Source organism: Arthrobacter silviterrae, assembly GCF_011045165.1.
Lineage (GTDB): Bacteria > Actinomycetota > Actinomycetes > Actinomycetales > Micrococcaceae > Specibacter > Specibacter silviterrae.
This window is the reverse complement of sequence record NZ_JAAKZI010000013.1, coordinates 1-57,671: the sequence shown is the minus strand read 5'-3', so window position 1 is coordinate 57,671 and position 57,671 is coordinate 1. Positions and strand designations below refer to the sequence as shown.

Genomic DNA, 57,671 nt, shown 5'->3' with positions numbered 1-57,671 from the left:
CAAGACAAGGCTTCTGGTGCTGCTGCTGGTTCCAAGGGTGTCAAGGGTGTCAAGGGCAAGAAGGTGCGCCGCAACCACGCGCCGGCCGAGCCCCTGACCACGCCGGTCAAGGAATACTACGCCGATGCTGAAGAGCCGCAGCTGACCGGCGCGGCCCAGGACTTCGAACGCCTGCTGCACCCGGTGGACGACGAAACCGTGCCCCGGCGTTTGACCCGCCACCTGTAGGCCGGTTTCACCGTTTTCGCAAAGGGACCCCGTCCGGACTTCATGTTCCGGGGAGGGTCCCTTTGTTGTTGGCGTGCGTGTCCGGGGCGAGATTCAGGAGCTAAGAGAAGCTAAGCGGTGCAGTCGCCCTATGGATCAATCGAGGCCGGTGCTTTGAGCGGGCTTCTGGCCGAAACTCATCTCGCCTTGACGCACGGTTGGTAGAAGCAGGGGTTCTCGTAGGACTCGCGCCGATAGCAGGTGAACGGATTCACGGAGATACGGGAAGAGCGCGAACACGGAAACCCTATTGCCAAAGTCGAAGGCGGCTTCGTCGGAGACCGAGTATTTGTTGTCGAAGTCCCATTGACCGACAGCTTCCGAGCGGACTTCACCATTCTGAGTCGTGATCCGCACAGAAAGACGGGCGTGCAGGGTCGACTCGTCGGCGCGGACCATGAGGTTGAATTCAGTGGAAAATTGCTGGTTTAGCGACGGCGGCGACGCTTCTTCGAAGTGACCATCGAAGTGCCGGGCGGACTCTTCCAGAAATCCGATGTCCTTCAGCGTGGAGTGCGTGGCGATCTCGATTGCATTGTTAAGTGCGGGCCTTTTGGGGGTACTCATGCGGTTACCGCAAAATAGGAAGGATCTTCATGATCAGCATGGTCCCGTCGCGTTACGTCGTCATCCCTGACAGCGACTCGAATGTGACCAGACTCGATGTCCATGTCCAGTCCGATGCGCGCCGTGATCCATCCAGATTGGCTCAAACGTTCTTCGGCCAAGCGTCCATTGATGATGGCAATTTCGTCCTGTGACGGATAGCGGACCATTTCACCATACCCAGAATTGGATCGGGCCCAGGTGGCAACTTTGCCCCAGTCCCAGAGTGATACCCCGGAAATTACTGACGGTTCAGGGAAGGTCTTTTCTGCCTTCCGGGTGCCGCGAATCCAGTTGTTGACAGCTTGGCGGCTCACTCCCAGGCGGTCGGCAATCTCCGTTGTGGTCACTAAATCCTGCACCACCGAATGAGCGGAAATCCCACGTGCTTGCATCGCGGCCAGAAGATTAGGCCACGACTCTTGGAGTTCCCCGGTCAGCAGGAATGTGGCAAAAGTCTGTGAACCATGAACGGCAATGTGGGCATCAAGTTCGTCGGCAAGGAAGTCCTCCTCAGACTCCGACAGCGCATCAACGAGTAGCCGAATTTCAATCTTGTCCACAATGTTCATGCTCCCATATTTACCCGGTCAATGGGGTGTTGTCAATTGACAACACCCCATCATCTGTGCCGCATCAGTTCGTGCCGGTCAGGGCAGCGCATGGCGTCGCGACGAAGCTTCCAACCAGATGATTCCAGCTCCAACAGCACGGCAAAGATATCTTTGTGGACTTCCTTGCGGACATCGCTAACCCGTAACCAACCCGAATCTTCCATGAATCGCGTTCACCTGTTCCTCTCTGTCCCGCAGTTAGCCCCCGCTGCACCACGCCTCAAACGCGACAATCTCCTCCACTGCGGGCATGATCTCCTCCACCATCCGCTGGTGGGTCGTGGAGCTGCGCAGGTAGGGGTCCACCACGTCGTCACCCGCCGCAGACGGGCGCGACGACGAACGGAACGTGGCGGCCAGGCCCGGCATGGCAGCCCACCGTGCCTCCACCTGCTCAGGCGAGCCTCCCAGCGGGACCTGGGCGCCGGCGTCGGACTTAAGGGTGCGAAGGATCCGCGCAAACTCAATGAGGGTATAGGCGCGCTTGAGCATGCGCGGGCTCAGGCGGATCACGGCGTCGCGGTGGGCCACGGTCATGGCCAGCACCAGCTCGCTGCCGGCCAGGATTTGCGGGGTCAGCTGGCGGGAGATGAAGCCTTCGCTGGAGCCGCCCAGGGCCGTGAGCAACTGTGCGGATTCTGCTTCCATGCCGTCGCCGGCCATCGATGCGGTGCCGGCGCTGGCCACCTCGAACAGGCCGGGGTGGAGGGCATCGAATTCCTTTTGGAGCATCCGCTCGGCGTAGGGGGAACGGCAGATGTTCCCGGTGCACACGGTCAGCAATCGAATCATCAATTGATCATATCCGGATTGCTAGAATGGTTTGGACCCCCAATTTCGGCTGCATTTAGCCGCGCAATCCCGCCAAACCAGCCGAAGGATCCCGCCACGCATGGCCCGTAAAGTGCAGCCGTCCGCCCCGTCCCTCTGGTACCGCCTCCGGCACAACCTGGCGGTGACCTTGGTGCTGAACCTGCTGGCCGCCGTGGTGGTCATTGCGCTGGTGCAGGCGTTTTTTGTGAAGCTGTATGTGGTGCCGTCCGGGTCCATGGAAACCACGTTGCAGGTGGGGGACCGGATCCTGGTCAACCGCGCCGCGTACGCCGGGGGAGTGCCGGCGCGCGGCGATGTGGTGGTTTTCTCCGCGACCGCCGACTGGCACGAGCCCAAGCCCGCCTCCTCCAATCCGCTCAAGGAGGCCGTGAAGTACGTGGGCGACGTGACGGGGATCGGTCCCTCGCACGGCGACTTTCTGGTCAAGCGCGTGATCGGCATCCCCGGCGACGTGGTGGACTGCTGCAGCGCCGGCGGCTTGGTGGTGGTCAACGGCGTGCCCCAAAACGAGCCGTACATTTACGGGAACCTGCCGTTCTCCGCCACCCTTGGCTGCACGACGGCGACGCGCAGTGCCCGCTGTTTCCCTCCCGTCACGGTGCCCAAGGGACAGCTGCTGGTGATGGGCGACCACCGCGGCAACTCCAACGACTCCGTTTACGGCTGCCGCGGCAAGGACTCGGCGGAAGGCTGCCTGAAACTGGTGCCGCTGGGGAAGGTCATTGGCAAGACGGTTGCTACTGTATTGCCGCTGAACCGGATCGGCGGGGTTCACTAGGGTTTCGGGCGCTGGTTGCTGGTTGCTGGTTGCTGGTTGCTGGCGAGGGACGCCGCCGTCGAGCTTGCCGGGGTGTTCGCGGACTTTCCTGTGGGGCACAGCCCAATGCCAGTTTGGCCCCGGGTGCACCGGGGGACAAAGTCGGCATGGGTTTTGCCCCAGCGGGAAGTGCGAGCTTGCGAAAGCGCTGGGCGGGTGCCTGACTAGTGGGCCTGAGGACGGAGCCAAACTGCGAGAACGGCGGATCCGCGGACGATTTCACGCCTGCGGGGCGAACCCGCGAACGCACCGAGAAGATACACCGTCGGTGCGGGGTGGCACCGCAGTCGGCGCGCGTGCCCGGTTGAGCAGCGGGTTGGCACCGCAATCCGCGAGGGCACCGCAATCGGCGAGGGGCAGCGCAGGACACCGGCCAGGTTCAAGGCCGCCACGCTGGGCCTGCGGCTGACGGCTACCTGATGACAAGCGCCACCGGGCTCCCCGCAGCCTAAACACAAATTCACGTCTTACATGACTTACATGTACATTCATGGGCGGATTCGGGAACCGCAATTGCCGCCAAGCGTCAGGCCTGTTCCAGCACGCCCTTGGCCACCAGCTCGTCCAGGGCGGCGCCAATCAGCTGCGCGGCATCCGGATGGCCGCCAATCCTCTCCACCACGCCCGCCAGAACCTCATCGCGGCTGGTCCACCCGGCCGCCAGCTCCCAGATGATCCCGCCCAGCGGCCCCAGCTCCATGACCTGGGTGTTCACCAGCACCAGCACGACGCCGGCCACCTCCACCGCGTCCCGCGCAGCCGCGCGCCGTACCCCTGTCCGCAGGCCCGTGTCAGAACGGTCCAGCTCCAGCGCCGTCCACGGGTCCGTCCCGGCACCGGAAGGGGCGGACAGCTCAGGCAACACTTCGCGGATGCCGGCCGCCTCCGAATAGCGGATCCGCGTCACACCGCCGCACGCGTCAATCATGCGGCACAGCTGCACCAGCCCGCGGTCCAGGCTCGCCAGGGCGGACAGCTGCGGCGTCAGTTCCAGGACAGCTTCCACCAGGGGGACGGCTTCCAGCACCACGGGGCCGCCGCCGTCGTGCCTGGAAAGCAGCGTGATGGCCCGCAGGAACGGCTTCGCTGGCGTGCGGCCCAGCGGGAAACTGTGCGGGCCCTGCTGCAGTTTCGGCAGGCCGGCTTCGGGCTGCTTGACGGAAAACGGTTTGGGGTAGGGGACGATCCGCAGTTCCTCATCCACGGCGATGGTTTCGTCGCTCACGTAGCCCAGGCCGGTGCCGAGGGTCCGCGCCACCGTTGTTTTGCCCGTGCCCGACGGCGCAATGAACGCCACCGTGGCGCCGGTGGAATCGGCAAGGCCGCACGCGTGGAACATCATGAGCCTGCCCGCCAGCTGGTCGATGGCGGTGAGCGTGATGGTGGAGGTGAGGTGCTCGTCCGCGCGGTCAAAGCTCCCGGTAATGCGCGCCACGGTGCCGGCGGCCACCGTGCCGGCGGCCTCCGTGCCGCGGGCCAGGCAGCGCGACCACGCCGCCCGGAATCCCGCAGCTTCCTCGGCGGACAGCCCCGTGACGTCGATCGGCACACCCAGCGCTGTCACCTGCACCGTTGCAGGCTCGACGGCGGCCCCGCCGGGATCCGTGCGGACGGAGGAGGCGGTGCCTGGCATGGTGGGTCCTGTCGCTGGGGTCGATGTGGGGTCAAAGTGAAGAAGGGGAATCTTTCTCGAGCTTAGTGAATGGGCACGGCTGGGCATAACCCGGGCCGCACCCAAGGTGACCCGGGCACCCGGCCCGGGCGCCGCCGTCGTGCTTGTCAGATCCAGCTGGGCATCCACATGTGCTGGCGCCAGTAGTCGTACGGGATGAGCTCGGCGGCCCAGATGGGGTAGAAGTAGGCGCTGAGGCCCACCGCCAGGACCAGGAAAATGCCGGCGAACAGGGCGCTCTGCTGCCTCCTCCACGGTGGGCTGTCCGCCCTGCCCAGCACCAGGCCCAGCACCATGGTGACGCCCAGGATCATGTAGGGCTCGTAGGCGATGGCGTAGAAGAAGAAGATGGTGCGTTCCGGGTAGAGCAGCCACGGGAGGAAGCCGGCGCCGAAGCCCACCAGGATGGCGGCGGCGCGCCAGTCACGGCGGAAGATCCACACGCCCAGCAGGAACAGCACGGCCAGCGAGCCGCCCCACCAGATCAGCGGGTTGCCCAGGCTGGTGACCATGGCGGCGCACTTGTCCACCGTGCAGCCGTCCTCGCCCTTGACGGGGTACTGCGAATAAAAGGACGTGGGGCGGCCCATGACCAGCCACGACCACGCATTCGCCTTGTACGGGTGGTCGGTGGAGAGGCCCGTGTGGAAGGCGTAGGCGGTGGAGTGGTAGTGCCACAGCGACCGCAACGACGCCGGAATCCAGCCCCACGTCTGGCTCGGGTTGGAGGCGGCCCAGTTGCGGTCGTAGGCGTCCTTGGAGAGGAACCAGCCCGTCCACGTGGCCAGGTACGTCACGGCCGCCACCGGGACCATGCTGACGAAGGCCACCGCGCCGTCCTTGAGAATGGCGCCCGTGATCCAGTACCTGACACCCGCAATGCGGCGCGCGTTCATGTCCCAGACCACGCTCATCACGCCAAACGCGGCCAGGAAAAACAGCCCCGACCACTTCGTGCCAATGCACAGCCCCAGCGCGATTCCGGCCGCGAGGCGCCACCACCTGAACCCCAGCCACGGCCCGTACAGGAGCTCCCGCGGTCCCACCTGGCCACGGCGGGCGGCGAGGGAGGCAAGCCTGGCGGCCAGCCGGCGTCGTCCGTCATCGCGGTCCATCAGGACCGCACCAAACGCCACCAGCGCCCAAAACATGACAAAAATGTCCAGCAGCGAGGTGCGCGACTGCACAATCGCGTGGCCGTCGACGGCGAACAGCAGGCCCGCGACGGCGCCCAGCAGGGTGGAGCGGAACATTTTCTGCGCGATCAGGGCCAGCAGGAAGATGGACACCGTGCCGATTAGCGCCGCCGAAAACCGCCACCCGAAGGAACTGTCCGGGCCGAAAAGCCACATGCCAAACGCGATCATCCACTTGCCCACGGGCGGGTGCACCACGTACTCGGGCGAGGTTTGGAGGCCGGAATAGTTGCCCTTGACGAAGAGGTCGTTCGCCTTCTCCGCCCAGTTCCGCTCGTAGCCGCTCTGGAGGTAGCTGTACGCGTCCTTGATGTAATACGTCTCGTCAAACACCAGCGCGTGCGGATCGCCCAGCCGGACAAACCGCAGCACGCCGCCGATCACCGCCGTCAGCGCCGGGCCCAGCCAGAACCAGAGGCGCAGGCTGGGCGGGGTTTGGTAGGCGCCCATGAGCCGCCGGGCCAGGGCCGAGCGGGTGAACGCCGCCGAGGGGTCGCGCAGCCAGCGGGGCCCTGGTTTTGCCACGGCTGTCGCTGCTGCCTCGGCTTCGGCTCCGGCTTCGGCTCCGGCTTCGGCTCCTGCTCCTGCTTCGGGGGCGTTGATGTGCACCCTGCCCATGCTACCCAGTGCCGCTGTCCGGCCGCGGCCAACTACGCTGGTGTCATGGAGAATGACTTGGAGCTTGAGGGTTTGGCGGACGGCGACTGGGATGACGCGGTAGGGGGTGCGGACGGGGGTGTTGACGGCGGTGCGGACGGGCCCGACGACGGCGCGGCCGACGGGCCCGACGACGCCGCGGACGCGAACGGCGACGCGGACGCGGACGACGGGGCCGACGCCGCGACCACACTCCCCGGCGTCACCACGCTGCCCGGACTCGCGGAGGGCCAGGGCTACATTGTTTTGGCGGCCACGCCCATTGGCAACGCGGGGGACGCCTCCGCCCGGCTGGTTGCCTGGCTGGGATCGGCGGACATCGTGGCGGCGGAGGACACCCGCAGGCTGCACCGGCTGACCACTTCCCTGGGGGTCCAGGTGTCCGGGCGCGTCATCAGCTACCACGAACACAATGAGGCCGCGAAGACGCCGGAGCTGCTGGCCCAGGTCCAGGCGGGCAAGGTGCTGCTCATGGTGTCCGACGCCGGCATGCCCACGGTGTCCGATCCGGGCTTCCGGCTGGTGGAGGCCGCCGTCGCCGCCGGGGTGCGGGTCACCATGGCGCCCGGCCCGTCTGCCGTGTTGACGGCCCTGGCCCTGTCCGGCCTGCCCACTGACAGGTTCTGCTTTGAGGGGTTCCTGCCGCGGAAGTCGGGGGAGCGGGCGTCGCGGCTCCACGAACTGGCCGTGGAACCGCGCACCATGGTGTTCTTCGAGGCGCCGCACCGTTTGGAGCCCATGCTGCGCGCGCTGCACACCGCATTTGGCCCGTCGCGCCCTGCCGCCGTGTGCCGGGAGTTGACCAAGACGTATGAGGAAGTGATCCGCAAGCCCCTGTCCGGCCTGCTGGAATGGGCCGAGGCTGCGGACATTCGCGGGGAGATCGCCGTCGTGGTGGCCGGCGCCCCGGCAGCGGACCACGGCACGCCGGAAGACCACGTGGCCGCCGTCAATGAACTGATCGGCCAGGGCATGAGGCTGAAGGAGGCCGTGGCCGTCATTGCCCACGACGTCCACGTCAGCAAGCGCGAACTGTACAGCGCAGTCCTCGCCTCCCGGAATTAGGCAGCCGGCCACTTTGAAACCGGGCACGGTTATGCCGCCAATGGTGCGCCACTTGAAGAGTGGAGCACCATTGGGCCCCAACGGCGCTCCGGTGTTCGAGCGGACCCCGTTGTTCAAGTGCACAGCGAAACCAGCTTCCAGTAGTGCGCGCATGCGTAGACACTTTTGCCGGCGGAGAACTACCGTGAACGTAACGCACCACACACTGCCGCACGGTTCCGCGCTGTCCGCCCGGGCCCTGCCAATGACACACAAGGAGTCATCATGACCGTGACCGCTGCCGCCGAATTGACCGAACGGGAGAGCGCACTGCTGGCCGGCGTCCCCACCGGCCTGCTGATCAACGGCGAGTGGCGTGCCGCTGCCTCCGGAAAGACGTTCGACGTCGAAGACCCCTCAACGGGCAAGGTGCTGCTGACCCTGGCCGACGCCGGACCCGAGGACGGGGCAGCCGCCCTGGACGCCGCCGTCGCGGTTCAGGACGAATGGGCCGCCACCGCCCCCCGCGTCCGGGCCGAAATCCTGCGCCGCGCCTTTGAGATGGTCATTGCCCGCGCCGACGACTTCGCACTCCTGATGACCCTGGAAATGGGCAAGCCGCTGGCCGAATCCATGGGCGAGGTCAAGTACGGCGCCGAATTCCTGCGCTGGTTCTCCGAGGAAACCTCCCGCTCCTTTGGCCGCTACTCCTCCAACCCCGAGGGCACCCAGCAAATCCTGGTCCAGAAGAAGCCCGTGGGCCCGTGCCTGCTCATCACGCCCTGGAACTTCCCGCTCGCCATGGCCACCCGCAAGATCGCGCCCGCCATTGCCGCCGGCTGCACCATGGTCCTCAAGCCGGCCAACCTGACCCCGCTCACCTCCCAGCTGTTCGCCCAGGTAATGCTCGACGCCGGCCTGCCCGCCGGTGTCCTGAACGTCATCTCCACCACCACGGCCGGCGCGGTGACAGGCCCGCTCATCCAGGACACCCGCCTGCGCAAGCTCTCCTTCACCGGATCCACCCCCGTGGGCCGGCGCCTGCTGGCGGACGCCTCCACCAATGTGCTGCGGACGTCCATGGAACTGGGCGGCAACGCGCCATTCCTGGTGTTCGAGGACGCCGACCTGGACGCCGCCGTCGAAGGCGCCATGGCTGCCAAGCTGCGCAACATGGGCGAGGCCTGCACCGCTGCGAACCGCTTCCTGGTGCACGAATCAGTGGCGGAGGAATTTGCCGCGAAGTTCGCCGCGAAGATGGGCGCCATGACCACCGGCCGCGGCACCGCCCCCGAAACCAAGGTGGGCCCGCTGATCGACGCGAAGAGCCGCGACAAGGTCCACTCCCTGGTCACGGACGCGCTCGCCGACGGTGCCCGCGCCGTGGTGGGCGGGGCGCCCGTGGACGGCCCCGGCTACTTCTACCAGCCCACCGTGCTGCAGGGCGTGGAGCCCGGCGCGCGCATCCTGAGCGAGGAAATCTTCGGCCCGGTGGCCCCCATTGTCACGTTCAAGAATGAGGACGAGGCCGTGGCCCTGGCCAACGACACCGAATACGGCCTGGTCGCCTACGTCTTCACCAAGGACCACAACCGCGGCCTGCGCATGGCCAACCGCATTGAAACGGGCATGATGGGCCTGAACGCGGGCGTCATCTCCAACGCTGCGGCCCCGTTCGGCGGCGTCAAGCAGTCCGGCCTGGGACGCGAGGGCAGCCTGGAGGGCATCGAGGAATACCAGTACACCCAGTACATCGGCTTCCCGAGCCCCCACACCGCCTAGCCCCCCTTCCGTTGAGGTTGGAGATAACCACCGATCCTTGGCGTGGTTATCTCCAGCCTCAACGTGTTTTAAGGTGGTTATCTCCAACCTCGACGGGGGCGGGTCAGCGGGCGAAGAGCGACGGCGGCAGCACCACCGCGCGCAGCCTCGCCACCCAGCCCGCCCGGCTTGCGAGGGTGGCGCCGATCCGCTCCAGGGCATCGGCGAGGTCGTCGCGGCCGGCCGCGGGCCCGTCCGACGGCGGCCCGTACACGGACGCCTCGTAGGCGCCCAGTATCAATTTCACGTCGCGGGAATCGCCGGCGCCCAGCATGGCGGACACCTGGGCCGCCTGCACCGACGGCGTCCGGGAGGGGTCAAAGCGGGCGCCAAAGTCTGCAGCGCTGGCCTTTAGCTCACGCCATGCAAGCAGCTCCGGCGCATCCCGCGGGTCCGGGGCAGCAACTATCGCCAGAGAGCCTGCATGGGCACTGCGCGTGCCCGCGCCACCACCGCCGGGAGCTGCGCCCGCACTGTCGCTACCCCGGCCGCCCTGACCGCCACCACCACCGTCGCCGCCGTCGCCTTCCCGGCCCCTGCCCGAGCCGGCGCCGCGCACCAGAGCCAGGCGCCGGCGTCGTACCAGCAGGCGGGTCAGCGCGGGGGAGGCCAGCGCCAGCAGGGCCAGCAGCACGGCCGCAAACGCCGAACCCACCCGGGCCGGCGCCGGGGTGGCCGGCACGGGGGCGGCCGCGGCGGACGGGGAAGCTGTGGCCGAAGGGGTGGCCGTGGAATCGGCACCCGCGGTGGGCCGGGAATTGGCGCCGTTGAGGAGGTCGCTGGAGCCAAGGTTCGAGCCCTGCGAGGAAGGGGCCTGCGCGTAGGAGGGGACGTCACCGCGGGACGGCGTGGGCTCAAACGGCACCCAGCCCAGCCCCTCGAAGTACAGCTCGGGCCAGGCGTGCGCGTCCTTGCCCGTCACGTAGTAGCCCTGCATCTGCACACCGCCCACATCCAGGGTGTCGCCCGAGGACGCGCCCGGCGCGTACCCCACCACAATCCGGGACGGGATGCCCATCTCGCGCGCCAGCACGGCCATGGTGGCGGAAAAATGCACGCAGTAGCCGGCCTTGACCTCCAGGAATTTGGCCAGGACGTTCATGCCGGCGCCGTCGTACCCCTGCGTCACGGGCGTCTTCTCGCTGTAAGTAAACAGGGGCGAGCGCAGGTAGTCCTGGATGGCCATGGCGCGGTCGTACGGGGTGTTTTGGCCCTTGGCGAGCTGGTTCGCGGTGTCCTTGATGATGGACGGGACATTGCCCGGGAGCTTGAGGAAAATCGGGTCCAGGGACTTGCTGGGCGGCTGCGCGGCGGCTTCGAGCAGGGCCGGGGTCAGGTCCGGGATGTCGCTGCGGACCACGTACGTTTTCCCGTCCGAATCCGTATCCTGGGCGCTGAGGGTCTGCGTGGACGGGTTCCAGTTCCAGCGCCCGGTCAGATCGCTCACGGCCGCGGCAAAGGTGGGCGCGGGCAGCCACGGGCTGGACAGGTTCGACACATCAATCCACGTGTTGGTGGACGTGTGGGGAACCGCCGGATTGGGCCCCAGCGCGGGCGTGAGCTGGCCCAGGTCGGTGCGCAGGCCGTCCGGCACGGCGGTGGGCTTCCACTTGCGGCCGCTGAAATCCTCCAGCGTGCTCATGCGCAGGTAGACAGGACCGGTGGCGGAGGTGTTGTACGTCAGGTTCACCGCGCCCGACTGCGCCCGCAGGTCATTCCCGAGCGAAATCATCGGATCCAGCCCGGACACGTCCCCCGGCCCGCCCACCCGGGCGCCCTGCGGGAAGGAACCTTCCGTGAAGCCGGGAATCACCGCGGGAAGCAGCACCATGACAAGCACGACGGCGGCACCCAGGGCGGCTGCCCGGCGCAGGGCCCCGCTGGGCCCGCGGTTTGCGGCGGGGCGCAGCCTCCCGTCCGGCGCGTACCACCGGCAGCAGCCCAGGATGAGGAGATAGCCGGCGGCGGCCGCTGCCAGACCTGCCACGCCGATGCCGTCCAGCGTGGTCAAGGACGCCGGGAGCAGGATCAGCACCAGGCCCAGCCCGCTGGCTGCCGGCATGGAAAGCGTGACGGCGAGGGTGTCCACCAGTAGGGCCGCGAAGCCCAGGCCCGCGCAGATGACGAACGTGATGCCGTCGTCGGCCGGGACGGGGGTGCTGTTGACCAGGATGGTGGCCGCGGCGTCGGAGGAGAGCTGCACGGCGGCGTTGATGGTTTGCGGCGAAGGGATGAGGCCCACGTAGGCGGTGCCGGGGAAGAAGGCCAGCGTGAGGCCTATGAACCAGCCAGCCAGCGCCGCCACAGGGGCGAAGGCGGCCAGCCGGGGCCAGCGGCGGACAATCGCCGGCAGTAGCAGGGTCAGGGCCACCACCAATATGGCGCGCGGCACCCAGCTGCCGCCGAGGAGCACATTTTGCAGGCCGGCGGAGGAGGCCATGATGGCGGCAAAGACGGCCAAGGCCAGCACCCAGCGGGCGGGACCCGTCTCCGGGGTGCCCAGCCATTCGCGGAGTCCGTTGCGCCTGCCGCCTTGGTCTTGCTGCCCGGGCCCGGTGGGGCCGCCGGATTCGCCGGGCCCTGCGGGGCCGCCGGGGTGGCCGGGACCGCCGGGTTGGCCGGGCTTGCCGCGCCGGCCGCCGGGTGAGGGGCGCGGGCCCGTGACGGTGCCGGTCATGGTTGGCCTCCGTCCGTGGCGGCCGCGTGGGCGGTGTTGGGGTGGGCGGTGTTGGGGTGGGCGGTGTTGGGGCGGGCGGTGTTTGGGTGGGCCGCGTTGGCATGGGCGGGGTGGAGCTGTCCGTTGGTGGGGCTTGGAATCGGGATGGGCGCGTCCAGGTCTGACCAGGCGTCAAGGAGGGCGGTGCCCGGCGCCACGGCCACGGCCTGCCAGCCGGCGCGGTGGAGCACGGCCAGGGGTTCGGCGGCGTCGCGGGTGTCGGTGCAGACCATGAGTGCAAAGGCGCCCTCGGCCGCTTCGGTGGCGGCGGCCAGGACGGCGGCGTCGGCCATCGTCAGCAGTCCGGTGATGGCGACGAGGGGGCCGCGGCGCCGGGTCTGGACGAGCTTGTCAACGAGGAGTTCGGCCAGCGGGACCTGTGATTCGGTGCGGGATTCACTCCGGGATTCGGTGCGGACGTGATCACTCGCCACCTTGGCGGCCGTCCGTGCGCGCGGCCCCCGGGCGGTCAGTTCCACCGCGGCCAGCGACTGCGCCACGGCCAGCGAGCCCGACTGCCCGGCAAAGTCCTCCCGGTCCGGCTCATGCGCGGAGGCGGATGCAGCGAACCCGGGCCCGCCCTGGTCGTCGAGCACGCGCAGGGTGTAGCCGCGATCGAGCAGGTGCGCGGCAATCGACACGGCTGCCACCACCGCCCATTCAAAGGACGGCGAACTGAGCAGTGCGTCCGAGGCATGCATCGACTTGCTGGCGCCGCCGTACGCCCACAGCCGCTGGTCAAGCACCAGCGCGGACTCCGGCGTGGTGACCGATTCCTCGGCGCGGACCATGAGTTTGCCCTGGCGTGCCGTGGCCGGCCAGTGGACCCGGCGGAGGGGGTCGCCGTGGCGGTATTCGCGCGTCATGACGTCGTCGTCGCTGGGGTTTGCCTGCTGCCGGGTCATGCGTGAACCGTCCTGCCCGCGCCCGCCCGTCAGCGAAATCTCGGGCAGCACCACGGCCGCGGGCGCCACGGTGAGGGGGTCGCCGTCGTCGAGCCTTCGCTTGAGAAGCGCCACGTCGAAGGGGTCGCCGAACCTGGCCGTGAGCGGGCCGATGGTGAACACGCCGCGGCGGCTGGGGTGGAGGTAGTAGGAGTAGCTGCTGAGGAGGCTGCGCGGGGCCACGGGGTTGGGGTAGTCGAAGCGCGGGACGTCCACCAGGTGCGCCGGGAGATCCTCGGTGATGCGGGCGCGGGCGCCGCCGGGGGTGTGCCCGCGGACGTCGAGCGTCACTTGCGCGGTGGTCCCGGCCTCCACGAAGGCGGGGAAAAAGCGGCGGCTGACGGTGAATCCGGGGGCGAAGAAGCGCAGGCCGGCGCTCGCCAGCAGGGGCAGGGCGATCAGGAAGATGGCCACCACCAGGAGGTCGCGGCGGCCCATGACGGCGGCCAGCAGCAGGGCCAACAGGCCGGCGGCGATCAGCAGCCAGCCGCGCGGGCGGAAGATCCGGTCCGGAATCAGGGCCATGGGCAGGCTCCGTTCGGTTCCGTGGCCCGTGGTTCTGGGCGTGGCGCTGTGCGTGGTTCTGGGCGTGGCGCTTTCCGTGCTCCCGCCGCTCCGCCAGCCATGGCCCCTACCTCGCTCCGGGCTGGACTGGCGGCCGGGCGGGCTGCGGCGGCTGGGCCGGCCGGACGGGTGCTCCCTGGGTCGCAGTCCCCGTCGACTCGGGAGACCGCCCCAGCCACGCACCGGCCACCCCGGGCCTCGCACCCTGCGCAGCGGACCCCGAAGACCGTGAAGCCTGCGCCGGCACCGGAATCCGGGCCAGCGCATCGGCAATGACGTCCGCGGCGGTGGTGCCCGTGCCGGCGGCCCGGCGCTCCACAATCAGGCGGTGGGCCAGGACGGGTTCGGCCAAGTCGCGGATGTCGTCGGGGAGCACAAAGCCGCGCCCGGCCAGCGCCGCGGACGCCTTCGCCGCGCGCAGCAGCTGCAGCAGCGCCCGCGGGCTGGCCCCGAGGCGCAGCTGAGCACTGGCGCGGGTGGCCTGGCCCAGCGCCACGGTGTATTCCTTGACGGCGGCGGACACATGCGTGGCGGCAACGACGTCGAGCATGGCGGCGACCTCCGCGCTGGAAGCCGCGGCCTGAACGGCGTCGAGCGGGTTCACGGACTGGTGGGTTTCCAGCATCGCCAGCTCCGCCACGGTGTCCGGGTAGCCCATGGAAATCCGGGCCATGAAGCGGTCGCGCTGCGCCTCGGGGAGCGGGTAGGTGCCCTCCATCTCGATGGGGTTCTGGGTGGCGATCACCATGAACGGCTCCTGCAGCCTGTACGACATCCCATCGACCGTCACCTGGTGCTCCTCCATGGACTCCAGCAGCGCGGACTGGGTCTTGGCGGAGGCGCGGTTGATCTCGTCGCCGATGACCAGGTTGGCGAAAATGGCGCCCGGGCGGAACTCGAAACTCTGCTCCGACTGGTTGTAGATGGACACGCCCGTGATGTCGCTGGGGAGCAGGTCCGGGGTGAACTGGATGCGGCTGACGGAGCAGTCAAGGGTGCGGGCCAGCGCCTTCGCCAGCAGGGTCTTGCCCACGCCCGGCACGTCCTCGAGCAGCAGGTGCCCGCGGGCCAGGAGCACGGTCAGCGCCAGCTCCACGGCCTCGCCCTTGCCGTCAATCACCGTGTTCATGGCGGCCATGATGTCCCGGCTCAGCTCCGCAAACCGTTCGGAGCCCATGGGTGCGGGTTTTTGGCCGTTTTGGCTCGCCGAAGCGGTGCTTTCCAGCTGGGACGGGCGGGATATTCCTGCCGCCGTCAGAGTTTCGCGCGGGTGCATGCCCAACCTTTCGGGTCTTGTGGACTGCCACGTTTATACGGTTGTGATCCACGCTACTATCGTTGGGCCCGTTCGGCTGAGCTCGACCGGCTCCGGATGGGTATATTTGACAAATATGTGCACCCCCGAGATTCCCCGCCCCTACCGCCGCGACGTTTTCAAGGACGACGGCGGCGCTTCCACAGGTGCCGAGGGTGCGGCTAGTGCGGCTAGTGCGGGTGCCGTCGGTATCCACGGTGCCCCGGGCGACGGCGCGGCCGGTTCCCGGGGTGCGGGCGCGGTCGGTGCCCCGGGTGCCCTGCGTGACGGTCCGGTCGGTGCCGCGGGGGCCCCTAGCGACGCCGCGGTCGGTGCCCCGGGTGCCGGCGGTGGGTCCCGGCGCGACTCCCGGCCGTCCTTTGCGCCCGCGCCCACCCCGCTGCCCGTGCCGGTGCACGACAACCACACCCATTTCGACTTCGGTGATTCGCTCGTGGCCCTGAAGGATGCGCTCGACGCCGCGGAGGCCGTGGGCATTGCCGGGGCCGTCCAGGTTGGCTGCGACTTGGAATCGTCCCGCTTTACGGTGGAGGCGGTGGACCTGGATCCGCGCGTGCTGGGAGCCGTGGCGATCCACCCGAACGACGCGCCAGAACTGGCCGGGGTGCCCTCGTCCGCAGGCGGCTCAGCCCTGGAGGCGGCGCTGGAGGAAATTGACGCGATGGCGGCCCACCCCCGCATCCGGGCCATCGGCGAAACGGGGCTGGACTATTTCCGGACCGGGCCGGACGGCATTGCGGACCAGAAGTATTCCTTCCGGCGCCACATCGACATTGCCAAGCGGCGCTCGCTGGCACTGCAGATCCACGACCGTGACGCCCACAGCGATGTGGTGACGGTACTGCGGGAGGAGGGGGCGCCGTCGTGCGTGGTTTTTCATTGCTTCTCCGGCGACGCGGAACTGGCGAAAATCTGCAACGAGAATGGTTGGTACATGTCCTTTTCGGGGACGTTGACGTTCAAGAATGCGCAGAACTTGCGCGACGCGCTGGCGGTGGCCGATCCGGCGCTGTTGCTGGTGGAAACCGATGCGCCGTTTTTGACCCCGCATCCGCACCGGGGGCGCCCCAATGCCAGCTATATGCTGCCGTACACGGTGCAATCCATGGCACAATTGCTGGGCCGCGACCTGGCTGATTTGGGGATGCTGCTGCGGAGCAACACGGAGGCGGTCTACGGCTCCTGGGACTCCTAACCCCCCGACCCCCCGACGCTCCATCACTTTTTGCGGTCTTTTCCCCGACGCTCGGTCACTTTCTGCGGTCTTTTCCCCGACGCTCGGTTCCAATCGGGGCACCTCCTGCGCATGGTCCCGCAGTTGGTGAGGGAGGGTTGGCAAAAACACCCCGAAAGGTGATGGAGCGTCAAACGGTGCTGGCCATTGCGAGGCACCGCCCCCGGCACTGGCCATGCTGGACTTCCCGCTGGGGCGAAACCCAGGCTGAGTTTCGCCCCGGGTGCACTGGGGGCAGAACTCGACATGGGTTCGGCCCCACAGGAAAGTTCGCGAACCGTTTGGCGGAGCCGCCTCGAAACCACCCCGGACCACGATGCCGGAATCCATCAATTCCAACGGCGCGGGACGGCCAAAAAATGCGGCGGAAACGGCCAGCCGCCGTCGTGCCTGGAACGGCAGGCGTAAGGCCCTTTGCGGAACTTTAACCTTGAATTTTGAAAAAATTTTGAGAGACCCCTGCGTGTTGGCCGCTTCGGCACCGTTGTCGTCGGAAAGAAGCGCCCGCATCAGGCCGCCGAAAGGATGCCCAGAAAGCCAGAATCCCCGCCAGGCAAACAGTGGCACGGTGCAATCCATGGCACAAAAACAGCACACCAAACTAACCGCCCAAAAGAAGCTACTGAGGGGTAATGTCGCACCGGTCGGCAGCGCCCGGAACGCCCAATGAGGGACTTTAACCGTTACCTTTCCTTGTCTTATTGATAACGATTGGGTTACGCTGGGGGACTATTAGCCGTGGTCGGGGAAGACCAACGGATGAAATGCTGCTTGGCCCACCGTTCATTTTGGGCCTGTGGCAACCGTTCTTGAGGTTGAAAATTGCAGGGCACCAAGCTGGGGCCGCGCTGTGCAATTTTCCCGTACTTCCCCGTGCCCGGGTGCTCTAGTAGTTACGGGATCCAGTGAGTTTTCTCTATTCCGCCAATGGCAAACTGAACGTTTTTAAGCTTGCCGGGCAGGCCGCGGTGCTGATCGCACTCGTAGCCGGGCTCCTCGCCTTTGCCGGCGCCAACAAGTCCGTTTCACTCACGGTGGACGGCCAGGCCAGTTCAGTTTCAACCTTCGGCGGCACCGTGGCCAGCGTCCTGAAAAAGGCCGATGTCACGGTGGGCCAGGCCGATCAGGTCACGCCCGCACTCACAACCCAGGTATCGGACGGCACGGCCATTACGGTCAACACGGCCAAGCACGTAACTGTCACCCTCGACGGCGCCCAGCACACCGTCTCCACCACCTCCAGCCGGGTTTCCGGGCTGATCAGCCAGCTGGGCATCGCCTCCAACGCCCGCATCTCCGCCCCGCTCGACTCCCTCGTGGCCAGCTCCAGCGACATCAGCATCATCACCCCCAAGCAGGTCACGGTGGTTGCCGACGGCAAAAAGACGGTAAAGACGACGACGGCGGAAACCGTCTCCAGCGTCCTCGCCGATGCCGGCGTCAAGGTGGCCAAAACGGACCTGGTGTCCGTGCCCGAAGCCGCCAAGGTGGTGGAGCACATGGTCATCAAGGTCTCCCGCGTGAACTCCTCGGCCGCGACGGAAACCGCCCCGATTGCCTTCGACACCGTCCAGACCGTTGATCCGGCCATGTTCAAGGACCAGAAGAAAACCGTCCGCGCAGGCGTGGCCGGAACCCTGGAGAAGACGTTCAAGACAATCAGTATTGACGGCCACGTGGTGGACCGCGTTGAAACCGGCTCCTCCGTGGTCACGGCCGCCGTTGCCGCACAGGTCACGGTGGGCGGCAAGGACCGCCCCGCCACACCTGCTGCGACACCCGCTGCCGGCGCCAACACGGGTGCTGCCGCCCCGGCCATGTCCAACACGGCCATGTGGGACGCCATCGCACAGTGCGAATCGGGCGGAAACTGGGCCATCAACACCGGCAACGGCTACTACGGCGGCCTCCAGTTCGACATCGGCACCTGGATCAGCAACGGCGGCGGCGCGTACGCCCCCAACGCCAGCCTCGCCACTAAGGCGCAGCAGATCGCGATTGCCAACAAGGTCTACGCCCAGCGCGGCCTCGGCCCGTGGGGCTGCGCCGGCGCTGCAGGCTAGCCCCAACTGTGAGTCAGTAGTTGCAGAAAATGACCCCGTGAAAGCGGTTTCCACTGCAACTACTGACTCACAGTTGTTAAGGGGGGCCGCGAGGGGTGCGATCAATAACGGATACCATTGAGCGGTGACCTTGCCCCAGCCCAGCCCCGCAACCCAGCCGCTCCTCGGCGCCACCGAAATCCGCCGGCTTGCGGAGGAAATAGGCGTGCGCCCCACCAAAACGCTGGGCCAGAACTTTGTCATTGACGGCAACACGATCCGCCGCATCGTGGCCGCCGCGAAGGTTGACCCGGCCGAGACCGTCCTGGAGGTGGGGCCCGGGCTGGGCTCCCTGACACTGGGACTGCTCGACGCCGCGGCGCGCGTGGTCGCCGTCGAAATTGACCCCGTCCTGGCCGCCAAGCTGCCTTCCACGGTGCAGGCCTTCCGCCCTGACCAGGCAGCCAACCTGGACGTGGTGCTTTCCGACGCCATGCGCGTCACCGAGCTGCCGGCCGTTCCCACAGCACTCGTGGCCAACCTGCCCTACAACGTGGCCGTGCCCGTGGTGCTGCACCTGCTGGAACACTTCCCCTCCCTCAACCACGGGCTGGTCATGGTCCAGGACGAGGTGGCGGACCGCATGGTGGCGGGCCCCGGCTCCAAAACGTACGGCGTGCCCTCGGTCAAGGGCGCCTGGTATTCGCAGATGCGCAAGGCGGGGGTGATCGGCATGAACGTGTTCTGGCCGGCCCCGAAAATCTCCTCCGGCCTGGTGGAATTCACCCGCCGCGAGCCACCTGTGACGCGCGCCAGCCGGCAGGAAGTGTTTGCCGTGATCGATGCCGCCTTCGCCCAGCGACGCAAGACCCTCCGCGCGGCCTTGGCGGGCTGGGCCGGCGGCGCGGCAGAGGCGGAGAAGTACCTGCGCATAGCCGGCGTGGACCCCAGCGCCCGCGGCGAAGTCATCGACGTGCACGCCTTCGCCCGCATCGCCGAAGCCAAAATCCCGCTGGTGGCGTAGCAGCAGTGAACCCCAAGAACACCCGCTCCGCCGGCCCGCCCGGCCGCATGCCGCCCGGCCCGCCCGGCATCATCCAGGGCCCCGACAGCCCGGACTACGACTGGGCCGGCCGCCCCCGCCACGTCCGCGTCCGCGCGCCCGGCAAGATCAACGCCTCCTTCCGCGTGGGCCCGCTGCGCGAGGACGGCTACCATTCGGTGGCCAGCACCTACCTGGCCGTCTCGTTGTATGAAGAGGTACAGGCGACGGCGAAACCCGGCACCCCGGCGCAGGACGTCACCGTCAGCGTCAGCCCCAACAGCTCGCTGGCCCCGGAACTGCTGGCCGGCATCCCGCTTGACGGGAGCAACCTGGCCGTCCGGGCAGCGCAGCTCGTGGCGGACATCAGCGAAAACCCCTGCGGCGTGCACCTGGAAATCACCAAGCACGTCCCCATCGCCGGCGGCATGGGCGGCGGCTCGGCGGACGCTGCGGCAACGCTGGTTGCCTGCGACGCGCTCTGGCATGCCGGCCTCTCCCGGGAGGAACTCTCCCACCTCGGCAGCGAGCTCGGCGCGGACGTGCCGTTCGCGCTGTTGGGGGGCGCCGCCGTCGGACTTGGGGTGGGGGACAAGCTCACCGCGGCCCTGGCGCCGGAGCCGATGCACTGGGTGCTGGTGCAGTCGCCCCTGGGACTGTCGACGCCGGTGGTCTACGGCGCGCTGGACACCCTCCGGAAGGGGGCCGAGCCCGCCGCGCCGGAGCAGGTGGACCCGCGCATCCTGGCCGCGCTCCGGGCCGGGGATGCGGCCAGGCTGGCCCCGTTTTTGGTCAACGACCTCCAGTCCGCGGCGCTGCACCTGGCCCCCGCCCTGCACCACACGCTGCAGGCCGGCCGGGACCGCGGCGCGCTGGCGGTGCTGGTTTCCGGCTCCGGGCCCACCGTGGCCATGCTGGCGCTCGACGCCGAACACGCCGCGGAGCTCGCTGCCGGGCTGGCCGACGCCGGGCACCACGCGCTGGCCGTGCAGGGCCCCGTGCATGGGGCCCAACGAATTTTTGACGCATGAATTCCTCAATGAAAGTGGTTTGACGTGGCACATCTCCTTGGCGGGGAAAATCTCAGCATTGCCTTTGCCACCCGAACGGTCCTTGACGGCGTGACGGTGGGGCTGGAGGACGGCGACAGGATCGGGATTGTGGGCCGCAACGGTGACGGCAAGTCCACCCTGATGCGGCTGCTGGCCGGGCGCCAAACCGCCGATTCCGGCCGGGTCACCGTGCGCGGCGGGGTGCGGGTGGGGTACCTGGACCAGTCGGACGTGCTCGACGGCGACAGCACTGTCGGATTCGCGATTGTGGGCGAGTCAGCGGACCACGTGTGGGCTTCCAACCCGAAAATCCGCGAGATCATGGGCGCCCTGGTGGGGGAGGTGGACTGGGACGCCAACATCCACTCGCTCTCCGGCGGGCAGAAGCGCCGCGTGGCCCTGGCCAAGCTGCTCATCGGCGACGACGACGTCATCATGCTCGACGAGCCCACCAACCACCTGGACGTGGAGGGTGTGGCGTGGCTGGCCAAGCACCTCCAACAGCGGTGGCGGGCCAACGAGGGCGCCTTTGTGGTGGTCACGCACGACCGCTGGTTCCTCGACGAGGTCTGCACGCGCACCTGGGAAGTGCATGACGCCGTCATTGATCCGTTCGACGGCGGCTATGCGGCGTATGTGCTTGCCCGGGCCGAGCGTGACCGCATGAACTCCGTCATGGAATCCAAGCGTGTGCAGCTGGTCAAGAAGGAGCTCGCATGGCTGCGCCGCGGCGCCCCGGCCCGCACGGCCAAGCCGAAATTCCGCATCGAGGCCGCGAATGACCTCATTGCCGACGTCCCGGAACCGCGCGACACCGTGGCGCTGTCCCGCATGGCCACGGCGCGCCAGGGCAAGGACGTGCTGGACCTGGAAAACGTGTCCCTGTCCTACGGCGAGAACGAAATTTTCAAGAACATCACGCTGCGCCTGGCCCCCGGCGAGAGGCTGGGCCTGGTGGGCGTCAATGGTGCGGGAAAGACCACCTTGCTGCGGCTGCTCAACGGTGAGGTCCCGCCGTCGTCCGGGCGGCTCAAGCGGGGCAAGACCGTGCAGACCGCCGTGCTGACGCAGGAAGTGAACGAGCTGGACGACGTCATGAACCTGCGCGTGCTGGAGGTCATCGAGCGGGAAAAGCGCTCCTTTGACGTGGGCGGGAAGGACATGACGGCGGGGCAGCTGGTGGAGCAGCTGGGGTTCACGAAGGACAAGCAGTGGACGCCCGTGCGCGACCTGTCCGGCGGCGAGCGGCGGCGGCTGCAGCTGCTGCGCCTGCTGGTGGGCGAGCCGAATGTGCTGATGCTCGATGAGCCCACGAATGACCTGGACACGGACACCCTGGCGGCTGTGGAGGACGTGCTGGACGGCTGGCCGGGGACGCTGGTGGTGGTTTCGCACGACCGGTACCTGCTTGAACGCGTCACCGACCACCAGATGGCGCTGCTGGGCGACGGCAAGCTGCGCGGGCTGCCCGGGGGAGTGGACCAGTACCTGGAACTGCGCGGGGAGGCGCTGGCCGCATCTAGCGCGAAAAGTGCACCCGCCGCTGTTGCCGCCGGGCCGTCGGAGTCGGAAAAGCGCGATGCCCGCAAGAACCTGAACCGCGTGGAGCGCCAGCTGTCCAAGCTTGCGGCGTCGGAGGCGAAGGTGCACACGCAGATGGCCGCGAAGGTGGGCGACTATGAGGCATTGGGCGAATTGAACGCGAAATTGGCTGAGCTGGCCGCCGAAAAGGAAGGGCTGGAGCTGGAATGGCTTGAGGCCTCCGAGGTGCTCGAGTAGTTTCCTGTGGGGCGAAACTCGGGGCCAGTTGCGCCCCGGGTGCACCGGGGGCGCAACTGGTCCCGAGTTTTGCCCCAGCGGAAAGTGGGAAGTTATCCACAGCCTGGCAAATTGGTGCCCCACGGACCGTCCCGGGCGGCAAGACTGGGGTCATGGCGAATGTAAGCGCGGCCCCGACCGTAGAACGTGTCATCTCCCTGTACGGCACGGTGGCCAGGCGAAAGGACTTGACGGCCGTCGGAATCACGTCCTGGCAGATTTCGCGCGCACTGTCGGACGGGCGGATCCAGCTGGTGGCCCCGGGCTACTATGGCTTGCCGCGCGCCAACGCGATCGACGTGATGCTGGCCAAGCTCAAAGGTGGGCGGTCCTGCCTCAGTGAGGCCAAGCGGCGTGGCTTGTGGGTCATTGAAGAGCCGGAGCGCGTCCACGTTGCCGTCCACCACGGGCACCCGGTCCCGGGGTGCGTGGTCCACAGGATTCGCGGCCGGCAGTCGCTCATGGACGTCCTGCATCAATGCGTCAAGTGCGGCAGCGAGCTGGAGGCGCTGTGCGTGCTGGAATCCGCGATCGTGCTCAAGAGGTGCACGTTTGCCCAGCTCCGGCGCTCATTCGCCGGGCGCCAGGATGCTGCAGGCCGCGCAATCATCAGCCTGATCGATCCACAGTCCCAGTCGATCGTCGAGACCATTGCGCGCTACCTCATCCGCCAGGCAGGCTTCAACGTCCAGTCGCAGTTTTTCGTCAAGGGCGTTGGGCACCTGGACTTGCTGGTGGATGGCGTCTTGGCGGTTGAAACGGATGGTGAAACGTACCACAACACGGGCGACGGCTGGACAGAAGACCTGCGCCGGGACAATCTGCTGGTCCTCAACGGGCTCTGGTGCCTGCGCATTCCGGCCCGCATGGTGCTTGATAATCCGGAGACCATGCTGAAATGGGTGCAGCAGGCGTTGACAATCATTGACGCGAAGCCGCGTTGACCCGCTAATTCGCACCCCGCTCCCGCACTGCACTTTCCGCTGGGGCAAAACTCGAGCCCAGTTGTGCCCCGGGTGCACCGGGGGCACAACTCGCGGCGAGTTCGTCCCCACAGGAAAGTCGGGTCCACCTGCCGGCGGCAACACCGGTGGGGCCCCAAAGTGGCTGCCAAGTCGCGAAACCTGCATCGGGCGTGGCACACTATATTCTCGTGGGCATCGCGCGAACAGCAGCGGAACCACATTCCGCCCTGGTGTAACGGCAGCACCCCAGCCTTTGGAGCTGTGGAGTATAGGTTCGAATCCTATGGGCGGAACCCACGCAAAAACGAAAGCCCCGAGCGGGTAACATGGACTTGTTTCCATTGCGTACGTTTGACGGACCCTGGTCCGGGTAGGAGTGCCACTTAGTGAGCCCCCAGAACACCAAATCAATCAGTCCTGCCGCCGTTATTGTGCTTGCAGCCGGAGCCGGAACCCGGATGAAGTCCCGGTTACCGAAAATCCTGCACCCCATCGGCGGCATTTCCATGGTGGGGCACGCATTGGCCGCAGCAGAGGGATTGAACCCGGAGCGCCTGGCCGTGGTGGTTCGTTTTGAGCGGGACCAGGTTGCCGCGCACATCGCCGCAACGCACCCCAACGCGCTGATCGTTGACCAGGATGAAGTCCCCGGCACCGGCCGCGCCGTCCAGGCCGCACTTGAGGCACTGGACGCGGACGCGGAAGTGGACGGCACCGTGGTGGTCACGTACGGCGACGTCCCCCTGCTGACCACCGAACTGCTGGAAGAACTGGCCGCCACGCACGCAGCAGAAAACAACGCCGTCACCGTCCTCACCGCGGTCCTGGACGACGCCGCCGGCTACGGCCGCATCCTCCGCCACGCCACGGACGGCACGGTCCTGGGCATCCGCGAACACAAGGACGCCACCGACGCCGAGCGCGAAATCCGCGAGATCAACTCCGGCATCTACGCCTTTGACGCCGCCGTCCTGCGCACCGCCCTGAAGTCCGTCACCACCAACAACAACCAGGGCGAGATGTACCTCACCGATGTCCTGTCCCTTGCCAGGAACGACGGCGGCCGCGTCGCCGCAGTGGTCACGGCCGACAGGTGGCAGGTGGAAGGCGCCAACGACCGCGTGCAGCTCGCGGCCCTGGGCAGGGAGCACAACCGGCGCATTGTTGAAGCCTGGATGCGTGCCGGCGTCACAGTCATCGACCCCGAGACCACGTGGATCGACTCCACGGTGCGGCTGGCCGAGGACGTCACCATCCTGCCCGGCACCCAGCTGCACGGCAAAACCACTGTGGCGAGTGACGCCGTCGTCGGTCCGGACTCAACGCTGACGGATGTGCAGATCGGCGAAGGCGCGGAGGTCACGCGCACCCAGGGCTCGGGCGCCGTCATCGGCAAAAACTCGCATGTTGGCCCCTTCACCTACCTGCGCCCCGGAACCGTGCTGGGCGCTGACGGGAAGATCGGCGCGTTTTACGAGACCAAGAATGTGACCATCGGGCGCGGCTCCAAGCTCAGCCACCTCGGGTACGCCGGGGACGCGGAAATTGGCGAGGACACCAACATTGGCTGCGGCAACATCACGGCCAACTACGACGGCGTCAACAAGCACCGGACCACTATCGGATCGGGCGTGCGGACGGGCAGCAACACGGTGTTCGTGGCGCCCGTGACCGTGGGGGACGGGGCCTTCACCGGCGCAGGCGCCATTGTCCGCAAGGACGTCCCGGCCGGCGCGCTGACGCTGACAGTGGCCCCGCAGCGCAACGCCGAAGGCTGGACGGCGGCCAACCGCCCCGGCAGCATCTCCGCCGCAGCAGCCACGGCAGCCGCAGCAGCCACGGCAAACTAAGACTTCTCACCTCCCCCACCCCCGCGAGAAAGAAAATCATGAGCGAACTTAGCCATAACGTCGACAAGAAACTGGTGTTGGCGTCCGGCCGCGCACACCCCGAACTGGCTGAAGAAGTGGCGCGCTGCCTGGAGACGGAGCTGCTGCCCATGTCCGCCTACGATTTCGCGAACGGTGAGATCTACGTCCGCTCGGGGGAGAGCGTGCGTGGCAAGGAAGTGTTCATCATCCAGGCCCACCCGGCGCCGCTGAACAACTGGCTCATGGAGCAGCTGATCATGGTGGACTCCATGAAGCGCGCCTCCGCCCGCCGCATCACCGTGGTGGCCCCGTTCTACCCGTACGCCCGCCAGGACAAGAAGGGCCGCGGCCGCGAGCCCATCTCCGCCCGCCTGGTCGCGGACCTGTACAAGACCGCCGGCGCCGACCGCATCATGAGCGTTGACCTGCACACCGCTCAGATCCAGGGCTTCTTCGACGGCCCCGTGGACCACCTTTTTGCCATCCCGCTGCTGGCCGGGCACATTCGTGAAATGGTGGGGGACGACGCCGTCACTGTGGTTTCGCCGGACACCGGACGCGTGCGCGTGGCTGAGCAGTGGGCAGACCGCCTGGGTGGGGCGCCGCTGGCCTTCGTGCACAAGTCACGCGATCTGACCGTGCCGAACCAGGCAGTTTCCAAGACCGTGGTGGGCCAGGTCAAGGGACGCACCTGTGTGCTGATCGACGACATGATCGACACCGGCGGCACCATTGCCGGGGCCGTCCGCGTGCTCAAGGACGCCGGCGCGAAGGACGTCATCATTGCCGCCACGCACGCCGTGTTCTCCGAGCCGGCCTCCGAGCGCCTGGCCAATTGCGGCGCCCGCGAAGTGGTGGTCACGAACACGCTTCCCATCCCGGAATCCAAGCGCTTCCCCACGCTGACCGTGCTCTCCATTGCGCCGCTGCTGGCCCGCGCCATCAAGGAAGTCTTCGAGGACGGCTCCGTCACGAGCCTGTTCGACGGCAACGCGTAGCCTTCACTTTGAAGTGGCGCGCGGTTGGTTGCCGCCCGCGCGCCACTTGCCAAGTGGAGCACCGCTGGCACCCATGGGCGTACGGAATTCAAAGTCACGTCTGCTAAACTCATCCAGTAAACCTTGGCGAGGGACGCCCCCAAAGCGTCCGTGATCGACTGGGTCCCACAGCTCCTGAATTCTTGATGGATTGTGTTGACCTGTTTAGTCCACGCCCACACCAAAGAATGAAGGAGCATTTTCATGTCTGATTTGAACCTCACCGGCGAAGCCCGCACCGAATTCGGCAAGGGTGCCGCCCGCCGCATCCGCCGCGCAGCCCAGATCCCCGCGGTCATCTACGGCCACGGCGCAGCCCCGCTGCACATCGTCCTCCCGGAGCGCGCCACCGTCCGCGCCATCCGCGCCTCCAACGCCCTGCTGACCGTTACGGTTGACGGCACGGAGCACCTGGCCCTGGTCAAGGACGTCCAGCGCGATCCCCTCCTGCAGATCGTTGAGCACATCGACCTGCTGACCGTGAAGAAGGGCGAGAAGGTCATCGTTGACATTCCCGTCGTCGTCGTGGGCGAGCCTGCCCCGTCCGTGGTTGCCAACCAGGAAGAAATGTCCGTCAGCCTCTCCGCCGACGCCACGCACCTGCCCAAGCACATCGAAGTTGACCTGAGCGGCCTCACCGCCGGCCAGCACATCCTTGCCAGCGACCTGAAGCTGCCGGCCAACGTCGAGCTGCTGACCGACCCCTCACTGTTGATCGTGCACCTGGCCGAGCCCGCCGCCGTCGCCGAGGAAACCGAAGCAGCAGCAGAGTAGCCTCACCTTCATGAGTGACACCTGGCTTGTAGTCGGGCTCGGGAATCCCGGGCCCGGCTACAGCCGCAACAGGCACAATATTGGCTTCATGGTGGTTGAGGAACTTGCCTCCCGCCATGGCGCCACCTTCAAAACCCACAAGGCGCGGGCGCTCATAGCCCAAACGCGCCTGGGCATCGGCGGCCCCAGGGTGGTGCTGGCCAAACCCTCGGTTTTCATGAACCTCAGCGGAGGCCCGACGGCGGGACTCGCCAAATTCTTCGCCGTGGACCCCGGGCAGGTGGTCGCCATCCATGACGAGATCGACATCCCATTTGACACAGTCAAGCTAAAACAGGGCGGCGGCGAAGGCGGGCACAACGGCCTGCGCGACATTTCCCGCGCCCTGGGCACCAAAGACTACTTCCGCGTCCGTGCCGGTGTGGGCCGCCCGCCGGGCCGGGCGGCCGCCGCCAGCCACGTGCTGCGCGACTTCAGCTCCACCGAAAACAAGGACCTCCCTTTCCTGATTGGCGCCGCCGCGGATGCCGTGGAACTGCTCATCGCCGAAGGCCTCACGGCGGCCCAGGAGCAGTTCCACAGCGCCATTTAAATATTCTGTTCACCGCTCCCGACTGTTATGATCGCAAGTGAGCGCAAGGGTGGACTGCTAGTGGGTTCGCCCGTCAGGAAATACGGGGTTCCGGCATGTCGATCGATGATATGGCCGTAGCTTCCATGTGGACTGGTGACGATCCGTCGCCATCTTTTGAAGCAATGGGGGCCGCGGACAGGCAGGTGTGGGCTTCCTTTGCCCGGCAAAGGGAGATGGACCAGACCCTTGCCGCCATCAACGATCCGGCCACCTACGGCGCCGTGGTGGTGGGGCCCTGGGGCGTAGGCAAAACTACACTGGCGCGCGCCGTTGAGGCCCAGCTGGCCGACACCACCCACGTTGTCAGGCTGTTCGGTTCCGGCGCGGAGACATCCGTGGCCTATGCTTCGCTCGCCGTCTGGATGGCCCGGCTGGCCCCCGGTGCCGCGGATTCGCCCGCCAGCATTATCCACGGCCTTGACAGGCTGATTCACGACGACGCCGACGGCCGGGACGTGCTCCTGGTCATCGACGACCTCCCCGCACTTGACCCCATGTCCGTGGGCGTGGTGATGCACCTGCTCCTCAGCGGCGGAGCCAAGGCCCTGGTGCTGGCCAGGGATGCCGGCCAGCTGCCGGAGGACCTGGTCTGGCTGGCCAAGGACGGCCTCCTAAGCGAGCTGCGCCTGGACTATTTCAACCGCGCCGAAGTGGGCGAACTTGTTGCCAAGGCCACCAAGACCATGGTTTCGGCGTCGGCCGTCACGGCGCTGCACAAGGCCAGCAACGGCATCCCGCTGGTGCTCCAGGCTCTCTTCCGCGAGCAGGTCGCCAGCGGCAGCCTGAAGTTGCGCCGCGGGGTCTGGGTGCTTTCCGGAAGGGTCAACGCGGACCCCGGCAGCGCGCTGGCGGACATCGTCCGAACCCGGCTGGGGAGGGAATCCGAGGCGGTGCGCCTGGGCGTGGAGAAGCTGTCGCTGCTGGGCACGGCGCCGCTGTCCATTGTCAGTGCCGCGCTGGGGCAGGAAACCGTGTGGGAGATGGAGGAGCGCGGCTTCCTCGCCATCGACGCCGCCGGCCGCCACCACGCACGGCTGAGCGAGCGCTATGTGGGGGAGATCGTGCGCGGCTCGCTGGACCCCGAACGCATGATGGAATTGCTGGTGGAGCTCTCCGAAGTGCTCAACCACGAGGTGGACAGCCTCGACTCCCAGGAATTGATGGCCCTGGCCGCCTGGACCCTGGACGCCGGGCTGGTCCTGGAACCGCGCTTTGGCCTCGCCGCCGCCCGCCGCGCCCTCACCCACTTTGACCCCCTGCTGGCCCTGCGCTGCACCGTGCACATCCCGCCGGGACACGCACTCTTCCTTGAGGCGGTGCAGTTGCGCAGCGAGGCCTACGGGATTGTGGCGGACTACCGCGGTGCCGTTGACGTGCTCGACGCCGTTGCGCCAGAGCAGCTTGCAGGGCTGGCTTTACAAGATTATTGCCGGTGGGTGCTGGCCCTGACCGGTGCCCTGCTGTGGGTGCCGGAGGGCTACGCCCGCATTCCGGGCATTCTGGCCGAGGCCGAGTCCCGCCTCCGTGTCGAGCAGCGCCGCGGCGAGGGCCGTCTCGACCAGGGCGCCGGCGCTCCGCCGGGCGCCGCCGTCGTGCCTGAAAGTGCGGTGCCTGAAAGCGAACTTCTGGCCGCCCGGCAGCTGCTGCGCCTGGCCTACTTTGAATACCAGGTCCACCGGGGGGAATTTGCGGAGATCGTGGCTGAGCTGGAGGAAGCCAGCCACGATTCCGACCTCCACTACAGCCTCAATTGCGCGTGCCTGCTGGTGCCCACGCTGGCGGTGTTGGGGCGGGAGCTGGATGCGGTGGCCGTGGGGCACAGGGTCATCAAGGAGATTGAGGACCGCGGCATTTCGCTGAAGTTTGCGCGGCACTGCCGGGACGGGCTGACCCTGGCGCTGACGTGGAGCGGGCGCTGGCTGGAATCGGTGGAGCTGCTCAGCAGCGAACTGGAAACCATGCCGCAGACTGCGCAGTACAGGGGCGGCCTGCTGGAGCTCAGCCTGGGCCTGGCGCAGGCCTATGCCGGCAGGGGAAGCGCCGCCGCCGAGGTGCTGCTGGCCGCCGCCGCGCAGCTGGAAGTCCGCGAAAGCGACAATGCGCTGGGCCTGGCGTATTCGGCCCTCGCATTCACGCTGGCGCAGGACAACAATGAAAAAGACGCCATGGAGTACCTGGCCCTGGCAGCCTCCGCCGGCAGCCCCACGCTCTGGACCAACCGTGCCATGGCCGAATTTTTCCGCCTCATGGCGCTGCGCTGGCTGGACGATCCGGACGCGGGGGAGAAGCTGCACGCCTCGGCCCGCGCCGACCTTCGCCAGGGCCGGTTTTCCACGGCCTCCATGTCGCTTTTTGGTGGCACCATCACCGGCACGGAGAAGGATTTCGCCCTGTTGGAGGATGTCTCGCTGCACCGCCAGGGGCCCATGCCGGAAATCAATGTGATGCTGGCCCGCAGCTGCCGCCGGCATGATCCGGTGCTGGCGCTGGAGGCGGCCGCAGCCGCGCAGATGTTGAAGCTCGACGCCGTTGAATCGCGGTGCGCGGTGCTCGCCCTGGACTTCGCGAGGGAGACGGGGGCCAACGCCCTGGCACGCGAGGCCAAGCAGCGCCTGGACCGGCTGACGGCCAAGCTGGCCCGGCTGCCGCTGCAGCCCCGCACCGAGGGTGTCAAGCTGACCCAGCGTGAGCTGCAGGTGGCGAAGCTGGCCAAGCGGGGGCTGGGGAACCGGGCCATCGCGGGGCGGATCGGCGTGTCGGTGCGCACTGTTGAAGGCCACCTGTACCAGGTGTACAGCAAGTTGGGGATCACCAGCCGCAGCGAGCTCGAGCAGGACCAGGACCTGTAACGGCAATGGTGTCCCGACCGGGAGTGCGCAGGCAAACGGGCCAGGCACTGGGGGAACCGTTTTGCCGCGACACGGAACTGGCCGAAATCACCGGGCGGCTGCTGGACCGGCAGTGCCGCGCCGTGTTCCTGGCCGCGGACATGGGCCTGGGCACAACGTCCATCCTGCGGCGCCTTGCCGCCTCGGCCCCCGGAAATGCGCCTGTCATCTTCCTGCACGGCACGCCCTCCCTCTCCGCGGTCCCCTTCGGCGTGCTGGCCCCCTACCTCAAGCGTGCCACCGCCACCCTGGTGGTCTCCCACATCGACGCCATCCGGGAAATGCTGGGGCTCTTCGCCGAACGCTCGGAAGAAATCAGCCGCGCCACGGGCGAGGCGGCCGGCATGCCCCTGCTGGCCATTGATGAGGGTGATTTCATTGACCGCTCGACGGCGGAAGTGGCGGTAAGCCTGGCCCAATCGGGCAGTGCCAAGCTGGTGGTCTCGCACCGGCCACTGCGAGAACCTGTGGATCCGCTGCCGCAGCTGTGGCATGACGGACTGGCCGAAAAGATCCAGCTCCAGCCGCTGGACCGGGACGCCGGGCATGAATTTTGTGTGGGCGTGCTGGGCGGGAGGATGGCGCCGGGCACCAGCTGGTACTTCTGGTCCAGCGCCGGCGGCAACCCGCTGTTGATGTGGCTGCTCATGGCGGATGCGGTTGAAAACGGCTGGGTGAAGAAGCGCAGCGGCGTGTGGCTGGCCCCGCCGGAAGGCCGGCCGCAGGGGCGCGCCTTGCAGGACGTGGTCAGGATGCAATTGCGGGGCTTGTCGCCGCAGGCCCGCCACAGCCTGAACCTGGTGGCCCTTTCGGAGCCGGTGTCCGCGGCGGTCATTGCCGACATTGCCGGCCGGGAGGCGCTGGCCGAACTGCGGGAGCGGCATCTGGTCCACGCCTCGCTGACCGGGTCGGGGCAGATCCAGCTGATCAATCCCATCTACGGGGACATCATCCGCACCATGGTGCCCCGCGCCGAGAGCCTGATCCTCCATCGGCAGCTGGAGGAGCGCGTGCAGGCGGACAGCTTCCTGCCGCAGGCGTTGATCCGGCGCGTGGTGTGGGCCCTGGACAACAGCGAACAGGTCCCCAGCGACAAGCTGCTTCTGGCGGCCATGTTTGCCTCCAAGCTGTTCCAGTCGCCGCTGGCCTTGCGTCTGGCCGGGGCGGTAACGGGAACCGGGTACACCCAGCGGGCGCGGGCGGTGAAGGCCCGCGCGCACTACAACCTGGGCAATTACGCCAAGGCGGCGGAACTGCTGGACGGTGCGGAGGAACGGGCCACGAATGTCAGTGAACTGCTGGTGGGCGTGCTGGTCCGGGCAGAGACGCGTGCAGCAATGCGGGAGCCGGCGGAGCTCGGCTTCGCCAGCGGGCAAGCCGTGCGGGTGGCCGGGGAGCGGCTGGCCCTGGAGGATCCGGCCAATGCGGCGATCATCCGCGCGCAGGCCGACGGCCGCGCCCAGGTGCTGGACGCGCTGACGCTTTCACGGCAGGGCGACTACCAGCAGCTGGGCCTGCTGGCGGGACGGGCCCTGGCCATTCCGGAACGCACAAATGATCCCGAGTTTTGGATCAACCGTGCCATAATGCTGGCCCTGGAAGCCGAGCGCCTCACCGCCGGGGGCCTGCCGGTCCAGGGGATGGCGCGGGCGTCGGAAGCCCTGGCCATCCGGCAAACCGAGGGCCACGAGGTGTTTTTTGTCCCGGAAACCATCCTCGAACGAATGCTGTGCGCGTCGCTGGCGGCCGGCGAATGGGGCCAGGTGGCGGATCTGCTCCGTGCCGTGGACACCGACCTGCCGGCCGCCGTCGTCAGTTTTGGGGGCAGCGCGGCGGCCGCCCGCGGGCTGATGCTGCTGCGGCAGGGGCGGCTGGCGGAGGCGCTGGCCTCGCTGGGCGCTGCCGGGGACGCCCTGGCGGCCAGCGATCCGCAGCACCTGGCCGGCTGCTGCACGGCGGTGACGTTTTATGTGGCGGCTGCGCTGGGGGAGCGGGAGGAGGCGCTCAGGCTGCTGGGCCAGTACCGGCCGGACCACGGCATGTTCGTGACGTCCTCCTATGAGGGCGCCTATCTAGCGGCGGGCCGGGGGCATTTGGAGGCCGCGCGGCGCCGGGGTGCGAACGGCAAAAAGTACGACGGCGGCGTACCGGCCGAGCTGACCGCCATCGCCGACCAGTGGGCGGACAGGGGGATGGTGCTGGCCGAAATCAACGCCCTGGTGCTCGCATTGGACTTTGACGTGGACGCGGTAAGCCCGCGGCTGAGACGGGTGGCCGAACGCATGGAGGGCCCCTGGGCTGCGGCGCTGGCCGGATTTGGAAGGGCTGTGGAGGAGGGAACGGGGCACGGAATGCTGGATGCGGCCGAACGGCTCATGGCCACGGAAATGTTCCGATTGGCCACGACGGCGTTCCAGCTGGCGGAGTCCCGGTCCGTTCAGGGGCGCCACGGCTCGGTGGCCCACTTTGCAAGGTCCGGGCTGGTCCGTGCGCGCGTGGCACTGGGGCTCGCGGCGGATCCCCAGACGCAGGCCGGCGCGCTGGCCGTCAAGGAGCTGCTGACCCGCCGCGAACTGGAGATTTCGCAGTTGGCTGCGGACGGCCTGACGGACAAGGACATCGCCGCCCAATTGCACGTTTCGGTGCGCACCGTGGAGGGCCACCTGTACCGCAGCTACGGAAAGCTGGGAATCACGGCCCGCAGCGAACTGGCCTTGGTGATCGGGAAATAGGGGCCGGTGGTCGAGCAGCGAGCCCTGCGAGCGCGTCGAGACCCCGGAACGCACGCCCCGGTGGTCGAGCAGCGAGCTCTGCGAGCGCGTGAGTATGCAGCGATGGCGACATAGGCCGGGTCTAAGTCGCCATCGCTGCTGACTCGAGGGGAAATTCGGCGGCCGGGACCCGGATTTCGACAGGCTCAATCACCGAGTGCCCAAACGGCGCCCACGACAATCGGTGGTGCAGCTCCTGCGACCTTTTTGGTGCATGGCCCGCAGGAGCTGCGCCACCGAATCTTGGGCGGGTGGCGACCCCGCAGGTGCTGCACCACCGATTCTTGGGAGGGCGGCGACCCCGCAGGTGCTGCACCATCGAATCAGCAATGGTGGGGAGGAGGCGCAAACGGACTCCGAAGGTACAGATACGGTGGGTCGCCGTGGTCGCCGAGGATCGGATTGGCACCTCTGAGGCACCGACTGGCCGGTCAGTATGCAGCGATGGCGACATAGGACGGGTCTAAGTCGCCATCGCTGCTGACTCGAGGGGAAATTCGGGGCCAGGGGGAGAGGATTTCGACAGGCTCAATCACCGAGTGCCCAAATGGCGCCCGCGACAATCGGTGGTGCAGCTCCTGCGACCTTTTTGGTGCACAACCCGCAGGTGCTGCACCGTCGATTCTTGGGAGTGCGGCGACCCCGCAGGTGCTGCACCGTCGATTCTTGGGAGGGCGGCGACCCCGCAGGTGCTGCACCGTCGATTCTTGGGAGGGCGGCGACCCCGCAGGTGCTGCATCATCGAATCAGCAATGGTGGGGAGGAGGCGCAAACGGACTCCGAATGTACAGATATAGTTGGCCGGCGCGAACTCGAGGATCGGATCGGCACCTTTGAGACACCGACTGGCCGGTGAGTATGCAGCGATGGCGACATAGGCCGGGTCTAAGTCGCCATCGCTGCATACTCGAGGGGAAATTCGGAGGCCGGCGACCCCGCAGGTGCTGCACCATCGAATCCCGGGAGGTCCGCAAGCAAGCAGGAACCAAGAGGCCGCCACCATTGCACACGTAGTCCCCAAACACTTGCGTACTCGCACCACTCACTTAGTCCGTTGGTGACCATAACACTGGCCCCACGGGCACCATGAGCACCAGCCCGGCCGCCATCAGCCCAAAAACCAAGTAGTCCAAATCGAAAAAACAAGTACCTGTCCAAGTAGTCTGGCCCCCCAGGGCTTGGAATTTCCTGTGAAAACACGTACAGCTCACTGGTGCAGCGGAGACCTATACAGACGTTTACTTATGTCATTCCACCGGACATGAAGCGTGAGAAGGTCTCAGATGTCTCAATCAACGCACGCGGTGGTGCAGTTCACTGGGGGAATACAGAGCCCCGGGGCGCACCAGCTGCAGAAGGCAAATACTGACGTGCGGGCAGACCGGCGGAAGAAAAAGCTTGGTGGCAAACGCCAAGCTCCCGATTCGGAGCCGGCGGCGGACAAGCCTTTTGAGACCAAGGCTTTCCCCCAGCCGTCGTCGGCTCCCCCCAGTAAAAAAGCCGCCCCAACCATCTCAGCCACCCTCCAGAGTGCCCTTGCGCTTGACGCCTTGATGCACGACGCCGGCTGGCTGGGGGCGGTTGTCACCGGCCCGGGCGGCGTGGGGAAGACAGCGCTGATTCACCAGGTGCTGGCCGGCCTGCCCGAGGGCACCGCGTTCCAGTACCTGCGGGGCACGCCCTTTGCGAGCCGGGTGCCCTTCGGCATGCTCAGCCTGTTGATGGGGCCGGCGTCGCCGTTGGAGCCAAGCCGGGCTGGAGGTCCGGCCGGCAGCCCGTATGGCACTCCGACGGAAGCCCCGTACGGCAACCCGCCCACTATCCCGTCCACCACCCCGGGCAGCCCACTGCTAGGCGTGGTGATGCAGGCCCTGAGGGCAAACCTCACAGACGGATGCGTGGTGGCAGTGGACAACGCCGACAACGCGGACAGCTGGTCCGCCTTGGCCCTGTCCGAACTCGCTGCCAACGGCGACATCCGCCTGGTGCTGGGCTGCCGCAGGGTGGATGCCCTGCCGCAGGAATTTTCGCGGCTGTGGCGCGACGGCCGGCTGCTGCGCCTGGACGTGTCCGCCCTGGACGCGGCCGAAACCCGCAATTTCGTCCAAAGCGAGCTGGCCGGCCCGTGCTCGCTGGCCGTGACAAGCCTGCTATGGCGAGAGTCGTGCGGGAACCCGTTCCAGCTGAAGGCGCTGCTGCACCAGGGCGTTGCAGACGGCGCTTTTTTGCGGACCCACGGCATCTGGGTGTGGAACGGCCCGGCCGCCGCATCCGGCACGGCCTTCAACACGGCCGTCAACGAAGCGTTTAATTCGGCATTCACCGCAGATTTCGAAACACACCCGACGGGCGCCGGCGTCGTGCCTCAGGCGGCACAACAGGCGGCACAGCAAGCACAGCCGGCACCCCAGGCAGCGCGGCTGGTGAACGCCACCAACGGCAGCCGGGAAATCCTTGAACTGGTGGGGCAGGCGGGCAGCATTCCGGTGTCCATGCTGCTGGAGCGCTTCCCGGCGGAGGAGGTGGATGCCCTGTTTGAATCGGGCGATCTCCGCTTTGCCGGCGGCGGCCGGCAGCTCCTCACCGTGGCGCACCCGGCGCTGGCGCGGGTGCTGCAGCAGGCATCGCCGGACCGGGTGCTGCCGGCGGAGGTGGCTGCGAGCCCGGGCTGGGTGTCGGACACTGTGGCGGGCGCGCTGCCGGCGGATCTCGGCAATTGCCTGCCGGAGGAGGCTGTGTTGGCGGGCCGCCGGGCGGAGTCGCTCTCCCTGGCCGGGCACCAGGACGACGCCCTCCAGGTGGCCGCCGCCCTCGGGACCGCCCTGGGAACGGGCGTGGGCCCGGGCCTGGTGGGCAGCCTGATGCGCGTGTATGTGGCCGGCGGCGAATGGCGCAGGCTGGACGAACTCATGGCCGACTGCCTCCAGCAGGGCGTGGTGGCCGGGGGTGCCGAATGCGCCGCGATTGAGGTGGCGCACGGGCTCATCCAGGCATTCCGCGGACATTACGAGCAGGCCCTGGAGCTGTTGGACAGGGGCGCGGCACAGTTGTCGCGCACCCCGGAACAGGGATGGGATGCCGTGGCGCGGATCGCCGGCCGCCACTGCCTCGGCATGCTGGGCGGGGCCCGCGACGGGAGTGCCTCCGGTGTAGACCGTGACGCCAGTACGACGCGCGGCCCCTCCAGTGCAATGGCCGGTGCGGACACTGCTCCCGGCTCGCCGGACGGAATCACGGCCCTCCTCAACGCGGTCCACGCCAGCCCGGCGGTCCCGGCCCTGTACCGGACGCTGGCCCAGTGCCTGGCCGCCCAGACCGCCAGCCTGCCCGACGGCGGCGCGGCGGCAACGGCCAATGCGGCACCAGCCAACGCGGCACCAGCCCCGAACGCCCCGAAAGCCCCAACAGAAACAGCAACCCAAATCCTCGACACCTGGCCCGAAGGCGACCTCCCGCTCCAGCGCATGCTCACCCTGCTCACCAAGCTCGGCACGCAAAGCAGCAAGGCCACCACCAAGGCCCGCGGCAAGGAAGACTGCATGGCCCTCCACAACGTCGCGGCGGAGCAGCAGGGCCCGCTGGCCGAGGCGGCGGGCGTCTACGCCAAGGGCCTGTTGTCGCAGGACAGCGAGGTACTGGTGCAGGCTGTGGAGCTCGCCAGCCGCATGGACTTCCCGGCCCTGGCGCTCGCCGCCGCCCGGCAGGCCCTGGCCCTGGCGCCCGCCGCGTCCGTCCGCGGCATTCGCCACCAGCTCCAGCGCCTGGTGACATTGCCGCCGGAACTCGCCGGACCGCGGCTGCGGGCCCGGCTCACGGGGCGCGAGGCCGCCATGGCCGCCCTGGCCGCGGCGGGCGCCAGCAACCGTGACATCGCCGAATCCGTGGGCGTTTCCGTCCGCACCGTGGAGGGCCACCTCTACCAGGCATACGCCAAGCTCCACGTCACCAACCGCGAAGAGTTGGGGCCGCTGCTGGACCTCGTCGGGGGGTGAGCCAGGTGCCCCACGCGCATCCCGCAACACTTGCCGGGCGCCGGCCGCCTGCCGCCTCGGTTCCCCCGGGTGCCGCCGCGCCAATGATGCACGACGGCGGCACCCGGGCCATCCTGTCCACTTTGGCGGATCCGCAGCTGGTCGGGGCGTTGGTGATGGGCGGGATCGGCATGGGGAAGTCGTTCCTGGGCCGGGAAGCCGCGGCCGCACTGGAGGGAGGCCGCGACGTGCGGTGGCTGCAGGCCCACCAGCTGCTGGCCGGCGTGCCGTTCGGGGTGCTGGAACTGTTCCTGGCCATGGGCAGCACACAGGGCGGCGGCCAGGGAAGAAGCCAGGGAAACAACCAGGCAAACAGTCGCGGATTGTCGGGGGTGGCCGGCGGAGGGACGGGCCCGGAGGGTACGGCGGGCCACCCGATGGCACTGGACGGAGCCCTGGCCCGGACCACGTTCGGCATGGTCCAGGCCATGCACGCCAGCTTGCAGTCGCACGTGCGTGAGAGGGGTGCCGAGCCGCTGCTGGTGGTGGACAATGCCCAGTGGATCGACGCCGCCAGCTGCGCCGTGCTGGAACAGCTGGCCCTCTCCGGCACCGTGAAGATGCTGCTGCTGTGCCGCCCGGGCAGCAGCCCCGTGGCCGGCAGCCTGCTCTTCACCGACGACACCCTCCTGGCCCAGCACCACTTGTTGCCGCTGTCCCGGGCCCGGGTGCAGGCCGCCTGCGAGGCGCGGCTGGGCGGCAAGGTGCTTGCCAGCACGGCGGACGCCCTGGCCGGGGTGACGGGCGGGCACCCGCTGTTCCTGCAGACCGTGATCGACGCCGCCCTACAGTCGGGCGCGCTGGGCCAGCACCACGGGGTGTGGCGGTTTTCCCGGACCCGCGCTGCGGAACTGCAACTGGTGCCACCGAACCCCGCGGCAGTGGAGCCGGGTGCAGTGCAGCCGGGCGCGGGGCAGTCTGCTGCACTTCGGCCAGCCGCGGGGCAGCCGGCCGCAGGACAGCCGGCCGACCTTCAGTCGACCCCAGGGCAGCCAGTCGCAGGGCAACCAGCCACACTTCAATCAGCCCCAGGGCAGCGAGCCGCCGGGCAGCGAGCCACACTTCAGCAAACCTCAGCGCAGCAAACCCCAGCGCAGCCGGCGGCACCGCGGTTGGGGGAACCGCTGGGCGAGCTGGCCATAACCGTGCTCCGCGAATTCACGGAGGAGGAGCAGGCGCTGCTGGAAACCGTGGCCCTGGCCGAGCCCGTTCCTCTGGGACTGCTCCGACAGCTGTTCCCGGCGGTGGACATGCGCCGGGTGGCCGACGGCCTGCTCACCCTCGATACGCCCCGCCCGCAAGCACGAAGCGAGCTGGCCCAAGGAGCCCTGGCACAAGGCGCCCCAGCGCCCAACGACCAGGCACGCCGCCTGGTCAGCCTCACGGCCCCCATCCTGGGCCACGGCCTGCGGGAGCGGATCCCGCCGGGGCGCAGCCGCCAGCTGCAACAACGCGTTGAGGAACTCCAGGGGACCGCGCAGCTGACCACCGGCGCCCTGCTGGGCCGCGCCCGGTGGAGCCTGGACACGGGAAGCCACATATCGGACCGGCAGCTGCTGCAGGCCGCCCGGATCGCCAACGCCCGAAATAATCCCGCCCTGGCCCTGCGGCTGGCCGCCGCCGTCACTGACCGGGCCGCCGAAGTGCAGGACCCGGACGCAGGCAAGAGCTTGGACTTCGCCGCCCGGCAGGAGATGGCGCTTTCGCACATCGCCCTGCACCACTACACGCAGGCCGGCGCCATCGTGGAACCCCTGCTGGCCCAGGCCCGCACAAAGGGCGGGATAGACGCGGTGGCGGGCCTCGCCGTCGTGCTTGGGGTGTTGGAGGGGTTTGTCCCGTCAAAGCTGGAGGCGGCGGCAGCGGCATGGCGGAAGGTGTACGCGGACTTGCGGGTGCCGCGCATGGAGGGGGCCGGGCTGGTGGATGCGCTGGTGGCCATCAATGCGGGGGAGCAGTTGGACAGGTGGCAGCGGGCGGCGCTGGAGCAGGCGGGTCGGGACGGGGAATACCCCGAGGTGCGGTTTGCGGCCACGGCGCTGCTGGCCCAGGACGCGGCCATGGAGGGCGACGACGCCCGCGCACACCAGGACTTTGTTCGGGCCCGGCAGCTGTTGGCCGAACATCCGGGTCGGCTGGGCGTGCTGGGCAACATCCTCACCGGCTGGCACCTGCTGTTCCTGTTCGCCACGGGCGCGCACGGGCAGGCGCTGGCCATGGCCCGGGAGATCAAGGCCGAGGGGCCGAGGGGACGCGGCGCGCCGGGAGGCTCGGGCTTGCAGGGTTTTGGCCGGGAAAACCTGGACGGCGTGGTGGGGCTGGTGGAGGCGCTCGCGGCCATGGGCGCCGGCAGGCTGGGGGAGTCGCTGGTGAAGTTCGACGCCGGCCTGGCCGCCCTGGGTGACCAGGACCCGGTGCGGGTGCTGCCGTTTGCGCAGGCCAGTGCCGCGTATGCGTGTGCGCTGGCGGGGGAGGTTGAGAGGTCGGCGGCGCTGGCGGCGGAGTTTGCGGCCGGGCACGCGGAGAAGTCCGTGGGGGAGGGGCTGCTGTGGCTGCTGTCGAGGTCGTACGCGGTGGGGGCCCGGGCCATGACTGCGGGTCCGCAGGGCGAGCGGGCCACGCAAAAGGCGTGGCACCGGCTGCAGGGGCTGGCGGAGAAGGCCCACAGCCACGGGTCCACGGCGGTGGAGCTGGCCATCCTGGACATCCTGCTGCGTTCCGGCTGCACGGAGATGCTCCAGCGGATGGCGGACATCAGCCGCGAGGGGGACGGCCCGGCCGCGGCCATGCTGCACCGCATGGCGCATGCGCTGCTGGCGGGGGATCCTGTGGCGCTGGAACGGGTGGCGGCCATGCCGCAGGCCGGGCACAATGCGGTTCTGGGTGCTGAGGCCCTGGCGTACGCGCTGCGGATTTACACGGAGCGCGGGGATGCGAAGGGCCGGGCGGGGGTGATGGTGGAGCTGCGCGAGCTGAAGTTCCCGCTGCAGGCCGTGGGCAGTGCCCCGGTTGCGGAGCTGGCCGTTGCGGCCGGGCTCACGCCGCGGGAGCGGGAGATTGCCCTGCTGGTGCATGAGGGCCGCAGCAACCGCGACATCGCCGAGATTTACACCATCTCCCAGCGCACCGTGGAGGGCCACCTGTACAGGATCTACTCCAAGCTGGGCGTGGGCAGCCGCGAGGAGCTCCACGCGGACTGGCTGCCGGAGCTGCTCGAGGCCAGGGACGGGTAACTGAATGGCCATCCGAAGGGGAACCCAAGGAAACCCTTACTACGGCCAAAAATGAATCGGTGCGATAATTAGGTTTGTTGGATGTGCCGTAATTGCAGGCCGCCCGGCAAGCCCCGCCACCCCGCGGGACACTGCGCTTAAGGAGTTTTGGTGTTGAAATCCGCTGACCACTTCCATGACGGCCCGTTGACCGATGCGGAGGTGCGCCGCATTCGCAACGACTTCCCCATCCTGGACCAGGAGGTCAACGGCAAGCCCCTGGTGTACCTGGACTCCGGCGCCACCTCGCAAAAGCCCATCAGCGTCATGGAGGCTGAACAGGAGTTCTACGAGCAGCGCAATTCTGCCGTGCACCGCGGCGCGCACACCCTGGCCGTGGCCGCCACGGACGTGTTTGAGGATGCCCGCGCCACGGTGGCCGCGTTCATCGGCGCAGCGGAGAACGAGCTGGTCTGGACGGCCAACGCCACCGCCGGGCTGAACCTGATCGCCTACTCCTTCGGCAACGCCAGCGTGGGCGCTGTCAGCGAGGAAGCCCGCCAGTTCGCCGTGGGCTCCGGCGACGAGGTCCTGGTGACCGAGATGGAGCACCACGCCAACCTGGTCCCGTGGCAGGAGCTGTGCCGCCGCACGGGGGCCGGGCTGAAGTTCATCCCCATCATGGAGGACGGCACGCTGGACATGGAGGCGGCCGCCGCCCTGTTCACCGACCGCACGAAGGTGTTTGCCTTCACCCACGTCTCCAACGTCACCGGCGTGATCAACCCCGTGGTGGAGCTGACCCGCATGGCGCACGACGTCGGCGCCCTGGTCGTCCTGGACGCCTGCCAGTCCGCGCCCCACCTGGCCCTGGACGTCAAGGCCCTGGACGTGGACTTTGCCGTGTTCTCCGGCCACAAGATGCTGGCCCCCACGGGCATTGGCGCCCTGTACGGCCGGGCCGCGCTGCTGGACGCCATGCCGCCGTTTTTGACAGGCGGCTCCATGATCACCACCGTCACCATGGACGCGGCAGGCTACCTGCCTTCGCCCCAGCGCTTCGAGGCCGGCACCCAGGCCATCTCGCAGGCGGCGGCCTTCGCCACGGCCGTCAACTACCTCAGCGAGACCGGCATGGACCGGGTCCACGAGTGGGAGGCAGCCCTGGGCCAGCGCATGGTGGCCGGCCTGGAGGCCATCCCCGGCATCCGCGTGCTGGGTCCCTCCGCCGGCACCGCCCGCGCCGGCCTTGCCGCCTTTGAGGTGGACGGCGTGCACGCGCACGACGTCGGCCAGTACCTTGACGCTGCCGGCGTCGCCGTGCGCGTGGGTCACCATTGCGCGCAGCCCCTGCACCGGCGGCTTGGGCTGAGCGCCTCCACCCGCGCCAGCACGTACCTCTACAACACCACCGGGGAGGTGGATGCGTTCCTGGCCGCCGTGGCAGGTGTGCGCCCCTACTTCGGCATCACGGGAGCATAAGAGCATGAGTGCCTTGGATTCGCTGTACCAACAAATCATCCTGGAGCAGGCCAAGGCCCGCACCGGGGCGGACCTGCCCAACAACCAGCTGTCGGGGGAGGACCTGCCGGCCGGCACGGGCCAATGCCACCAGCTCAATCCGGTGTGCGGGGATGAGATCACGCTCCGGCTCGAGACCGAGGGCACGGGGACGGAGAAGAAGATCTCCGGCATCCACTGGGCCGGGGACGGCTGCTCCATTTCCATGGCATCCGCGTCCATCCTCAGCGAGCAGATCGTTGGACTGGGGGCGGAGGAGTTTCAGGCCATGATCGGCAATTTCCGTGAGGTGATGCGATCCCGCGGCAAGCTGGAAGCTGATGAGGAAGTCCTGGGCGACGCTGCGGCGCTATCGGGCGTCTCGAAGTTCCCGGCCCGTGTGAAATGCGCCATGCTGGCGTGGGTGGCAGCGGAGGATGCGCTGGGCCAAACGGCCTGATTGGCGGTCAGTTTGCGTCATAGCGGTGACACAAACAAAAGTACAGACTGCAACAAGTCCCTGATGCCGTATATGGTTGCCTCAGGTGTCCTTATTGGGGGGACACCACTGGTGATCATCCTCGGGGGACGGCATTGGTTGCACGTAGGTTTTTCGTATCTTCAGACAGGCGATCCGGCAGCATGCCGCATCGCGAGGGCTTGGCCCGTCTGACGCCTTCCTATGGCCTGAACCTCAGGCCCGCCGCAAACCAGCGCTACTCTGTCCGCGGCATCGACTTTGGCGAAACGGGCATTTTCAACCTCGAGATCACCGCCGGCAACAGCCATGTCATGGGCCAGGTGGACGGACATGACAGCGTCATCCTGGCATACGTGCATACCGGCCGCCTTGACCTGATGGAAGACTACACGGAGCAGGAATTGGTTGCCCGGCCCGGCAGCGTCTGGATGTACAGCAGGTCCACCAATTTCCAAATGGACATTGTGGAAGACGTCGAACTGGTCTCCGTTACCTTGCCGCTGCAGGTCCTGCGCGACTTTGGCATTACGGAATCGCCCACCCTTCATGAACTTGACTCCGTGGCCACCATGCTTCCGCCCACGCTGGGCTTCATCCAGCAGGCCTTGGAGCAGGACGGCGACATCCCCTCCGTGGCCGCCTACTTCATGGAGAAGCTGCTGCATGAAATGGTCGGCGGCATCTTGCTGGAGAACCTGGGCGCCGTGGTGAGCGGCTCCGGGCGCAAGAGCATATTCGACCAGGCCATGGCCTATATAGCAGCCACGGCGGGCAACAGGGAGCTCACGCCCGCAAGCCTGGCCCACGAGCTCTCCGTCTCCCTCCGGCAGCTCCAGCGCGACTTCAAGAGCCACAACCTGGCCATCGCGGAGGTCATCAGGAACCACCGCACTGACCTGGCACTGAGGCTCCTGAAGGACCCGAAGCTGGAGGTGCTGTCACTGGAAAAGATTGCCGAGCACGCAGGCTTCTCCTCCCTGGTGCAAATGCGCAGGACCTTGAATGAGGCACAGCTGGGGCATCCCAGCGAGCTGAGGTCGCGCTCCCGCGCAACGCGAAGGGAAGTGGAAGCACTGTCATAGCCGCTAAGCGGGAACGCAAAGTGACTATCTGCGACATCAAAGAGCACTATCTGCGACAGGGTTTTGTTTTCCCGATGCAAACCATTAATCCCCACGATTGAATTCGTTTAGGCCTTCCATTTGGGGGTGGCCAATACGCTTTCTACTTTTAGGGGGAGTTCGTGTCTGAACTCGAACAGCAGAATTTTGCCAACAAGCCGCGCAACCGCCGTGCAATCGTCAAGGGTGCCGCTTGGTCCGTTCCCGTCATCGCAGCAGCAATTGCGGCTCCGGCCGCGAGTGCCTCAACTGCGTCCACTGATCTCGGTATTGCCTTTGGAGGGTCCCAGACACTCACTGTCGGCATATTGGGTAGCCTGCTCAATGCAAATGTGACATTGGCAAACACCCTGACGGTTACCAACCTTGGGACCTCTGTATCAACGGGTGGAGAAGTATTGACTCTTACGTTCCCGTCAACATTGTCCCAGCTGACGCTGGTATCCGCTGACGGGCTTGCAACGATCACGATCCTTGGTACAACTGCCACAATTATCTTGCCAGTTCTTGCTCCAGGCGCAAGTGAGGTTATTAACTTGGGTCTGGTTTCCTTGCCATTGGGTGTGTTGACTGGACCTCAGACAATCAATGCATCTTTGGCCGCCAACGACACGAACGCGGCCAATAACACGGCAAGTTCGACGGTTGGAATTACCGTTCTGTAGAAGGTATCAACCTGACACCGATTTGCGTTTCATCGCTAAATGTCCGATCTGCTCTTAGCTTGAGTGGATCGGACATTTAATTTTGATCGGGACAATAGTAGGGTGCGCATGGCGGACTTGAAGCGAGCCAAATATGCCTTCGCCAAGCCGATTGGCGTTGTATTGGTGTAGAGGTTATTCATGAGGAGTACCTCGGTGGGCGGAAATAGATCTCGCCATACCGTGCGTGGAATCTTCTGCCACGGAGTCTGCCGCAGCATATGCCATCTGCCGAGCCCACCCGTCTTAGCAGATAGCCGGAAGACCCATTCGGGGGAGGGCTTTGGCCATTCCGAAATCACGTCGTCCCCCAATTTGGCGGCAATGAATGGTCTCGCCGCAGCAAGGGCACCGACGCCAGTGCAGATCGACAGGAATGCTTTCTGGTCAGAGATTTCCAGACCGAGTAAAAAGTCGTACTCTCGTTGCTCCCGGTGTTTCCACTCGGATCGTAGGGAATGAACGGCCAAGATAAGCCGTGATGCTTCGAGTGAAGGAACTGGAATCTCCCGGTTAGCCATGCGAACAGTCGTATGACCATCCCACATTACGTCAAACGCCGTATCCGAATTTGCTTCGAAACCGGGGAATGACTTGTGTGCATCGATGTCATTGGGCCACTGAGGGTGGTAGTAGGTTACCGAGTGGGTGGGGAAGCGCTCGCCATCAGGGTCGCTTGGACGGCGAAGCCAACCACGTGATTCGACCAGCGTGAGAAAGCGATCAAAGTTTTGCGGCTCAATTAGAACGTCAGCGTCGGTGGACTGGTGACCTTCCCGGAGCCCTTGCAACACAACGCCTGGGCCTTTTACGAACAGCACCCGAATGTCGTTTTCGGATGCTAAATACGCTAATAAAGCGTGGGTTAGCAAGACCCCTTCGTGCATGGTGAGCGTCTCGACCTGGTCCATATCTTCCTAGCCGGGTAGCATCCCGAGTTGTTGTGCGTTGGCATTCGTTTCGATGAAATGGCGGCCCCTGGAGAAGAGACCGCCATTTTCACTGAGGTATGAACTTAGATTACTCTCTGATTGATTCCGAGTGAGCGCGGTACCACTCGACGGTGGTCTTCACCCCGTCTGTAAGGCTGATTGACGATGTCCAGCCAGCGTCGGCCAGCTTGGATACGTCCAGGAGCTTCTGAGGCGTTCCATCTGGTTTGGTGGTGTCCCATTCCATCTGCCCAGTAAAGCCAGTCGCTTCTGCGACGGCTTCAGCCAATTCCTTGATAGTTACATCAGTACCTGTACCTACGTTGACCTGCGCGTCACCGTCGTAGTTCTCCATAAGGTGCAGACAGGCGGCCGCCATATCGTCTACGTGCAGGAACTCGCGTCGCGGTGAGCCAGTGCCCCAGTTGGTAACCGTCGGAGAGCCGGATTTGACCGCCTCGTCGTAACGGCGGATGAGTGCTGGTAGGACATGCGATCCCTTGGGTGAGAAGTTGTCTCCAGGGCCATAAAGGTTGGTTGGCATGGCCGATATCCAGGGCAGCCCATATTGGCGGCGTACAGCCTGGATCTGAAGAATGCCTGCGATCTTGGCGATGGCGTAGGCGTCGTTGGTTGGTTCCAAGTGGCCGGTGAGCAGGGAGTCTTCACGGATTGGCTGCTCAGCCAGTTTGGGGTAAATGCAGGACGAGCCGAGGAAAAGCAAACGTTCGACGCCGTGTTCGCGGGCTGCGTCGAGTACGTTGACCTGGATCCGGAGATTGTCGCTCAAGAAGTCAACTGGGTAGGTGCTGTTGGCCAAAATGCCACCTACCTTCGCCGCCGCAAGAACTACATAACGGGGCTTGGTTTCAGCAAAGAACGCGAAGGTTGCTTCTCTGTTCTTCAAATCAAGCTCGGCAGAAGTCCTGCCCACCAGGTTTGTGAAACCTTCTGACTCAAGGTTGCGCCAAATACCCGACCCCACTAGACCGCGGTGGCCGGCCACATAGAACGTGGCGCTTCGTTCGAGGCGCCCAGGCGTGAAATCCACGTCCATGTCTTAGTTCTTCCAACTGTCGAGATCCACTGAGTCAACCCAGTGGCTACCCGCGTTCTTAAGAATCTCGATGTCCGCGTCAACCATGATGCGTGCCAATTCAGGAGTTTCCACCGTCGTCTTCCAGCCGAGCTTGGCACGGGCCTTGGAAGGGTCACCAATGAGAGCATCTACCTCTGTAGGACGGAGGTACCGATCGTCGAACTTGACGTGGTCTTCCCAGTTGAGGCCGGCGTGGTCGAATGCGACCTGAAGGAAGTCCTTGACGGTATAGCCAACTCCAGTTGCCAGGACGAAATCTTCGGGCTCGTCGACCTGCAGCATGCGCCACATTCCTTCAACGTATTCGGCCGCATACCCCCAGTCACGGATAGCGTCCAAGTTGCCCATATAGAGCTCATTCTGCTTGCCAGCCTTGATGGCTGCGACTGCCCTGGTGATCTTTCGTGTCACAAAAGTCTCGCCGCGACGTGGTGATTCATGGTTGAACAGAATGCCGTTGACGGCAAACAGTCCGTAGGCCTCGCGATAGTTCTTGGTGATCCAGTAGCTGTATACCTTGGCCGCACCATACGGTGAGCGAGGATAAAAAGGAGTGTCCTCGCCTTGCGGGGGAGGCGTTGCCCCAAACATTTCCGAGGTCGATGCCTGGTAGAAGCGCGCATTCACTCCTGACATGCGAAGGGCCTCGAGCAGCCGAACGGTGCCAACGCCAGTCGTATCAGCAGTGTGTTCCGGCTCGTCGAAGGACACCCGCACATGAGACTGCGCCGCCAGGTTGTACACCTCGTCCGGTTGGATGCCAGCAAGCAGGGTCACCAAGCGGGCGCCGTCGCTCAGATCCCCGTAGTGCAGGAATAGTTTGGCGTCGGGGTTGTGTGCATCCACGTACAAGTGGTCGATTCTTGTCGTATTGAAAGTTGAAGCTCGGCGAATTAGCCCATGAACTTCGTAGCCCTTCTGAAGCAAGAGCTCTGCGAGATATGAGCCATCTTGTCCAGTGATGCCGGTGATGAGTGCGCGCTTGGTCAACGCATGTCCCCCTACTTAGAATGAATTGGTCTTGGTCCAGCCGTCTAGCCGTCCAGCGGCATGCTCCGCGTTACTTTGCTGCGGCGAGTTCGCGCAACCATGCGCTGTACTGAATTATAGCCGTTTCCTCTGACAGGACATTTCTGGCGTAGTTTTGGCCGGCTCGTCCTAGCGCCTCCGAAAGTGCTGGATCGGCCGTAATCTTCAAGACTGCCTCAAGAAGTGCCTCAGGCTGTCCTGGATCCACGCGCAGCCCCCCGCCGGAGGACAAGACTTCAGCGGCAGTAGTGCTGTTCGACTCCGTTGCAGCGATAACTGGAAGGCCCGCAGAAAAGTATGATGTCAGCTTGCTGGGTACGGCCATTTCTTTCAGTCCTGGCATCTCATTGACTAGCAAGATGTCGGCCGAATGTAGGATCGCATTAAATTCTTCGTCAGGGACCGGTGAGATGAATTCAATCCTATCGATTCCTTTCGCCATCGCCTGGATCTTATTCCTCTGGTTGCCCCCGCCAAGGAGAACAAACTTTACTTTTGCACCTAGTGCGTCAGCAGTCCTTGCGGCCTCAACCACATTTTCCAAAGCCTGCTTCACTCCCATATTGCCAGCATGGAGGACCACAGTCTCCGTACCCCAGCCGCGTGACCGACGTGTGCCCAAGCGGTCAATGTGTGAGCTCTCCCTCAAGTGTGTCCAGTTCCGGATCACCTCAATATTGTTGCCAGTGACACCTAACTCGTTGATTAGGAACTCGCGGAATCGATCATGGATTACGGTCACACCAGTCGCTGACCGGAAGACAATTCCCTCAAACTTTTTCATCAGTTTGGTTTGAAGTGAATTTCCTGAACCAGTTTCTTCAAGACCCCGGCAGTAGATATCCTGGATCCAAACGCCCGTGGAAGGTTTCGAGGGACCCAGCTTCGCACGCAACAAGACAAGTGCGCTTGCAAAAAGTGATGGGCTGACCATCAGGATGACGTCCGGGCTGCTCCAACGTGCCAATATCAGCCTGACTCCAAAGCTAAGCTCCATGTGCATCCGGTTCAAGTTCGTCGTTGAACTGGGGATGAAGTGGCGGAGCCTCTTTATGGGGACTCCATTAAGGCTCTCGTCGTCTTGCCATCCAGAGTACCTCGGGTCTCGTTTCCACACCGGGTAGTGCGGGTACCCCGTTACGACATGGACGCTGTATCCAGAGGCGACCAATCGTTCGGCAAGACGCGTCGTGTAAGGTGCGATGCCCGTAGGCTCCGGGGCATAGTTCAGGCCGATTATCGTGACACGAGGATTAGAACCGAGCATGCGACCACGTGCAAGAATAGTTAGACATCACCGGTCAAACCTACACGATCATGGCTGGGGAAAGCATGTCCATGGACGAACAGAGGACCCGAGAGATGGAAGAACAGAGCATGCGAGAGACCGCGGGGGTAGTACCTGTTATCAACCTCGCTGCAGCACCAGGGGCACGAGAATCCTGGGACCGACCCAAAATAGTGGTGTACTTGTGGGCCGCATGTGAGCTTCTGTTCGTCACGAATCCGTGGCAAATAAGTTCGAGTTTACGAATTCGAGTGTTGAGGCTATTCGGAGCAAGGATAGGTCGTGACGTTGTTTTTAGGCAACGAACAAGAGTGAAATTTCCATGGAAATTGTCCGTCGGAGATCGATCGTGGATAGGTGAAGGCGTTTGGATCCACAACCAAAACAATGTGGACATCGGGCAGGACGTTGTGGTGTCGCAGGAGTCTTTTATCACCACTGGAAGCCACGCATACCGAATAGACATGCGTTTGATAACTTCACCCATTACGATCGACGACGGCGTGTGGGTTACTTCTCGGACGATGATAACAGGAGGATCACATATAGGCAAAAGTGCCCTCATCAGCCCAATGAGTCTTATCAAAGGAACAATTCCTGCGAATAGCATCTTTGCAGGCAACCCAGCCCGACGAATAGGAACACGATTTGAATCCGCTAAATAAGTCTATATAGTCCAACATATTTAGACACAGAACTAGTTTCTAGCAACGTGTTGTGATTCAAATTTCAGAATTCAAATACAGATCCGGAGAGTGTCGCACTATTGTGGCTGACGAGCTAATCAAAAAGAATCGCACACTGATTGTCGAAACCGCTGGGACAGGCCACAGATTCTACTATGTCAGATTACTTGTGGAAGCTGCATTGCAACGCGGGGACCGAGTGGCGTTAGGCCTCACCGAGAGTTCTTTTGCTCAGTCTGAATATGGATTGCATCTAGAAAAGTATGAAAACCAAGTTTCCATAATATATGTCGATTCAATCAACCTTAACTCTGTCGAAATTGCATCTAGAAAATTCAATGCAGATTTAACAATAGTACCAGACGGGGACATTCCCAGCAGGCAGCTACTAATGAAGCGAAAGTGGAGTGGATCGGGTAGCCTCACCCTTTTGATTATGCGAGAGCATTCTCAGCGGACCAGAAACTTTTTGCAGTCTTGGGGAATAAATGGCTTCAAAAAGATTCTATTTCACTACGTTTCTAGAAAAGCCAGGGTTCGATTAGTCATATTGAAATCATCCATTTGGAACGGTAATTCTCAACTTCCGATTGCTCGAGACCCGGTAACATCATATGCAACAAGCGAGAGCATTCAAGAAATAAGGCTAACATGGCAACTTGATGCGAAATTACACTGGTTTGGTGTGTTTGGAAATATTGATCGTCGCAAAAATCTCGACATTATTGCCCAAAGCCTAAATCAAATAGGTCGTGCTGATCTCGGCATCCTAATAGCCGGGCAATGTCAAGAAGGAGTTCTCGAAGAAGCAAATCCATATTTAGAAATGCTTCGAAAACGTGGAATTCGAGTAGTAATAGTCAACAGAATGTTGTCCGATACTGAAATGGACAGCGCAGTGGCAGCGGTAGATACCGCCGTATTAGCTCACAGCAACGAGAGTCCGAGCGGCATCATGGGGAAGGCTGTCTCTTTTGGAACACATGTGGTTGCGTCTGGCGCCAAGGCACTTAAGGATGATGCAGGAATGATTCCTCAAAACGCAATATGGTGCCCCCTGGATATCAATGAAATGGTGCGTACGTTCCAAATTTCCATTGAACGATCAGGGTCCGTTAAGCCGCTGAAAGGACTAGGAGTAGAACAATTCACGGATGAACTCTTGTTAGTGACTCATTGATGATTAAGAGAACGCGTAGCCTAAGTTTTCAATCTATTGCGTTGGCGGCAGCAGCCGCCATTGCGCAACTGATGGTTGCCCTGATCTTTGTCCTAGCGGCGAGGGGGACTGATCCTGAATCACTAGGCCGGGTAGTTTCAATGATCGCAATCGGCGTCACGCTTGCGGGCATCCTAGATTTTGGAAGTAACGCCAGAGTTTCACGAGACATAGCGAGAGGAGACGTCACCCATCAGATAATATCGAATCAATTGACGACAAAGATTCTCTTAGTTTCAATTGGATGTCTCGTAATCGGACTGTTCCTAAAGTTTGCTATCAATCTAGGCGATCAATGGGGATGTTCGTTTATCGCGTTTACCACGCTTGTAGCACAGACATTGCAGGGACCGATACGTGGGCTTAGACGGGCACATATTATTGGCATCGTAATGCTGATAGACCGTAGCACAGTATTGGCAGCGTTCATGACGTTGACTTCAATTGGCGTCGGATCAGCATATTCGCTCTGGATGGCACTCTCTTTGGGGCCATTGGTGGCTGCTATCGTCTCATTTGCATTCACACCAAAGGACTTGCGCATCGCTCTGAGAGGCTGGAAACCTCGGAATCCATGGACCCGGTCCATTAGTTTTGGGGCTTCAAACGTTTTCATCAGTCTACAGGGACTTGATGTTACGATCCTTAAAATGATAGGCGGCGCATCAGCAGCTGGACTTTATGGAGCGGTAAGTAAATGGACGCAGCCAATCAGCATTGTCGCAGGGGCCTTTGCGTCGGCGTCCGCTCCATTTGTCGCGCACGCGGGAAATCTGACCGAGGCGTGGCGCAGTATGCGTCGGGCGGTCTGGCTTCCTGGTTTAGCAATCCTGATTGCAATTCTAATTGCTATCGGAGCGCCCGTTTTGGTCCCTTTCTTGATAGGTGATAGCTATAGCAAGTCGGCGGAAGTTCTAACTATTCTAGCTATAGCAGCCATTCCGGCCGTCTTGAATCAAACCTTTTTCGTCTCATTGCAAAACCTCGGACGGGACCGGGCCGCTGCAGTGGTATTGGCATGTATCATAGTAATCCAACTACTATTTATAGTAGCTTTTGGATCCGTCTTTGGGGCGGTCGCCTGCGCATTCGCGTGGCTCATATGTCAATTTTTGCAAGTCGTATGTTTTGGCTATCTTATTCGAAATGAAGTCAAGAAGACTTCACGGGACACTGAGATGCCCGGGCAGATACAGCTCAATCCTTTAAGCATCGAGACTATTGATGATACTCATTAGGAGCAATTAGTGCACACGAACAACATGATGAATCGGATTACGTAATGACCAGGGTTACATGGATTACTAATCTAGCTGCACCCTACAGAGTCCCAGTGTGGAAAAGCTTGGGTCAAGAGTACCCATTAAGCGTCAGGACGATTGTCTCTGAAAGGAACTTCCAACGCGACGCGAAGAATAGGGGAAGTGACTGGGCCGGTCATGCACTAAACGAATATTACAAACAGAGCTCGCTTCGGTCTTATAGGTTTCCAGTAATTTCACGCCCGTTGAATTTGATTTTATCACCCTCTGAAATGCGCGGGCTTGCATCTTCTGATGTGTTTGTCCTGAGCGGCTGGCACGATCTTATCTACTGGCAATTGCTATTACTGGCAAAGTGTGCGGGAATAGCGACTGTGGGATTCTATGAATCGACACTTGAAACACAGACTCGTAAAAGTGGATTTGCCGCCTTCTTTCGTTCGCTTTTTTTTCGTTCGCTTGATGCAGTTGTCACACCAGGTATTGCAGCGACAGAGGCGTTATCCGCGATGGGTCTTGAATCTAGGAAAATCGTCCAAGGTTTCAATGCGATAGATGTCGAATTGTTTTCAAAGACAGATAGTGATTCACGATACACTCAAAATCCGGGGCATAATTTTATTTTTGTCGGGAGACTAATTGCCCTGAAGAATGTCGGCAATATTATCCGGGCGTTCGAGTCAGTTGCCGATTCTGAGGATAGACTTACGATAGTTGGTGATGGGGAGTGCAAGAATTCGCTGAGAAACCTGACCGCGGAATTGGGTCTTCAGGATCGCGTCAATTTCCTTGGTTCCCTAAATAACGACGAATTGCCGGCAGTTTTGGCACGGCAATCGACGCTGATTCTTGTTTCAAGCACGGAGGTGTGGGGATTAGTCGTGAACGAGGCATTAGCTTCTGGACTTCATGTAGTTGTCGGTAGGAATTGTGGCGTTTCGAGATCTGTCGCCCATATGCGTGGTGTCTTCATTACTGAGATCGACATCGATTCGATTTCAACGGCAATGGCGAGGAGCCGCAGCGAGTGGATGGGCAGAATTTCCGATCCTGAGATCTTGAGGTTTTCGCCCATTGAATTTGCGGAGTGTTTCAAACTGGCAATTCAGAAAAGTATTGATGGTCGATCTAGTGTAATATAGAGACAGTCGTGTGTTGATCTTTACAGTATTCAATGATATATAAATGGGGGAGTATCGGAATGGTTCTAGATGATGATCAAATGGAAGTGCTTCATGAAATTCAATTGGAAATGGCTCTTGAATTAAAGCGAATTTGCGAGAAACACGATATAACCTACTTTCTTCTTGCCGGTTCTGCATTGGGCGCAATACGCCATGGTGGGTTCATCCCGTGGGACGACGACATCGATTTCGGAATGACTCGAAGTGACTATGATCGGTTCCTGATGTGCGCGAATGATGAATTGAACCCACTTTTCCGGCTCGAGAGCTGGAATACAAATGAGTTCTATGGATTGGCCTTTGCCAAGATTCACCGGGAGGACAGCTATTTCCTGGAGAGGGCTGGTGCAGGTGTTCCGACAAACAAAGGCATCTACATCGACATATTCCCATTGGATGCGGTCCCCAACAATAGATTGAAACGTCTTATTCATTCGATCGAATGTTTTTGGCTCAAGCGATTAATATTCCAGCGATCAGGCTATTACGTCACTGATCGTAACAGGCCAGCTTCCGTGTTATTAAACGGTTTCTTGGGTCCTCTCTCAAAGTTTTGGAAGCTTGGTTCACTTGTTGCCCGACTTCAGAATGTATTGGTTCGTTACAACAATGGACCAACAGAAAATTTGACGGTTATTGGAGGGTCTTATGGTTATTCTCGAGAGACGTTCAGCCGGACGTGGCCCCTTGAATTGAAGACTATTCAGTTTGAGGGCGAAGAGTTTCCTATATTTGAAAGTATTGATTCTTATCTGACTAATTTGTATGGAGACTACAAAGAAGTCCCTCCAATTGGCGATCGCGGTACCCGACATGATCTAATTGATTTTGGACTTCCCCCTGCTTAATTCTGGGCGTTGGATTTGAATGGACTTTTCATTGTTCTGTGGCGAGGATGCTTCAGATTGTAGAGTGACGGTCGGAGGTATGATTTGAAGATACTGCATTTGGTGACTCTCGTAACCCCCGATGGTGCGTTTGGAGGGCCTGTCAGAGTTGCGGTGAACCAGTCCCGAGAATTGATCAATCGCGGCCACGATGTGACCGTGGTGGCAGGGACTGAAGGGTATATAACGGCTCTTCCGACTGAAGTCGATGGCGTTCCTGTGAAGTTATTCCCTGTTCGCCGGATCCTGCCACGGGCTGGGTTCGCAGGCTTCTTCTCGGCGAAGTTTATCTTATGGTTGGTCCGAAATATCTCATCTTTTGATGTTGTTCACGTGCACCTGGCTCGGGATTTGGTTACCTCACCAGGGGCATTAGTTGCCTTGATTTTTGGGAAGAGAATGTTCGTCCAAAGTCATGGAATGATTGACGGTTCGGATAAGATTCTTGCCAGTGTATTGGATTGGCTTATCATTAGACGGGTCCTTCGCCGCGCTCGAGTCGTTTTTTCATTGACGGACCGAGAGGAGCTGGATGTAAATCTAGTAGAGCCAAGAGCGAGAGTTGTTCAATTACCTAACGGAGTACCCGTGCTATCTGAGATGGAATTGAAGAGAACATCAAGTGTCTCTACTTCAATTGAAGTTCTTATGCTTGCGAGAATGCATTCAATTAAGCGACCACTCGTTTTTGTTCGTATGGCCGCCATGTTGCTAGATAGATTTCCCAATGCGCGTTTTACTCTAGTCGGGCCAGATGGTGGACAAGGGGCGAGTATTTCAAACCTTATTAGCGAGATTGGTGTGGAGGGGGCCATTGCATGGGAGGGCGCCGTCGCTCCCGAAGAGTCTCTGGCACGAATGAGACTTTCATCGGTTTTTGTCCTTCCCTCGGAGAGCGAGGTCATGCCGATGTCAGCTCTTGAAGCGATGTCTGTGGGACTTCCGGTGGTCCTTTGCCGGCCTTGTGGCATAGCGGATGAAGTTGCTCTTGCAGGAGCAGGATTAATTGCCGATCAGACTACAAATTCGTTAGTAGAGAATGTATCCAGTCTATTAAGTGATCCTGTGTTGCGTTACCGAATGGGTCAGAATGGTCGTAAATTGGTCGATACACATTTTAGTATTGGTAGAGTAGTTGATCTGCTTGAATCGTATTATGAATCAGGAACCTTCGGGAATGATTTTTCCTAAAATTACTGGATTTTAATTGCCTCGTTTGTATATTTTATTGGAGGTTCAGAACTGTATTGGCTTTAGCGCTAGGGCTGTCTGTTAGAACAAAACTAATCCAACGCCGTGGATTGGGTTCTGGTTTTGATAAGTTGTAGTTTGAGTCAACGTTGATTATAATTGACCATTAAGCCTTATAACCCTAGTTTAGGCAGGGAAGTTTGAGTTCTGGCTCTGGGTTATTGTCGGCTGCACTGGCGAGAGTCCATTGAGGTTGGGGTCGGCTTGGATGCCCTGTATCGTGACGGCCATTCGGAACCCTGGCAGTGGCGTTCAAGAGTCGCAAGACAACCTGACAAAGCCAAGAATCACCAAACACACCGCCCAGAATGCAATCCAGCCATCAGTTTCGCTGGAAGCATTCGCTTTCCGCTAACATGACGTTAGTCATGCGGCTAAAATTTGCCGACTAGTCAAGTCATGACGTCTTCGTGCGATTAGGCGGGGACGTTTTGGTCATTTCGCGCATCGGTCGCATGTCGAGACCGGTAGACTGTCAGGGTGGTTTCCTTATTGGTGGTTAGACAGCGGATTCAGTCCGAGTTGAACGTTCGTAGGCTCCGACGTCAAGGGGCCTTAGTTGCGTCTACTGCTCGCTTGATCGGTAAGCCCATCATCGAAGTAGAGCCCGGCTCGAAGATGATTATCAATGAAGGTGTTCGCCTTATTTCGGATTCGAGACGGACAGCTCTTGGAATCAATCACCCTGTAGTACTACGGACTCTATTCCCGAGTGCAGAACTGATCATTGGCAAATTTGCTGGCATCAGCGGAGGGTCAATTTGCGTTGCTTATCGTGTCGAGATTGGTGCGGGAACTATGTTTGGCGCAAATGTCACGTTGGCTGATACGGATTTCCATCCTCTGGACCATAAGTGGAGACGTGACGAGACGACGCCAAAACCGTCTTCTGAGGATGCGATCTATATCGGAAAGAATGTATTTGTTGGGACTGGAGCGATCATACTCAAAGGGACCACGCTCGGCGACCATTGTGTAGTGGGCGCCGGTTCCGTCGTGAAGGGTCGCTTTGAACCCGGGACAGTCTTGGCCGGGAATCCCGCGAAGGCCCTACGAACTCTTGTTGTCGCAACTAACGACTAATGAATTGTCGTAGGCTGATGTATATGGTGCGAATGACCTGGACTCCGGACGTGACGCGGTAATTGCTGTGAGGTGTCAGGTGCGGTCCTTGATTTTGTAGCGGAGTGTCAAGTTGGTGCCCAGGGCTCTGGGTAGGGTGTGGCTGCGGCTTTCGTAATTTGTTGAATGGCTGCGGTTCTTACGTTGGCTCGGACTGCTAATTCCATGGCTAATGTGAGGTAATAAGGGTGTGATGATTTCTCGTGTGGGTGGGCGGGTGAAACAGTGGTTTCAATGACCACCCAAACCGTTCTGCCCGTGCTGCCGGATCTGGGCGCCGTTCTTCTGGGCGAGCGTGCAGCCCTGTTGGAAGATGCAACTGGCGGCAAGGTCTTCATCAACGGGCAGCTGGCCTATGTGTGGGGGCCGGGCCAGGAGGGGCTGCGGCGGTTGGCGGCCTCCCAACTGGTCGATACAGGTGTTGCCCAGGTCAACGAGGTCGCGGCTGGTTTCGGTGTGAACACGGAGTCGTTGCATCGCTGGCGCAAGGCCCTGGAAGGCACTGGCCTGATGGGCCTGGCACCGGTAAAGAAGGGCCCCAAACGCCCTTCCCTGCTGACGGAGGCGAAGGCGGCAGAGATTCGGGCTGTTCGTGCCGGCGGTGCGAGCCTGCGGGCCACCGCCGAAGCGACCGGGGTTTCCACCGACACGGTCCGGCGCGCCATGGCCGGCAGGACAGAAAGCCCGGCCGCCGATGCTCCCCACGATTCCGTGGCACCCCTTGAAGCAGCGGAGCAGCCTGCGCTGCCCGCGCTGTTGGCACCTGTGTCCCGCACTGCGGAGCGTGCCGCGGCCGGGCTGCTTGAATGCGCGGCACCGTGTTTGCTCCGGCCGCCCATGTTCGCCATGCCGGGTCGTTCCTGGCGTTCCCGGCCCTGGAATCCACCGGCCTGCTCACGTGTGCGAAGGAAGTGTACGGGTCGTTGCCGAATGGCTTTTACGGCCTCGACACGATTCTGGTCGATGCTGTGCTGCGGGCATTGGCCGGGGAAGCCCGGGCCGAGGGCGCCACACGCTTTGACCCGGTCGAGCTGGGGAGGGTGTTGGGGTTGGATCGGGCCCCGGAAGTCAAAACGATCCGCCGCCGCATCTCCCAGCTCGCTGAAACCGGCAAGGCCGGGGAGCTGATTGCTGCCCTGGCCAAACACCACCTGGATGCCACGGGCCCGGGCGGGGAGAACCTCGTGGAGGTGTTGTATGTTGACGGGTATGTGCGCGCCTATCAGGGCACAAAGAAGATTGGGAAGCTTTACTCGACCCGTTTGAAGTTCCCTGTCCCGGCGACCGAGGAAACCTGGGCCACCGACGCCACTGGTTCACCCGTCTTTGTCGTCATGGCAGAACCCGGCGCGTCCCTGGCTTCCGAGCTGCGCCGCCTCCTGCCGGAACTGCGCACGGCCGTGGGGGATGACCGACGCGTGCTGGTTGGTTTTGACCGCGGCGGCTGGTCCCCGGACCTGCTCAAACA

General features: G+C 63.8%; 41 protein-coding genes and 1 tRNA gene (1 of these 42 running past the window's edge). 30 read left to right on the top strand and 12 right to left on the bottom strand.

Features of this window, described 5'->3' with window-relative positions:
- Positions 1-228, top strand: the end of a protein-coding gene (locus G6N77_RS09235; protein WP_276609786.1) for a polysaccharide biosynthesis tyrosine autokinase. Its footprint begins 1,389 nt before the window's first position; 228 of the gene's 1,617 nt are visible here — the last part of the coding sequence; its start codon lies beyond the left edge, outside the window; its stop codon occupies positions 226-228.
- Between the two features lie 135 nt (positions 229-363).
- Here G6N77_RS09235 and G6N77_RS09230 read toward each other — a convergent pair whose 3' ends face one another.
- The 3 genes from G6N77_RS09230 to G6N77_RS09220 all read right to left on the bottom strand — a co-directional run bounded on the left by G6N77_RS09230 (position 364) and on the right by G6N77_RS09220 (position 2,279).
- Positions 364-834 carry a hypothetical protein gene (locus G6N77_RS09230; protein WP_165181781.1) on the bottom strand — a complete coding sequence of 157 codons (471 nt, stop codon included), beginning with the start codon at positions 832-834 and terminating at the stop codon, positions 364-366.
- A complete protein-coding gene (locus tag G6N77_RS09225; RefSeq protein ID WP_165181779.1) occupies positions 831-1,445 on the bottom strand; it encodes a YfeC-like transcriptional regulator in 615 nt (204 codons plus the stop codon). Before G6N77_RS09225 ends, G6N77_RS09230 begins: the two co-directional genes overlap by 4 nt.
- Before the next feature lie 240 nt (positions 1,446-1,685).
- Positions 1,686-2,279 carry an arsenate reductase/protein-tyrosine-phosphatase family protein gene (locus G6N77_RS09220; protein WP_165181777.1) on the bottom strand — a complete coding sequence of 198 codons (594 nt, stop codon included), beginning with the start codon at positions 2,277-2,279 and terminating at the stop codon, positions 1,686-1,688.
- 100 nt (positions 2,280-2,379) lie between these two features.
- Here G6N77_RS09220 and lepB point away from each other — a divergent pair, with 100 nt between their 5' ends.
- Positions 2,380-3,099, top strand: coding sequence for a signal peptidase I (gene lepB, locus G6N77_RS09215; protein ID WP_240901809.1), 720 nt, complete (start codon positions 2,380-2,382; stop codon positions 3,097-3,099).
- Between the two features lie 565 nt (positions 3,100-3,664).
- Here lepB and G6N77_RS09210 read toward each other — a convergent pair.
- A complete protein-coding gene (locus tag G6N77_RS09210; RefSeq protein WP_165181775.1) occupies positions 3,665-4,771 on the bottom strand; it encodes a P-loop NTPase family protein in 1,107 nt (368 codons plus the stop codon).
- A gap of 146 nt (positions 4,772-4,917) precedes the next feature.
- A complete protein-coding gene (locus G6N77_RS09205) occupies positions 4,918-6,624 on the bottom strand; it encodes a dolichyl-phosphate-mannose--protein mannosyltransferase (protein ID WP_165181773.1) in 1,707 nt (568 codons plus the stop codon).
- Between the two features lie 45 nt (positions 6,625-6,669).
- Here G6N77_RS09205 and rsmI point away from each other — a divergent pair, with 45 nt between their 5' ends.
- On the top strand, positions 6,670-7,728 hold the full coding sequence (gene rsmI / locus G6N77_RS09200; protein WP_165181771.1) for a 16S rRNA (cytidine(1402)-2'-O)-methyltransferase: 1,059 nt from the start codon (positions 6,670-6,672) through the stop codon (positions 7,726-7,728).
- 264 nt (positions 7,729-7,992) lie between these two features.
- Positions 7,993-9,489, top strand: coding sequence for an NAD-dependent succinate-semialdehyde dehydrogenase (locus G6N77_RS09195; protein ID WP_165181769.1), 1,497 nt, complete (start codon positions 7,993-7,995; stop codon positions 9,487-9,489).
- A 103-nt stretch (positions 9,490-9,592) separates the two neighbouring features.
- Here G6N77_RS09195 and G6N77_RS09190 read toward each other — a convergent pair whose 3' ends face one another.
- The 3 genes from G6N77_RS09190 to G6N77_RS09180 form a co-directional block, all read right to left on the bottom strand.
- Positions 9,593-12,205, bottom strand: coding sequence for a transglutaminase TgpA family protein (locus G6N77_RS09190; RefSeq protein WP_165181767.1), 2,613 nt, complete (start codon positions 12,203-12,205; stop codon positions 9,593-9,595).
- Positions 12,202-13,713: a DUF58 domain-containing protein gene (locus G6N77_RS20115; protein WP_165181765.1), complete on the bottom strand. Its 1,512-nt coding sequence runs from the start codon at positions 13,711-13,713 to the stop codon at positions 12,202-12,204. The genes G6N77_RS09190 and G6N77_RS20115 overlap by 4 nt, the downstream gene beginning before the upstream one ends.
- A 106-nt stretch (positions 13,714-13,819) precedes the next feature.
- A complete protein-coding gene (locus tag G6N77_RS09180; protein ID WP_165181763.1) occupies positions 13,820-15,028 on the bottom strand; it encodes an AAA family ATPase in 1,209 nt (402 codons plus the stop codon).
- 115 nt (positions 15,029-15,143) lie between these two features.
- On the opposite strand from G6N77_RS09180, the gene G6N77_RS09175 reads away from it, so the two are divergent.
- From G6N77_RS09175 to G6N77_RS20325, 19 genes are all read left to right on the top strand, one after another.
- Positions 15,144-16,262 carry a TatD family hydrolase gene (locus tag G6N77_RS09175; protein ID WP_205678150.1) on the top strand — a complete coding sequence of 373 codons (1,119 nt, stop codon included), beginning with the start codon at positions 15,144-15,146 and terminating at the stop codon, positions 16,260-16,262.
- A 944-nt stretch (positions 16,263-17,206) separates the two neighbouring features.
- Positions 17,207-18,364 carry a resuscitation-promoting factor gene (locus G6N77_RS09170; RefSeq protein WP_165181761.1) on the top strand — a complete coding sequence of 386 codons (1,158 nt, stop codon included), beginning with the start codon at positions 17,207-17,209 and terminating at the stop codon, positions 18,362-18,364.
- 130 nt (positions 18,365-18,494) lie between these two features.
- Complete coding sequence (rsmA, locus tag G6N77_RS09165; RefSeq protein WP_165181851.1) at positions 18,495-19,367, top strand: 16S rRNA (adenine(1518)-N(6)/adenine(1519)-N(6))-dimethyltransferase RsmA; 873 nt, start codon at positions 18,495-18,497, stop codon at positions 19,365-19,367.
- 5 nt (positions 19,368-19,372) lie between these two features.
- Positions 19,373-20,416, top strand: a complete 1,044-nt coding sequence (locus tag G6N77_RS09160; RefSeq protein WP_306987385.1) for a 4-(cytidine 5'-diphospho)-2-C-methyl-D-erythritol kinase — start codon at positions 19,373-19,375, stop codon at positions 20,414-20,416.
- Positions 20,417-20,440: 24 nt separating this feature from the next.
- A complete protein-coding gene (locus tag G6N77_RS09155; RefSeq protein WP_165181759.1) occupies positions 20,441-22,216 on the top strand; it encodes an ABC-F family ATP-binding cassette domain-containing protein in 1,776 nt (591 codons plus the stop codon).
- Between the two features lie 152 nt (positions 22,217-22,368).
- Entirely contained in the window at positions 22,369-23,199 is an 831-nt protein-coding gene (locus G6N77_RS09150) for an endonuclease domain-containing protein (protein WP_165181757.1), read from the top strand.
- A 242-nt stretch (positions 23,200-23,441) separates the two neighbouring features.
- Positions 23,442-23,513, top strand: a tRNA-Gln gene (locus G6N77_RS09145).
- A 93-nt stretch (positions 23,514-23,606) separates the two neighbouring features.
- Positions 23,607-25,070: a bifunctional UDP-N-acetylglucosamine diphosphorylase/glucosamine-1-phosphate N-acetyltransferase GlmU gene (glmU, locus tag G6N77_RS09140; protein WP_165181755.1), complete on the top strand. Its 1,464-nt coding sequence runs from the start codon at positions 23,607-23,609 to the stop codon at positions 25,068-25,070.
- A gap of 38 nt (positions 25,071-25,108) precedes the next feature.
- Positions 25,109-26,089: a ribose-phosphate diphosphokinase gene (locus G6N77_RS09135; protein WP_165181753.1), complete on the top strand. Its 981-nt coding sequence runs from the start codon at positions 25,109-25,111 to the stop codon at positions 26,087-26,089.
- A 243-nt stretch (positions 26,090-26,332) separates the two neighbouring features.
- A complete protein-coding gene (locus G6N77_RS09130; protein ID WP_165181751.1) occupies positions 26,333-26,902 on the top strand; it encodes a 50S ribosomal protein L25/general stress protein Ctc in 570 nt (189 codons plus the stop codon).
- Positions 26,903-26,912: 10 nt separating this feature from the next.
- Positions 26,913-27,494, top strand: coding sequence for an aminoacyl-tRNA hydrolase (gene pth / locus G6N77_RS09125; RefSeq protein WP_165181749.1), 582 nt, complete (start codon positions 26,913-26,915; stop codon positions 27,492-27,494).
- A gap of 215 nt (positions 27,495-27,709) precedes the next feature.
- A complete protein-coding gene (locus G6N77_RS09120) occupies positions 27,710-30,385 on the top strand; it encodes a LuxR C-terminal-related transcriptional regulator (protein WP_165181747.1) in 2,676 nt (891 codons plus the stop codon).
- A 23-nt stretch (positions 30,386-30,408) separates the two neighbouring features.
- A complete protein-coding gene (locus G6N77_RS20335; RefSeq protein WP_165181745.1) occupies positions 30,409-33,156 on the top strand; it encodes a LuxR C-terminal-related transcriptional regulator in 2,748 nt (915 codons plus the stop codon).
- A gap of 1,592 nt (positions 33,157-34,748) precedes the next feature.
- Positions 34,749-37,187, top strand: a complete 2,439-nt coding sequence (locus tag G6N77_RS19845; RefSeq protein WP_240901817.1) for a helix-turn-helix transcriptional regulator — start codon at positions 34,749-34,751, stop codon at positions 37,185-37,187.
- Positions 37,188-37,192: 5 nt separating this feature from the next.
- Positions 37,193-40,459 (top strand): helix-turn-helix transcriptional regulator, encoded by a 3,267-nt coding sequence (locus G6N77_RS20330; RefSeq protein ID WP_165181741.1) that lies wholly within the window; start codon positions 37,193-37,195, stop codon positions 40,457-40,459.
- Positions 40,460-40,609: 150 nt separating this feature from the next.
- On the top strand, positions 40,610-41,920 hold the full coding sequence (locus G6N77_RS09100; RefSeq protein ID WP_306987391.1) for a SufS family cysteine desulfurase: 1,311 nt from the start codon (positions 40,610-40,612) through the stop codon (positions 41,918-41,920).
- A gap of 4 nt (positions 41,921-41,924) precedes the next feature.
- Complete coding sequence (gene sufU / locus G6N77_RS09095; protein WP_165181739.1) at positions 41,925-42,398, top strand: Fe-S cluster assembly sulfur transfer protein SufU; 474 nt, start codon at positions 41,925-41,927, stop codon at positions 42,396-42,398.
- 182 nt (positions 42,399-42,580) lie between these two features.
- On the top strand, positions 42,581-43,501 hold the full coding sequence (locus tag G6N77_RS09090) for a helix-turn-helix domain-containing protein (protein WP_165181737.1): 921 nt from the start codon (positions 42,581-42,583) through the stop codon (positions 43,499-43,501).
- 161 nt (positions 43,502-43,662) lie between these two features.
- Entirely contained in the window at positions 43,663-44,205 is a 543-nt protein-coding gene (locus G6N77_RS20325) for a DUF11 domain-containing protein (RefSeq protein WP_205678163.1), read from the top strand.
- Between the two features lie 35 nt (positions 44,206-44,240).
- On the opposite strand, the gene G6N77_RS09080 is transcribed toward G6N77_RS20325, so the two are convergent.
- The 4 genes from G6N77_RS09080 to G6N77_RS09065 all read right to left on the bottom strand — a co-directional run bounded on the left by G6N77_RS09080 (position 44,241) and on the right by G6N77_RS09065 (position 48,571).
- The gene (locus tag G6N77_RS09080) at positions 44,241-45,155 is read right to left on the bottom strand and encodes a nucleotidyltransferase family protein (RefSeq protein WP_165181735.1); all 915 of its coding nucleotides are present in this window, start codon (positions 45,153-45,155) and stop codon (positions 44,241-44,243) included.
- 109 nt (positions 45,156-45,264) lie between these two features.
- Complete coding sequence (locus tag G6N77_RS09075; protein WP_165181733.1) at positions 45,265-46,233, bottom strand: GDP-L-fucose synthase family protein; 969 nt, start codon at positions 46,231-46,233, stop codon at positions 45,265-45,267.
- A 3-nt stretch (positions 46,234-46,236) separates the two neighbouring features.
- Entirely contained in the window at positions 46,237-47,265 is a 1,029-nt protein-coding gene (gmd, locus tag G6N77_RS09070; protein ID WP_165181731.1) for a GDP-mannose 4,6-dehydratase, read from the bottom strand.
- Positions 47,266-47,335: 70 nt separating this feature from the next.
- On the bottom strand, positions 47,336-48,571 hold the full coding sequence (locus G6N77_RS09065; protein ID WP_165181729.1) for a glycosyltransferase family 4 protein: 1,236 nt from the start codon (positions 48,569-48,571) through the stop codon (positions 47,336-47,338).
- 738 nt (positions 48,572-49,309) lie between these two features.
- Between G6N77_RS09065 and G6N77_RS09060 the strand changes: the two genes are divergently transcribed.
- From G6N77_RS09060 to G6N77_RS09030, 7 genes are all read left to right on the top strand, one after another.
- Positions 49,310-50,458: a hypothetical protein gene (locus tag G6N77_RS09060; RefSeq protein WP_165181727.1), complete on the top strand. Its 1,149-nt coding sequence runs from the start codon at positions 49,310-49,312 to the stop codon at positions 50,456-50,458.
- On the top strand, positions 50,458-51,735 hold the full coding sequence (locus G6N77_RS09055; RefSeq protein WP_165181725.1) for an oligosaccharide flippase family protein: 1,278 nt from the start codon (positions 50,458-50,460) through the stop codon (positions 51,733-51,735). Before G6N77_RS09060 ends, G6N77_RS09055 begins: the two co-directional genes overlap by 1 nt.
- A 296-nt stretch (positions 51,736-52,031) precedes the next feature.
- Entirely contained in the window at positions 52,032-52,901 is an 870-nt protein-coding gene (locus G6N77_RS09050) for a glycosyltransferase (RefSeq protein ID WP_165181723.1), read from the top strand.
- Positions 52,902-52,981: 80 nt separating this feature from the next.
- Positions 52,982-53,791: a LicD family protein gene (locus tag G6N77_RS09045; RefSeq protein WP_165181721.1), complete on the top strand. Its 810-nt coding sequence runs from the start codon at positions 52,982-52,984 to the stop codon at positions 53,789-53,791.
- Positions 53,792-53,893: 102 nt separating this feature from the next.
- On the top strand, positions 53,894-55,021 hold the full coding sequence (locus tag G6N77_RS09040; RefSeq protein ID WP_165181719.1) for a glycosyltransferase: 1,128 nt from the start codon (positions 53,894-53,896) through the stop codon (positions 55,019-55,021).
- 636 nt (positions 55,022-55,657) lie between these two features.
- Positions 55,658-56,164: an acyltransferase gene (locus G6N77_RS09035; protein ID WP_165181717.1), complete on the top strand. Its 507-nt coding sequence runs from the start codon at positions 55,658-55,660 to the stop codon at positions 56,162-56,164.
- 845 nt (positions 56,165-57,009) lie between these two features.
- The coding region (locus tag G6N77_RS09030) for a putative transposase (protein ID WP_165181715.1) at positions 57,010-57,671 on the top strand (662 nt) is incomplete at its 3' end.

Coding starts and splice junctions, on each gene's coding strand:
- G6N77_RS09220 (WP_165181777.1), bottom strand. CDS start 2,279: ATGATTCGATTGCTGACCGTGTGCACCGGGAACATCTGCCGTTCCCCC.
- G6N77_RS09175 (WP_205678150.1), top strand. CDS start 15,144: ATGTGCACCCCCGAGATTCCCCGCCCCTACCGCCGCGACGTTTTCAAG.
- G6N77_RS09225 (WP_165181779.1), bottom strand. CDS start 1,445: ATGAACATTGTGGACAAGATTGAAATTCGGCTACTCGTTGATGCGCTG.
- rsmI (WP_165181771.1), top strand. CDS start 6,670: ATGGAGAATGACTTGGAGCTTGAGGGTTTGGCGGACGGCGACTGGGAT.
- G6N77_RS20115 (WP_165181765.1), bottom strand. CDS start 13,713: ATGGCCCTGATTCCGGACCGGATCTTCCGCCCGCGCGGCTGGCTGCTG.
- G6N77_RS09230 (WP_165181781.1), bottom strand. CDS start 834: ATGAGTACCCCCAAAAGGCCCGCACTTAACAATGCAATCGAGATCGCC.
- G6N77_RS09120 (WP_165181747.1), top strand. CDS start 27,710: ATGGACCAGACCCTTGCCGCCATCAACGATCCGGCCACCTACGGCGCC.
- G6N77_RS19845 (WP_240901817.1), top strand. CDS start 34,749: ATGCACGACGCCGGCTGGCTGGGGGCGGTTGTCACCGGCCCGGGCGGC.
- G6N77_RS09150 (WP_165181757.1), top strand. CDS start 22,369: ATGGCGAATGTAAGCGCGGCCCCGACCGTAGAACGTGTCATCTCCCTG.
- G6N77_RS09090 (WP_165181737.1), top strand. CDS start 42,581: ATGCCGCATCGCGAGGGCTTGGCCCGTCTGACGCCTTCCTATGGCCTG.
- G6N77_RS09130 (WP_165181751.1), top strand. CDS start 26,333: ATGTCTGATTTGAACCTCACCGGCGAAGCCCGCACCGAATTCGGCAAG.
- G6N77_RS09075 (WP_165181733.1), bottom strand. CDS start 46,233: ATGGACGTGGATTTCACGCCTGGGCGCCTCGAACGAAGCGCCACGTTC.
- G6N77_RS09190 (WP_165181767.1), bottom strand. CDS start 12,205: ATGACCGGCACCGTCACGGGCCCGCGCCCCTCACCCGGCGGCCGGCGC.
- G6N77_RS09205 (WP_165181773.1), bottom strand. CDS start 6,624: ATGGGCAGGGTGCACATCAACGCCCCCGAAGCAGGAGCAGGAGCCGAA.
- G6N77_RS09080 (WP_165181735.1), bottom strand. CDS start 45,155: ATGGACCAGGTCGAGACGCTCACCATGCACGAAGGGGTCTTGCTAACC.
- G6N77_RS09195 (WP_165181769.1), top strand. CDS start 7,993: ATGACCGTGACCGCTGCCGCCGAATTGACCGAACGGGAGAGCGCACTG.
- G6N77_RS09180 (WP_165181763.1), bottom strand. CDS start 15,028: ATGCACCCGCGCGAAACTCTGACGGCGGCAGGAATATCCCGCCCGTCC.
- G6N77_RS09045 (WP_165181721.1), top strand. CDS start 52,982: ATGGAAGTGCTTCATGAAATTCAATTGGAAATGGCTCTTGAATTAAAG.
- pth (WP_165181749.1), top strand. CDS start 26,913: ATGAGTGACACCTGGCTTGTAGTCGGGCTCGGGAATCCCGGGCCCGGC.
- G6N77_RS09055 (WP_165181725.1), top strand. CDS start 50,458: ATGATTAAGAGAACGCGTAGCCTAAGTTTTCAATCTATTGCGTTGGCG.
- G6N77_RS09050 (WP_165181723.1), top strand. CDS start 52,032: ATGCGCGGGCTTGCATCTTCTGATGTGTTTGTCCTGAGCGGCTGGCAC.
- lepB (WP_240901809.1), top strand. CDS start 2,380: ATGGCCCGTAAAGTGCAGCCGTCCGCCCCGTCCCTCTGGTACCGCCTC.
- G6N77_RS09135 (WP_165181753.1), top strand. CDS start 25,109: ATGAGCGAACTTAGCCATAACGTCGACAAGAAACTGGTGTTGGCGTCC.
- sufU (WP_165181739.1), top strand. CDS start 41,925: ATGAGTGCCTTGGATTCGCTGTACCAACAAATCATCCTGGAGCAGGCC.
- G6N77_RS09210 (WP_165181775.1), bottom strand. CDS start 4,771: ATGCCAGGCACCGCCTCCTCCGTCCGCACGGATCCCGGCGGGGCCGCC.
- G6N77_RS09065 (WP_165181729.1), bottom strand. CDS start 48,571: ATGCTCGGTTCTAATCCTCGTGTCACGATAATCGGCCTGAACTATGCC.